We start from the raw sequence: 57671 nt of genomic DNA, 5'->3' as shown, positions 1-57671 counted from the left end.
CGTGCGCCTGACCGCCGAGACGCCGGGTTCGATCTCGTTCACCGCGTCGTTCGGCTCGCCCCAGAGCACGACGACGTCCAGCCCGGACGCCACCACGATCGCGCTGGACGGGATCTCCGGCACCCAGCGGGGAATCGCGGGCACCGTGCGGTTCCTGGCGCTGGCCAGGGCGGTGGCCGAGGGCGGCAGTGTCAGCAGCTCGGCGGGAACGCTGCGGGTGAGCGGCGCGAACGCCGTCACCGTGCTGATCTCCATCGGCAGCAGCTATGTCGACTTCCGCACGGTCAACGGCGACTACCAGGGCATCGCCCGCAGCCGCCTGAACGCCGCTCAGGGCTTCTCGTCCGACACGCTGCGGACCCGGCACGTCACCGACTACCAGGCGTTGTTCGGGCGCGTCACGATCGACCTGGGACGGACGGCGGCGGCCGACCAGCCGACCGACGTCCGGATCTCCCGGCACGCGAGCACCGCCGACCCCCAGTTCGCCGCGCTGCTCTTCCAGTACGGCCGCTACCTGCTCATCTCGTCATCCCGGCCGGGAACGCAACCGGCGAACCTGCAAGGCATCTGGAACGACCAGATGGCGCCGTCGTGGGACTCGAAGTACACGATCAACGCCAACCTGCCGATGAACTACTGGCCGGCCGACACCACCAACCTCGGCGAGTGCCTCCAGCCCGTGTTCCGCATGATCAGCGATCTGACCACGACGGGCGCCCGCACCGCTCAGGTGCAGTACGGGGCGCGGGGCTGGGTCACCCACCACAACACCGACGCCTGGCGCGGTTCCTCCGTCGTCGACTTCGCGGCGGCGGGCATGTGGCAGACCGGCGGGGCGTGGCTGTCGACCCTGATCTGGGAACACTACCGGTTCACCGGCGACGTGGAGTTCCTGCGCGCGTACTACCCGGCGCTCAAGGGGTGCGCGCAGTTCTTCCTCGACACGCTCGTCACCGAACCGAGCCTCGGCCACCTCGTCACGAACCCGTCCAACTCACCGGAGCTCAACCACCACGCCAATGCGTCGGTGTGCGCCGGGCCCACGATGGACATGCAGATCCTGCGCGACCTGTTCGACGGCTGCGCGAGCGCGTCCGAGGTGCTGGGCGTCGACACCGACTTCCGCGCGCAGGTCAGATCGGCGCGGCAGCGGCTGGCGCCGATGAAGGTCGGGTCGCGCGGCAACGTCATGGAGTGGCTGTACGACTGGGTGGAGACCGAACCCAACCACCGGCACGTCTCGCACCTGTACGGCCTGCACCCGAGCAACCAGATCACCAAGCGCGGCACGCCTCAGCTGCACGCCGCCGCCCGCCGCACCCTCGAACTGCGCGGGGACGCGGGCACCGGGTGGTCGCTCGCCTGGAAGATCAACTACTGGGCGCGGCTGGAGGAGGGCGCGCGGGCGCACGACCTGGTGCGGTCGCTCGTGACCACGGACCGGTTGGCGCCCAACATGTTCGACCTGCACCCGCCGTTCCAGATCGACGGCAACTTCGGCGCGACCTCCGGCATCGCGGAAATGCTGCTGCACAGCCACAACGGCGAGCTGCACGTGCTCCCCGCCCTGCCACCGGCCTGGCCGGCGGGCAGCGTCACGGGCCTGCGCGGCCGCGGTGGCTACACGGTCGGCGCGACGTGGACGGCCGACGGCGCGATCACGCTGTCCGTCACCGCGGACCGCAACGGCACGGTCCGCGTCCGCAACCGGATCTTCACCGGCACGTTCGAGCTGCGCGACACGACCACCGGTGCCGTGGTGCAGGCGACGAAACCCGAGGCCGACGTCGTGGAGCTCACCGTCCAGACCGGACACACCTACCGCGCGACCGGCCAGGGCACCGGATCAGGCGTGCAACCTGGCGTGTTCTACCGGCTCATCGCGCGGCACAGCGGGAAGTACGCCGACATCAGCGGCGCGTCCACGGCAGCTGGTGCGGTGTTGCAGCAGTGGTCCCCGACCGGCGGGCTGAACCAGCAGTTCGAGTTCGTCGACTCCGGCGGCGGCTACCACCGCGTCCGGGCCCGGCACAGCGGCCTGGTGCTCCAGGTCGCGAGCTCGGCCACGGGCGCCGTCGTCACCCAGCAGACCGACACCGGTGCGACGTCCCAGCAGTGGCGCGTGACCGACCACGGCGGCGGGGTGATCAGCCTGGTCAACCGGCAGAGCGGCCTCGCCCTCGACGTGTGGGAGGCCTCGGCCGCCGACGGTGCCCGGATCTCCCAGTGGAACCCCAGCGGGGCCGAGAACCAGCGGTTCCAGCTCCAACCAGCCTGACGAACCGGAGGAACGACGATGTTCCAGCAGGTCAAGTGGTTCCGGCGCAGGGTCGTGCTCGCGCTGGCCGCGGCGAGTGCCGTCGTGTTGCTGGGTGCGGCGGGCATCGCCGCCGGCGGCACGACATCGGACCAGGCCGGCGCGCTGGCCGGAACGGCCGGGTGCGGGAAGGCGCCGGCGCTCACGAGCGGCCAGCACACCATCAGCAGCGGCGGGCAGAACCGCACGTACATCCTCCGCGTGCCGTCCGGGTACGACGCCAACCGCCAGTACCGGTTGTTCGTCGGCCTGCACTGGCGCGGCGGCACCGCGAACGACGTCGACTCCGGCGGTACCGACGGCTACAACTGGTCCTACTACGGCCTGCGGCGGCTGTCCGACCAGGCGAACAACGGCACGATCTTCGTCGCGCCGCAGGGCAACGGCAACGGCTGGGCCAACCCCGGCGGGCAGGACCTGACGTTCATCGACGACCTGGTCCGGTTGCTGGACAACAGCCTGTGCGTCGACACGACCCAGCGCTACGCCGGTGGCTTCAGCTACGGCGGCGGCATGTCGTACGCCATCGCCTGCGCCCGCGCCAAGGTGTTCCGCGCGGTCGTCGTCTACTCGGGCGCCGAACTCAGCGGCTGCGGCGGTGGCAGCGATCCCATCGCCTACCTGGGCATCCACGGCGTCAGCGACAACGTCCTGGGCATCGGGCTGGGCCGAGGTCTGCGCGACCGGTTCGTGCGCAACAACGGCTGCACGGCGCAGAGCCCCCGTGAGCCGAGCGCCGGCAGCCGGACCCACATCGTGACCGCCTACAGCGGCTGCCGCGCCGGTTACCCGGTGGTGTGGGCGGCGTTCGACGGCGGCCACACGCCGGGCCCGATCGACTCCGGCGGTGACGGCTGGCGCACCTGGACCTCCGGTGAGGCGTGGAAGTTCATCACCCAGTTCGGCGGTGGTACCGGCCCGACGACGACCACCACGACGACCTCGAACCCGCCGGGTGGCGCGACGTGCCGCGTCGGCGACGTGATCAACGCCTGGAACAACGGCCTCACGTCGAACATCACCATCACGAACACCGGCTCCGCCCCGATCAGCGGCTGGTCGCTGGTCTTCACCCTGCCCGGCGGGCAGTCCATCACGTCCGGCTGGAGTGCCACCTACTCCCCCGCGTCGGGCCAGGTGACGGCCAGGAACGTCTCCTACAACGCCGACATCGCGCCGAACGCGTCCATCACGGTCGGCTTCCAGGCGAACCACACCGGTGACGCCTCCGCTCCCGCCTCGTTCGCCCTCAACGGCACCACGTGCGCAGCCTCCTGACCACGGAAGAGAAACCCATGCGACGCAACACCACCCAACGACGGGCGCGGTCGCTGATCGCGGCGGCCGCGCTGGTCCTCTCCGGCACCGGTGCCGCACAGGCCGACCCGGCCGTGCTCGCGGGCACCGCCGGCTGTGGCAAGGCCCCCACGCTGCGCAACGGCGACCAGACCATCCAGAGCGGCGGCAAGAACCGCTCGTTCATCCTGAGCATCCCGGACAACTACGACAACACGCGCCCGTACCGGCTGGTCTTCGGGTTCCACTGGCTGGGCGGCACGGCCGGCCAGGTGGCGGGCGGCGGCAGCGACGGCGACGTCTACGCCCACTACGGCCTGCGCCGGCTGGCGAACAACTCGACGATCTTCGTCGCGCCGCAGGGCCTGAACAACGGCTGGGGCAACTCCGGCGGCGAGGACGTCCGGTTCGTCGACGACATGCTCAGCCGCATCGAGAACGACCTCTGCGTCGACACCACCCAGCGCTTCTCGCTCGGCTTCAGCTACGGCGGCGCGATGAGCATCTCGCTCGCCTGCTCCCGGCCGACGGTGTTCCGCGCCATCGCCGCGATCGCCTCGCCGGGTGAGATCAGCGGGTGTGCCGGCGGCACCGCGCCCGTGGCGTTCATGGGCATCCACGGCATCAACGACAACATCGGGTCGGGCCGCGGTCAGCGCGACCGCTGGGTCCGCAACAACGGTTGCACCGCGCAGAACGCCCCGGAGCCCGCACGGGGCAGCAACACGCACATCACCACCACCTACTCGGGTTGCCGCAGCGGTTACCCAGTGGTGTGGGCACCGTTCGACGGCGGCCACCAGCAGGGACCGGTGGACGGGTGCGCGGGATGCGAGAGCGGTGCCCGCAGCTGGGTCAAGACCGAGGTGTGGAAGTTCTTCACCGGTGACACGACCCCGGGCCCCACGTCGTTCCGGTTGCGCGGCGAGTCCTCCGGCCGCTGCCTCGACGTGTCCGGGGCGGGCACGGCCAACGGCACCCAGCTGATCACCTGGGACTGCCACGCGAACGCCAACCAGCAGTTCACCCGGAACGGTCAGGCGCTCCAGGTCGTCGGCAAGTGCCTCGACGAGCCCACCGGCGCCGGTTCCGGCACCAGGGTGCAGATCTGGGACTGCCACGGCGGGGCCAACCAGAGCTGGACCGTCGGCGGCGGCACCGTCACCAGCGTCCAGACAGGACTGTGCCTCACCTCCGGCGGCACGGGCAACGGCGCGGCCGTCACCGTGACCACCTGCCGGGGCAGCTCCGACCAGCGCTGGGCCCAGGCCTGACGTCACCCGCTCCCCCGCTGACCGGCGCAGACCAGGAGACGACGTGTCCCGAGCAGCACAACACGCGACTTCGTGCCGCAACACCAACAGCTCGACGTCCCTGGCCGCCGAGGACCGGCCGAGTAGAACCAGCCGGCCACCCAGCAGGACGAAGACGAGATGCGGCAGTCGCAGTGCCACGCCCACGATCATGCGTGCAGGCCGACAGGACCCGATCACCGCAGCTCAGCGTGTGCCTGCGGATCTCTGGTACCCCACAGGATCCTGATCTGCACAGGCCCGATCCCTGCCGCCTGGGGTGAGGTCGAGTCACCAGGACGGTTCGTGATCAGCTCGCCGGGGTGAGTAGGTGCGGGGCTCGTGGCCGGGGAATCGTCGGCACGTTCTTGTCGTGCTCATCCTCGTGCAACGACGCGGACGCCACCCGCAAGGTCGAGACCAGCAGGACCGCGCCGAGCGCACATCCGGTGAGCACCACCGCGTCGTGCCCGAACCGCGCGGTGAAGCTCGCCGCCCATCGCCTCGGTGAAGCCCTTCGCCACGCTCAGGCCCAGGCCGACGCCGGGGGTGGCGTCGCGGTCGCCGAGCCGCTGGAACGGGGTGAAGACCCCGGCGAGGGCCTTCTTGTGCAGGCCGGGGCCGTGGTCGACGACCCTCAGTTCGACGAACGAGCCGTGAGTGCTCGCCCTGACGGCGATCTCCGGCTCGTCGTCGGCGACCCGCCCGTCGCCGTCGACGTCGACCTCACGGCGCGGTGACATCCGGCCGTGGCGCAGCGCGTTGTCGATCACGTTGGCCACCACCCGTTCCAGCAGGCCGATAGGAAGGTCCTCGTCGACGTCGACCGTGACCGCTCGGCGTTCGTCCACGGCCGACAGTGCCCTGGCGACGACCTCGTAGCAGCCGACCGGCCGCATGATCGGCGCGACCGATCCGGTGGCGAGGCGGGAGGAGTCGAGCAGGTTGTCCACTAGGCCGTTGAGGCGGTCGGCGGACTCCTCCACGGTCTCCATCAGCTCTGCCGTGTCCTCTTCGGACAGTCGCAGGTCGCGGTCGCGCAGGCTGCCGATCGCGGCCTTGATCGACGTGAGCGGAGTCCGCAGGTCGTGGCCGACGCCGGACAGCAACGCGGTGCGCAGCTCGGTCGTCTCCACCTTGCGCTGAGCGTCCCTCGTCTCCTCGGCCATGCGCTGTTGCCGCAGAGCCATCAACGCCTGCCCCGCGGCCGCCTCCAGCACTCGTTGGTCGCTCGCGGGCAACGTGCGGCCCTTGAGCGCGAGGTGGATGTCGCTGGTGACGGCGACGTCGGCATCGGCCTCGTCGGGGTCGTTGCACGGGCGCGCTCCCACGCAGACGACGCGTTCCCACTCGGTCGAGCGTTTCTCCAGCAGTGCCAGCGACTCCAGGCCGAAGTTCTCCCGGATCTCCTCCAGCAGCCGCGCGAGCGGGTACGGGCTCGTGAGCACGGTGCGCGAGTACGAGGCGAGCAGCGCGGCCTCGGTCCGGGCGCGGGCGCCCTGCTCCCCCAGCCGTGCCGCCCGGTCGACGACCAGCGCGACGATCGTCGCCACGATCACCATGGCCACCAGCGTGACCACGTTCTCCTGCGAACAAAGTGCGCTGGTCCGGTGGTGTCAGGTGGATCGGGCCGAGCTCCGGCTGGCCGGGGAACAGGATTTCGACGGCCTGGTGCGCTGCTCCGAGGACGAAGGGTGTGAGTGCCTGAAACCAGAGCCGGCCGCACAGTTCAGGTCAGGCGGACATTCCTGGTAACGCTTCGGGACATCCGCGAGGCGCGGGCCAAGCCCCGCCCTTGCCTGCCGACCTCGATGCGCCCACCTTCGTCCGTGATGCACATCGCGTGCACAGCCGGTCGTCCTCGGACCTCGACGAGGCCGAATGGCGTGTCATCTGTCACCAGCGATCGGTGCCGATGGCCGCCCGTCACCCGGCATCACACGCTTGGACGGGCGGCGTTCGCTCGAACTCGAGCCGATGTCTCCCGTCCAGCCTGGTCGTCGTGAGGTCGCGTCATCGCCCGGCAGAGCGAAAGATCACGCAGCCGGCTCAGGCGTGCACGCGGGCCCGCCCTTGCGCGTCATCCACCAAACGATCGCCGTGATGACGACGAGCACGGCACTGGGCGCGAGATTGTTCCAGGCACCGACCGCCGCGCCCCGGTTCGCCAACTCGGCACCGACGTCGACATGCAACGTCGTGGCCAGGACGAGGGCGGTGACGTTGTAGACGCTGTGCAGGACGACCGCTACCTCAAGACCACCGGTACGCCAGGTCACGATCGCCATGGACGAGAACAGCACGAGATAGGACGTGAAAAGGAACGGGTCTAGCGTTCCGTGGGCGAGCGAGAACAGCACGGTGGTCATGACGATGCCGAAGATCGCGCCGGACCGCGCCCCGCGGGTCCAGCCACCGAACACGCGGAACAGCAGTCCGCGGAATCCGTACTCCTCCCCCGCGGCGGCGAGGGGGTTCAGCAGCATCCCGATGACGAAGAAGGAGATCAGATCGACGGTCGTCCACGGGACGGACTTGACGCCGCTCAAGGCGACAACCGAGACCACCAGCAGCAGCGGTGGTCCGAACACCAGCAGTGCGCGACCGAGAACTCCGAACCGGAACCGGCCCGCCACGGAGTGCAACGACCCCGCCCGCACACCGTAGACGATGCGTTGCACCAGCATCGAGTACGGGATGAGCGCGGCCAGCCCCAGCGCGCCGGCCGCTTGGCGCAGTGGCGTCGACGGTCCCGAACGACCGAACAGGGCGAGATCGGCGACTTCCGAGAGCCGCTGGAACAGGACGGCGAAACCGACGAACCCCACTACCAGGAGCACGATCGCGAGGATTCCCCGGAGAACGCGTCGCCCCTCCCCCGCGTACGCGCGGTGGTACTCGCTGCCTGCCGGCACACCGCGCACAGGCACCGGTTGGTCACCTTGCAGAAGCCAAGATCGGCCATTACCGGACATTTCCACTCCTCGGGTCGCTGCGCGATCATCTTCTATCACGCCGTACTACTTTCTATCACACTGTACTAGAGCACATATCTAGTACGCCGTGATAAGAAGAAGCAAGACAATCGCACGAGGTGAACCAGCACATGACCCACAGCACACGAGACAAGATCCTGATCGCCGCGGCGACCATGCTCGGCGAGGATCCGACGGCCAGGCTGAGCGTGCGCGCCGTGGCCACACGAGCGGGCGTCAGCACCGGGTCGCTACGGCACTTCTTCCCCACTCAGCGGGCGTTGATCGACGAGGTGGTCGCGCGGCTACACGAGGTGGACCTCCCGGACGACCCGATGCAGGACCTCACACGGACGCCCTCAGAGCGCCTGGTGGCGTGCCTGCAACTGGTGTTGTCACAGGTGGGCACGGGAGAACAAGCCCGCAACCACTGGGGCTCGCTGTACAACGCCTACGTGGCGTCGCCTGCGTCCGAGGACGACAGCCACGTCTTCCTGGCTCTCGAACAGTTCGCCGTACACAGGGTCGTGCGATGGCTCGCCGCGCTGCACGACGAGGGGGCCCTCGCTCCCGGAGAACTCGAACACCACGCCCGGTTCCTCCTGACCGTCGTCAACGGCCTGCTGACCGAACGAGCCCTCCCTGGTGATCTGGCACGACTGGAGTTCGAAGAGCGCACTCTCACAACCGCCGCTTCAGCCATCCTGCGCCGACTGCCCTGACGCACGAGCCACCTGCCGGATCAGGACCAGATGCGATGTCGCACGAGCTCGAGGGGTGAGGGAAGCCCTTGAGGGTCCACGCCTGATCTACCGCTTCGACCGGCGCGGTCGTGATACAGACTCAGCGCCGAGTGCCGCACCCCATGCCGCAACCGAGACGTCGAACCGTCCCCTGACGCAGCTACCGACGATCGGCCGGTCCGGACTACCGCACAGCCGCGCAGCCGCGCAGCAGGCGATCAGTGGACTGCCCCGCGAACAACGGCACGCTCTCGGCGCTCGTGTTCCCATGAGGACCTGCGGTACAAGCACATCGCCACGACAACGAGATCGCCCCAGGTGCGGGGAGGAGCCGCCTGCAGCGCCGGGGTGTCCGAACTCAGGCAGCGGAGAGACGAACGCCCGCCCGATCCGTCCAAGCTGGTGACTCTGGAAGACCAGATGCTTCTCGTGTCCACTTCGGACACTTGCGACGCAGTGCGACTCGCGGCGCTTCGGCGTCACTCCGCCGGCGAGAGCACGAGGTCGACCCCGGAGTCGGCGCCGTCCCCGCCACGGGGTTCGGTCGACCTCGTCGGCGACTCAGGTGGAGTCCGGACAGCGGCCTCCCGGGCCCGCCGAGGCACCCCGCGCGCCAGCCCGTTCCCGCACGCCGGCGTCCCCAGCGATCACACTCCGCCGCCAGGCGCTCGCGCTGAGCGGGAGCAAGATCCACCCCAGCGGCACCCGCACGGGGCGGGCACCGCTTCGGGATCGGGTACGTCCGGTCAGCTCACGGGGCACAGCGAGACGGACTCCGGCGCGCCGCCGTCCTGTGCCGTGATCTTGAAGGCACAGAGGTCGTACCCGTTGCGCAGCAACGCGGTGGCCATACCCGCGACGTCCTTCCTGGACGGCGTGGCAGTGCGCGCCAGCACGAACCCGGAACGACGGTCCGGTGCGCCGACCACCGCCCAGCGGTAGTCGCGGTCCAGACCGATCACCCAGTAGGCGCCCGGCCGGTCGAAGTTCCACGTGTCGCCGATCTTGACGAACGACACCTGCAGCCTCGACGTCGAGTCCGGGCTCTCCTGCCGGGCCCTGCCCTCGAGCGACGTCGTCGTGCCGTCCGCGCGGGTGCAGGAGTTGACGACCTGGACCTGTCCGTCCGGCAGGAGGGTGTACCGCGCACCGTCGTTGCGGGCACACTGGGCTTGGAACGGCTGGGGGATCGCCGCCACCTGCACCCAGCGCCCCTGATACCGCTCGAGGTCGACCGAGCGCACCGGACGCACCTCTCCGCCGGTCGTCTCCGCCGAAGCCTGCGCGGGAACCAGGGAGAACCCGAGCACGACCGCTGCCGCCGCCGCGATGAACCTCATGAGAACACCTTTCGCCCTAAGCACTTGACCGACTTCAACGCTATGGGCGCGTCCGCCAACCCGCATGATGGGTGGAAGTTGGTCTCGCCGTCGTGCACGAGGTCGCGCACTGCGGTTCGCCCCCGCTCCCACCACGCTTGAGTCCACAATTGACAATTTCGGCACACTCGTGGGTGGTGCACGGTGCACCACAGCGCACCCGGGAGAGTGCACGGTCACCTCCCCACAGGCCGCGGTGACCCGATCCCGAAGATCGTCCGCAGAACAAGGGGCAGCCAGACGGCGTCTTCGTCCACCCGGCCGAGCGACATGAGGTACGTCGGGGTGCGCTGGAGCATGGTGACGAGCCCGGCGGGCTTCCCGGCTGACGACGACGCGCTCGACCGTCAACGTTCACCTCACGCCCGCTGTCCCATGAGGCCCGCACGACCCGGTACCGGAACCGGATGAGGCTCGCCGGAGCGTGCTCGGCGACGGTCTCGCGCAGGTAGTCGAGGACGAGCGGGCCATCGGCGATCGCGGTCTCGTACACGGTGGCGGTTCCAGCCAGGCTGGTCACGAGGGTGACGACGTCACGGCGGGTGTGAGCGGGCGGCAGCCCTCCCGCCTCGACACCAGTCGCGATCATCTCGTTCAGCAGGGCGAGGAGGTCGCCAGACCACTCGCGTCCGGCGAGCAGGCCGGCACGGCGGTGCGGCCCGACGCCGAGCAGGATCGAGTGCGCACAGGACCGGACGAGGTGGGCGACCGGGATCGGCCGTCCGGCGGGCGCCGTGGCGGCCCGCGCCGCCCTGGGTCCGGCGGGACCGCCACGCGGTGCGATCCCCGGCTCGCGCGGGCGCCGGTCAGCAGGGGTGCGCGGCCGTCTTCTTGCGCCAGGCGGTGTACGAGCTGACCGGTCCCCCGTGCGGGCGGAAGAGCCAGCGCCAGGGGTGCACGGTGCTCGGTCCGACGGCCGCGGCGCGGGATCGGAAACCCGGCACCGGCGCGAAGGTGACGGCCACGTCGCGTTCCCGCAGCTGCTGGACCACGTCGTCGCGGTGGATCGCCACCTCGCGACGGGTGGCGAGGTCGGCGAGGGTCTCGGTCAGGAACACCAGGCGCTTGCCCGACAGGCGGAGCCGGGCGAGCAGGGGCGCGTCGAACACGAACACGGCGGGCAGGTCCGGGTGCGCGGCCAGCGCCGGGTCGGCGTCGCCCAGCGACTCCGCAGTGAGCCACACGGCCTCCGGCCTACCGTGCCCGGCCGGGCTGCGGGGTCCACCGGTCGACTCGGGGTCGGGATCGTGGCGCAGCAGGGGTTCCGGCTCCGGCTGCTCGGTCGGAGGTGGCGACGCGGGCCAGTCCTCGATCGGGCAGTCGAAACTCAGGGGACATTCCCGGCACAGCTGAGGAGCCCGTTTGCGCACCTGCCAGCGCGAGAATCCGTAGGGCTTGCCGGTGCCCGCGCCGATAGTCCACTGCCAGCCCACCCGATTGGCCGCGCGGGACCCGTCGAGCAGGTGTGCGAAGAACCGGTTCTCGCCGACCGTCCAGTCCGCTCCCGCCCGCACGGTCCACTGCGACGCGAGCCACATCCTGGTCTGGTTGACCAGCCACCCGTCCGTCTCCAACTCCTCGACGCAGAAGGACACGCACCGCATCTGCTCGGGCCAGGGGTCGGTCCACCGCACCGTCGCGCGGGCCGGTGCGGCACGCAGGGCGGCGGCACTGCGAGTGCCGAGTCTGGCGTAGAGGTGGCGGCCGTACTCCTGCCAGGCGAGCTCGTCGCGGAACTTCGCGCGGTCACGTGGTGGTGCGGCCGCGGCGGCGGCCCACGCCTCCGGCAGGGCGATCAGGCCGTGCCGGATGTAGGGCGAGAGGCGACTGGCACCGCGTCTGCCGCGCGGGAGCACCTCGTTGCGCCGCGCCGCGTACCCGGCGAGGTCGAGGGTGACGAGCGCAGCGTCGGCGGCCTGCTGACCGCCCCGGAACGTCGGCGAGGCCTCCGGAGTGTCACCGCAGAGGTCGCCGAGGTGCGTGCGCACCCACAGCTCCGCGGCTTCGGGCCCAGGGGCGGGAGTGGGAAGCAGCACGTGATCAGTCTGCCGCCCGGCTCGTGCCCCCGCCCGATGACGCGGGACTCGATCACTGAGGTACTCCCCTCAGCCCGAGGATGACGAACCGTGGTTTGTCTGTCAGAGGGGAGGGTTTCAACCGGTGCGGCGGTGCTGCCGGGCCTGCTGCACCGTTACGTCACCTAACGGTGCAGCACACCCTCAGACCGGTGAACACGTTCGAATCGAGGTTGCCAGTCCAGAAAGCTCCACCGGTTCATCGCTTGTCCTCGGAGACCACACGAAGCCAGTAGTTGGCTTCGCCTCCATGCGCAAGAGCACCCACGGAACGGTCAAGCCACCCGCGCCGCGGCTCGCTGATGACGATCAGTCCGAAGTGGTCGGCCGCCCGACAGAGGTTCTCCAACATCCACTCGCGATATCGAGTGTCAGCGGCGACATCCCCGCTTCACCCAGGGGAAGAAGAACTTCTCAGCACATCCTGCAGGTCTCAACGCGTCGGTGAACAGTTGCGCGGAACGCTCCTGCGGTGCACTCGCCCGACCGCGTTCCCGCTCCTGCGACGCCAGTACCGCCTTCCCGACGGGTCGCGGTGGCCGGGTCGCCGACGAGCTCTTCACCACTACCGTTCCGCCAGGCGAAACGGGTCTCGCACTCGAGACCGTCCGGACTGCACAGTGTCGGAGCACTGCGGCGACACGATTTCCACACACTTTCGAGAGCGGTGGTCCACCGCTCGGCGCGGTCGAGGGCGCTGTCCACGTCCGCCGAATCCTGGGAACCGTCACCGCGGTCAGGTGCCGCCGCCCCCTGCCCAGCGGCATCCTCAACCGCCCCTTGGAGGTCAGCTGTGTTCGACGTTTACCGCAGCGCCTTCTCCACGAGGGGGGCCGCGTCCTTCTGCGCAGCAGGTGTGTTGTCACGCCTCTTCGTCGGGATCTACCCGCTCGCCCTGCTCCTGTTGCTGGCGTTGCCCACCGGCCAGTACGGGAAGGCCGCGTTGGTCAGCGGGTGCTGGACGATCGGCAACGCACTCGGCAGCCCCGTCGCCGGGATGGCCGCCGACCGTTTCGGGCAGTACAAGACCCTGCTCCTGTCCGTTGTCGCCCATTTCGTGCTCGCCGCGATGACGCTCGGGGCAGTCGCACTCGACTCGTCTCTTGCGACGACCCTCGTCCTGGCGCTTCTCCTCGGCGCCTCGGTGGTCAACACCGGCCCCATGACACGTGCGCGATGGGCTGCGATGTGGCCGGACGGCACTCCGGAGAGGTCTGCCGCTTACTCGGTCGAAACGGTTCTGGACGAGGTCGTCTTCGCGATCGGCCCTCTTCTGGCAGCGGCACTCGCGATCGAGGTTTCTCCTTACCTCGCCGTCGCTTCGGCGTTCCTGCTCACTGCCTGCGGTGGGACCTGGCTGCTGTTCCAGCGCCGCACCGAGCCGCCCCGGCGACCTCCCGCCGCCCGTGTGCACCGACGCCTCGCCGCGCGGTATCCGGGCATGCCGTTGCTGCTCGTGCTGCTGCTCGCGGTCGGAGCGACCTGTGGCTCCGCGGAAGTGCTGCTCGTGGCACGCACAGGCGAACTGGGCAATCCCGGTGGTGCCGGTCTCGTCCTGGCCTGCTTCGCGGTGGGCAGTGGCGTCTCGGCCGTCCTCTACGGCGCACGGACACGAACCAGGCCGGCGCCGCTTCGACTTGCCTTGAGCGCCTCGGCGTTCGGCCTGCTCCCCGTCCTCTACCTCACCGCGGACAGCTTCGTCGCCCTCATGGCCTGCTCCGCGGTCAACGGTCTCAGCATGGCACCGACCGTGATCAACGCCTTCCACCTGCTCGACGAGCTCGTTCCGGTGGCGATCCAGACCGAGGGGATGAACTGGGTGTGGTCGAGCCTCTCGCTCGGCTTCGGTTCGGGCACAGCCGCGGTCGGCAGGATCGCGGACGAGATGGGTTCCCGCGCGACCTTCCTCCTGCCCGTCCTGTGTGCGTTGTTCGCCGCCGCGACGGCCCACCTCCTGCGTTCCCGGATGAAGCCGAGAGTCGCGGCGGAAGAGCTCAAAACCTCGTGACGGACGAGAACACACTTCCCGATTCGGCGACCTCGACGCCGAATCGCCTGTAGCAGCAGGGAAAGGACTATCTGACATGGTGAACGACGTGCTCGAAAGGCTCGAGGGCTCACGCGTGCAGTTGGAAGCCCAAGCCGCCGAAGCGGAGGAGCTGGGGACGCTTCCCGGGCACACCGCGGACATCCTGAAGAAGACCGGCCTGGTGAGAATGCTGCAACCGGCGAGGCACGGCGGCCTCGAGGCCGATCCGCGCGACTTCTTCGACGCGGTGATCCTGACCGCCGAGTCCTGCGGCGCCGCGGGCTGGGTCGCAGGCGTCCTCGGGTCACACCCCTGGCAGATGGCCCTGATGCCGGAACCTGTTCAGAACGACGTGTGGGCGACCGATCCGGACACCTGGATCGCATCGCCGTTCTCGCCTTTCGGCAAGGCGCGCACGGTCGAGGGGGGCTACCTCCTGAGCGGCAGGTGGCAGTTCTCGTCCGGCACGGACCACTGCGAATGGGCCTGGCTGGGTGCGACCGTGGTTGACGCGGACGGCGATCGCGCCGGCTCCGAGGGCACTTTGCACATGCTGCTGCCACGCGGCGATTACACGATCGTCGACGGGTCGTGGAACGCGGTCGGATTGCGCGGCAGCGGCAGCAAGGACGTCACGGTCAGCAACGCGTTCATCCCCGCCGAGCGCGTGATAGCGGAGCAGAAGGTCGTGAGCGGCCTCGCGGCACGAGAAGCAGGCAGGAGCGAAACCCTCTTCCGCATGCCCTGGTCCGCCATCTTCCCCAATGCGATCACCGCGGCCGTCATCGGCATGTGCCGTGGGGCGCTCGCGGCGTCCTTCGACTACCAGCGCGATCGGGTCGACGAGACGGGCAGGCTGGTTCGTGAGGACAAGTTCCTCCTGGCGCAACTGAGCGAGTGCTACTCCGAGGTCGAGTCGGCACGGGCTCAGATGATGGCCAACCTGAGCCGGATGTGGGACATCGTCGACTCCGGGAGAGAGGTTCCGTTCGAGATCCGCGCGGCCGCGCGTTGCGACCAGGTCCGCGGCAGCCGGCGCGCTGTGGAGGCACTCGACCGCCTCTACAGCCACTCGGGCGGCAACGCCCTGCGATCGGATCGGCCGATGCAGCGTTTCTGGCGCGACGCGCACGCCGGGCTGAACCACGCCATCAACGTCTACTCCGGCCCGTACCAGGCTCATGCGCTGGCGCGGATGGGCGCCGCGGTTCCCGACGCCCTCCAACGTGACATCTGAGTCACGGCGGCCAGCGGCACCGACGACAGCGGAACCTCGCGCCACATCACCTGTCACCACATTCCGACCTGACTCGACTCAAAGGTGAGGCAGGAATTCTCATGACCGCGACCAGTGCGGTGAGCAAGCACGCGGCGGCCTCCACCGCCGGCGCCCGGCAAGGCGGATCGACACCGGGTCTGGCGAACTCGATCCGCTCGCAGATACTGCGACACGGCAAGGACCGGCTCGCGGAGCAGGTCCTGGACCAGGTCAGGGCGAGCCGCAGCGGCACCGCGATCGAGCCGACGACCGCGGCGTTCTACGACTGCGTCCTGGACAAGGCGGAGAACCGCTACTCCTACCGGAGCTACCTGGCACTCGACGTCCTCAGTCCTCTGCTCCCCCCGTCGGGAGACGTCCGGAGTGGATGGGAGCTGGTGTCACACCTCCTGCTCGACCTGGCCGAGTTCGAGCAGATGACGTTGGACGACCACGACAGCGAGTTCCTGCCGAACGGTCGGCCGGACCGCCACGTCGCACTCAGGCGAATTCGCAAGATAGATCTTCTGCGGGGAGGCGCCGGCTCAGCGGGCAGGAGTACCTCCCCTGCGGGAGAGCTGGTCGAGAAGATTCTGCGCTTCAGCGTTCTTCCCGTCTCGAGCCAGCACGACGAGTACCTCTTCATCCGAGTTCTGCAGTGCTACGAGACGGTCTTCACGACCATGGCGACGATGCTGGGGCAAGCACTCCTGGCCGCGGGATCGGACCGCGTCCGAGAAGTCGCCCGCCACGTCGACTCGGCCGCGACGACCCTGGACCAGGCGTCAGGGCTGTTCAGCCTGCTCGCCACCATGCCTCCTGCGCACTTCCGGTCCTTTCGCATGCAAACCGACGGGTCGAGCGCCATCCAGTCGGAGGCCTACAAGCTGGTGGAGATCTTCTGCGCCCTGCCGAAGAGAGCTCGGCTCGACTCCCCCGCCTTCCTCTCCGTTCCCGACGTGCGGCTGCACGCCCTGTCCGGGCACAAGACGTTGTCCTCCTGGCACGGCCGTCAGCAGGACAGGTGGAGCGTCGCCGAAGGCGAGATGGTGACGAACGCGGTGCAGCGCCTGGAACGAAGTCATCAGAAGTGGAAGCGCACTCACCACTCCATCGCGAAGTCCATGATCGGGACCAGCGGCGGGACCGGCGGGACCGAAGGCATCGAGTATCTGCGGCGATGCATGGAGAACCGCCTCTTCTGGCCGATCAGCGAACAGGCTTCTTCTCACCACAACTCATGAGCCGGACTGGCGACGGAGGTCGAAAACAGCCGTGGACCTGTTGAAGTGGATGATCCGAGCACACGAGGAGAACACGAAGTGGCAGAACTCGTTCTCCTCGTTCTCACCTCACCCGTCGATGGAGGTCGGGGACGAGGCGTTCGCGGCCGTCTTCCACGACTTCACGAAGAGGCTGGAGAAGAACTACCCCTTCTTCCACCCCTCGTACGCCGGGCACATGGTTCGTCCGCCGCACTTCGCCGCCACGATCGGCTACCTGGCGACCATGCTGGTCAACCCGAACAACCACGCGTTCGACGGCGGCCCGGCGACCGTCGAGATGGAGAGGGAGGTCGTCGCCCAGCTGTCCGCGATGTTCGGGTTCGACACCTCGCTCGGCCACTTGACGACGAGCGGCACGATCGCGAACCTCGAAGCTCTTTACGTGGCACGTGAACTCCGCCCCGGCCAAGGTGTCGCCTTCAGCGAGGAAGCCCATTTCACCCACAGCCGCATGTGTCGCGTGCTGGGCGTGGAAGGTCACGAGGTGCGGGCAGATCGACACGGCCGGATGGACGTCGAGGCCCTCGAGGAGCTGTTGCGGACACGACAGATCGGTACGGTCGTCCTGACAGCCGGCACGACGGGACTGGGTGCGGTCGATCCGATCCACGACGTCCTCGCGCTGAGGGAACGCTACGACATCCGCATACACGTCGACGCCGCCTACGGTGGTTTCTTCACCCTCCTGCAGGGATCGGGTACGGCAGAGGCGCTACCACCAGAACCGTGGCAGGCGATTTCCCGATGTGATTCCGTGGTGGTCGATCCCCACAAGCACGGGTTGCAGCCCTACGGGTGCGGCGCGGTGCTCTTCAACGACCCGGCCGTCGACCGGTTCTACGACCACGACTCCCCGTACACCTACTGCGCGCCCGCCGAGTTCAACCCCGGTGAGACGAGCCTGGAGTGCTCGCGGTCCGGCGCGGCCGCCGCAGCTCTTTGGCTCACCTTCCAGGTCCTGCCACCGACTCCCTCGGGGCTGGGCCAGGTGCTCGGCGCGGGCAGGCGAGCCGCCCTGGACTGGGCCACCAGGATTCGGTCCTCCGAAGCGCTCGAGCTGTACCAGGAGCCCGAGCTGGACATCGTCACCTACTTTCCGGCCGTCCGGCCCGCGAGCATGCGGCTCGTGGACGAGACTTCGGCCCGGATGCTGGAAAGCGGTGCGAGAGATGCGGATCCCGTGTTCCTGAGCACGTTGAAGGTGCGGTCCGACGCACTCGTCAGCCGGCATCCCGGTGTCACCGCCGACGCCCCCGAGGCGCGGATCATCCGGAGCGTGCTGATGAAGCCCGAGTTCGAAGACTTCGTGCCGCGACTTCACGACAGGCTGGAAGCGCTGGCCTTCTCCCAGACCACCTTCCGGTAGAACGAGTCCTACACGAGCCTGGCGCCGATGAGCACGGCGAAGACGGCGGGGCTCGGACACCGGCCGCTCGACACCGCGTCGGTCAGACGCAGGACGCAGAACGTGTCGGCGAACACGGCGGGCTTGTCGACGGACAGGGTGATGACGCAGTTGGAAACGACGACGTCGATGGTGTTGCCGGGCAACGGGATCGACTCGATGTTGCCCTCGAGGAACTCGACGTTGGTGGCGCCGGCCCTGGCTGCGTTGGAGATCGCCTGCGAGAGCATCTCGTCGGTCATGCCGAGGCCGTGAGCCTTGCCGGAGGGGCCGACGCGGCGGGCGGAGAGCAGGACGTCGATGCCACCGCCGGAGACGAGGTCGGCTCGGGGGCTGAGCGCCCCGAGGAGGTGGTCGGCCCCGCCCGCCGAGGCGGGGCGGGGCGATAGGTCGCCAGCGGGCGGGACGACCACCTCCGGAGCGGCCTCAGTTCAGGACGCGGTCGTGGAACTGCGGGAGCGGGTGCGGGACCTTGCCCTCGGGCACCGGCGGCCGGCCCGACTGGTCCGGCGGGAACGAGATGACCTCGACGAGGTAGCCGTCGGGGTCCGGGACCAGCGTGATGGTGATGCCGCCGACCTTCAGCGGCGGGTCGCACGCGAGGGCGTAGCCCGCGTCCGCGATCTCGGCGGCGGCTGCCGCGGCGTCGTCGACGGTGAGGACGAACGGCGTCCACGCGGGCGCGCCGGACTGGACCGGCATGCTGTCGCCGCACATCAGCACCACCCTGCCCTGACCGCTCGCGTCGGCGAGCACCACCTCGGTGATGTCCGGTGCGGTGAACTCGACCCGTTGCAGCACCGACAACCCGATCGCTTTCGTGTAGAAGGCGATGGACCGTTCCAGATCGCTGACCACGATCTTGGCGTAGCTCAGGCGGGCTTCCATGGCGTGCGCACCTCCGTGCGAAATTGATGGGCGGGTGTTCCTGGGATTGCTTCCGTAGTTGCGTGTCGAGGACGTTGTGGAGTGCGATGGTGGTGTCGGAGGCGGACAGCGCGGTGTCAAGCACGCGTTCGTCGCGCTGAATGCGCACGCTGTACCGACTTTCCAGTTCGGCACGTCCGAACACCCGCCGAACAGTCCGAAGTGGACTTCCGCTCGGGCTCACGGCACGGCCGGTGCGGCGGCAACTCCTCCTGGGCCCGGCTGGTCGCGTTCGACGACGATCGCGCAGGCGGTCAACCCCGCGCCCGTCCCGATCAGGAGCGCACAACGACCGGCTCCCAACATGTCACCCGCCACGATGTCGGCCAGGTTCGCCGGCAGGTCCCCTGCCCCGAGGTGCCCGGTCCGCGCCCCGAACGCGCGGTAGCGATCGCGCAGCGCCCGCGGCAGGGCACGCCGCACGACCTGGTCCGTCACCTGCGCACCCAGCCGGTTCGACGAGACGAGTGCGATGCGGTCGCGGGCCGTGTCCTCGTCCCCCAGACCGGCGTCGGCCAGTGCGACGTCGACGGCCTCCCGGATCACCTCGCGGGAGCCCTTCAGGTTCGACGCGAACCCGAGCGCGTCCGCCCCGGTGCCGGAGACCGGCTCGGGCAACGGGCGGAACGGGTGGAAGGCCGGGAAGGTCTCCTCGAGCAGCGGGCGACCCGCCGAGCCGATCGAACGGATGACCAGCGGGCCTTCGTCGCGTCCCAGGAGAACGGCGGTCGCGCCGTCCCCGAAGACGGTGGCGGGAGCCGTTCGCCACCGGTCGTACGGGAGCGCGCTGAAGTTGCCCGCGGTGGTGCACAACGCGTGCCGGACGTTCTCGTCCGCCTGCATCAAGGTGGCGGCCCAGCCGATCCCCGCGGCTCCGCCGTTCGACATCTGCGCCAGCCCGATCGCGACCGCCCGGGACGCGCCGAGCACCCTGGCGAGCCGGTGCGCGGGCGACCAGGGATCCTCTTCCACTCCCGGGGTCATGCCGGCGTAGGCGATGAAGTCGATCTCCGCGGGATCCGTTCCTCGTTCGCCGAGGCACTGCCGGGCTGCCTCGCACCCCATCCACCAGGCGGGCACCGCGGCGCCGACCGGCACCTCCGAGCAGGCGGCCCCGGCGGCCTGCTCCGCGGTCGTCGCCCCGGATGCGACGGCGTTCGCCGCCGGGTACCGCTCGTCGGGCAACCACGTCGTCGCGGCGGTGATCCGGACGGTGCGCTCGACCTTCATGCCGGCCGCTCATCGGGTCGAAGGCGGATCGGCACGGAGAACAGGCTGCGGTCCCCCAGGTTCGTCGTCCAGCGCAGCCTCTCGACCGGGACGGCGAGGGACAGCCGCGGAAACCGCGCGAACAACGCGGGGAGCGCCATGGTCGCCGTGGTCAGCGCCAACGGGGCACCCGCGCAGAAGTGCGGGCCGTGCCCGAAGGCGATGTGCGCGGGGCTGCCGGGGCGGGGCACGACGAGCCGGTCCGCGTCCTCGTAGGCCAGGGGATCACGGTTGGCGGCGGCGACGAGCACGAGAACGGTGGCGTCGCGCGGGATCGTGACCCCACCCACCTCCACGTCCTCCGCGGCGAACCGCCAGGTCGCGCACGGCGTCGGCGGGTACCGGCGCAGGACCTCCGAGAGCACCGCCGAGCACGACGCCGGACCGGCCATGATCGCGTCGAGCAGGTCTTCCCTGGTGGACGCGAGAGCGGCGGCGTGAGCCAGCAGTGTCGTCGAGGTCGTGGTTCCGGCGAACACGGTCAAGGCGACCATCGACATCACCTCGGCCAAGCTGAGCTTGCCGCGGGGGTGGTGATCGCGGAAAGCCAGCTTCAGCAACGTGTCGGTGCCGGGGAACCGGTCGTGGTCGTCGATCGCCTCCAGGATGAGCCGATGCTGCTCGTCCGCGGCTTCCCGAGCCTCCGCGCTCCGCGGATCCGGGCCCGCGACCACCACTCGGACGGCGGTGAGCAACCGGTCGAGCAGGGTCTGCTCGATTCCGATGACCTCGCTCATCACCGAGGTCAGCACCGGAGCGGCGAACTCGGTCACCAGGTCGGGCTCCGCCGAGGCGGCCAGGACGTCGAGTGAAGTCTCGACGATCTCGGCGATCCGCCCGCGGCGTCGATCGACGGCCTTCGGGGCCAGGCACTTCGTGAGCAGCTCCCGCAGACGGCGGTGGTCGGCTCCGTCGGTGTTCAGCACGTGCCGGCCCAGCACCGCGTAGCTGTCCTCGGGGTGCCGGCCCCCGTCGAACAGCAGCGCGGGATCGGACAGCGTCGCAGGATCCTTCTTCAGCCGGCTGTCCAACAGGACCGCTTTCGCCTCGGCGTAGCGGGCCACGACCCAGACTCGGAGCCCGGTCGACAGCACGACCTGCTGAACCGCGCCTCCTTCGGACAGCGCGGCCAGCATCGAGTCGTTGTCGGCCTGGTCCGGACTCAGCGCGAAGACGCGGGACACCGGTTCACACCTCGCTGTCGGCGAAGAGTCGCTCGCGCACCTCACCACGACGCCACTTCCCGCTGCTGGTCCGCGGCAGCCAGCCCCGCGCGACGAGCCGGACGTCGACGTCCGCCAGTCCGACCTCATCGGCGATCCGGGCGCGGATGCCGGCGACCAGGGCCGTGTGGTCGTCGGCCTGCGTCTCCGCCACGACGACCATGCGCTCACGGGCCACGTCGGCCACGACGACCACGTGACGCTGGTAGACACCGTCGACATCGCGGACCGCCATCTCCACGTCGTGGGCGTGGAAGTTCCGGCCGGCCACCACGATCATGTCGCTCAGCCGCCCGGAGACGTAGAGCTCGCCGCCGAGCACGAACCCGGTGTCCCGCGTGCGGAACCAGCCGTCCCGCAGCGCGGCGTCGGTGGCGGCGCGGTCGTCGAGGTAGCCGCGCAGCATGTTCGGCCCCCGTGCCTCGATCTCGCCGAAGTGCCCTTCGTCCAGCACCCGGCCCGCGACGTCGCTGATCCGGAACTCGACACCGGGGAAGGCGGGCCCCTGGGACACGACGGGCACCGTGCCGGCCTCCGCGCCGTCGCGCGTCACCACCCGCGCGCCGTCCCGCAGTGACGCCCGATCGACGTGGACCAGCTTCGCGACCCGGCCCGCGGGCTGCAGCGAGATCCCCACGCAGAACTCCGCCGCACCGTACCCCGGCGTCATCACCGTCGGCCGGGCGCCGAGCGGGCCGAGCAGCTCGTCGAACCGTCGCAGCGTCTCGGCGGCGACGGGTTCACCGGCGTTGATCGCGGCCTTCCAGCTCGAGAGGTCGACGCCGTCGAGCCGCCCGGCCGCGGCCGCGTCGAGGATGCGGTCGTAGGCGAAGTTCGGGCCGGTGAAGAACGCGATGCGCTGGTCGGCGAAGTACCGGATGGTCTCCGCGGTGCGCCGGACGAATGTCACGGGGCTGAACATGTGCAGGTCGCTGGCGGTCACCAGGTGGGTCAGCAGCGTGACGAGGCCGAAGTCGTGGAACAGCGGCACCCACACCATCGCGGCGTCGCCGTCCTCCACGCCGCCCCGCTCGGCCGTGCCCAGCACGCTGGCCACCAGCGCACCGTGCTCGATCATCGCCCCCTTCGGCGAGGAGGTGCTCCCGGAGCTGTACTGCACCACGGCCAGGTCTCGCGGACCCGGCAGCGCGGTCCGCGGAGCTTCGGGCAGCGGTGCGCAGTCGGCGATGCGGATGACCGCGACGTCCGGGTACCGCTCGCACATGGCGTCACCGAACTCGTCGAACGGCGGCCCCACCAGGACGCACCGCAGGCCCGCGCCGCGGACCAGCGCGTCCAGCCGCTCCAGAGCGGACTCCAGTCCCCCGGCGAACGACGGCACGGGAACCGGCACCGCCGCGCTGTTCGCGGCGAACACCCCGAACAGCGCCGAGACGAACTCCGGCGACGTCGTGGCGAGGATCCCCACCCGCTGGTCCGGGCGGTCGTCCAGACCCGCGCGACGCAGTTCCGCGGCGACCCCGTACGCCCGCGCCGGGATCTCCCGGTGGGCCAGCGAGGTGTTCAGCTCCGGAAAGACCACCTCCCCTGCCGTCCGCCGCGCGAGGACCGGCAGCAGGTCCGCCATGGTGCGCAGCTCCCGCGCTTCCGCGAGCCAGCGGAGTCCCGGCCCTCCGGCCCGTGCACCGGAACGGGTCGCCGCCTCGACTTCCAGCCGCATCGGCATTTCCTCCAGGTGGTCCTTATGTGCTGTCATGACGACGCGAACGCCTGTCGACCGTAAGCACGTGCGCACGACGCCTGCCACCCGCTCGTTCCACCGTCCGGAACGCTCACCGAGCCGGCTCGGGTCACCCGGCGATCGCGAACCCGGTCACAGCGCCCGGGAGGAGCGGACCCCGGCTTCGACCAGGTTCGCCAGGTCGGCCACCGTCCGCACCCGGACCAGGTAGTCGGGATCCAGCTCGAGGGACAGCTCGTCCTCGATGGCGCTGACCGCGGTGAGCAGCCGCAGCGAGCTGGCGTTCTCGAGGTGGGTGAGCTGTGCGTCGAGGGAGACGTCGGCGGCGGGCACACCGAGCGCGGCCGACAGGTGGCTGACGACCACCCGCACGAGGTCATCGGACGACGTCATCGGGAAATCCTTTCGGCTGCAACCTGGAAATGCGGCACCACCCGAACGACCCTGCCAGCCGGTGACAGCTGTGCGGATTCCGTTCTTCGCCCGCCGCGACCTCCTGGAGAATGACGGAAAAGTGATTGGACGCCAGTAAAGCCCACCCGATGGTTGTCGCCGCGCTCGGTGTTCCAGCCTCCGGAACAGGCCGTTGCCGACACATTTCATCTCCGACTATTCATAGCCGATGCCGGATGGGAGCCGCCGCTACACCATCGCGCAACTCCCCACCCCCGTCACGAGACTGTCGTCCGCGTCAACTCCTGAGCGTCGAATGCAGCGTGGACTTCGGAGAGGTTCCACGATGATGATCCATCCACCCGGGACAGACACCGTCCGGCCGTCGCGGACCCTCATCCGCCCCATCCCGTTCGAGTCCGTCGCCCCCGGACCCGTGCCGGGGTGGAGGAGGATCCGCGTGCTCGTCGACGGACGTGCCGAGGGCACCGTGCCGGGGTTCTCCCTGGCAGCCGGCGGACTGGAGCTCCCGGCGAACTTCCGCGGCGACCCGCAGCAGCACCCGGACAGCGACACCGTCCTGCTGTTCACCGCCGGAGGCCCGGTCCTCACCTACCACGGCGAAGACCTGCGCTTCTGGTCCGTCCAGTGGCCAGGCGACCTCCTGACGATCCCAAGGGGCACGCCCTACGTCGTCGACGTCCTGTCCGGGCACCTGGGCAGCACCGGGTACGTGGTGCGCTCCACCGGCAGCCTGCTCGACGACAACCTGGCCCGGCCGGACCTCGACGACCGGGCCGCGGCCATGGCCCGCACCGCCCGCGAGAACTGGGAGGAGTGGGCGCCCGCACCCGGCCGTTGCACCGTGGTGCCGTTCACGTCCGTCGCTCCCGTCGTCACCCCGCAAGGTCATCGCATCCGGCCACTCGTCGACGGAGAACCCGGCGGCACCACCCCCGGGATGCGTCTCTCCGTGGGCGGACTGGACGTGCCAGGCGCCTTCCTCGCCCATCCCCACCACCACCCGGGTACCGACGTCCTCGTGCTGCCCACCGAGTGCCCCGCAGAGGGCGCGCTCACCCTGCACGGGCAGCAGCTCGAACACGACGCCGTGCAGCACTCCGGCGACCTGCTCCCGATCCCGGCCGGGCGCGAGTTCGCGCACACCGTGCAGAACCTGAGCCTGACCGAGCCCATCGGCCGCGTCTACGAGTTCCGGTCAGGGCCCACGGTCCTCTGCGACAACCCCAGGCTCCCCGCGCTGCTCCCGATCGCCGAGCGGCGGGGGCGTGCGGCGCTCGAACGTCGTCACGGCGTGGACGCGGTCGCCGAGCACCTGCGCGCCGCGAACCCCCGTTCGCGCGACCCGTTCCCGAACCGGGGCGCGGTCCTGACCACCACACCGGACGCAGGACGGGAGAGCTGATGGAGAACACCCGCGACAGGAAGCGGAACACCGGGCACCACAAGCAGTTCATCGGCGGGACCTGGCGCACCGGCTCGACGGACGAGGTCCTCGTGGACCGCAACCCGTTCGACGGCTCGACCGTCGCGGAGTTCCGCTGCGCGAGCATCGCGGACGTCGACGAGGCGTACCGGTCCGCCCAGCGTGCCAGGTCCGAGTGGGACGCGGTGAGCCCCGACGACAAACGGGCGGTGTTCGAGCGGGCGGCCTCCTACGTCGAGGACCACACGCCGGAGATCGTCGACATCATCATCGACGAGCTCGGCGGCACGCGGCTCAAGGCGCAGTTCGAGATCGGTCTCGTGCTGGGCGTGCTCGCGGAGGCCGGCACCTTCCCGCTGCGCATGGACGTGCGGACCCCGCCCTCCTCCAGCCCCGACCGGGAGAACCGGGTCTACCGGGAGCCGGTCGGTGTCGTCGGGGTCATCAGCCCGTTCAACTTCCCGTTCTTCCTCGGCATGAAGTCCGTGGCACCCGCGCTCGCCGCGGGCAACGGTGTCGTGCTCAAGCCCCACGAGGACACCCCGATCGCGGGCGGCACGCTGGTCGCGGAGGTCTTCGAGGCCGCCGGCCTGCCCGCCGGGCTGCTCAACGTCGTGATCACGGAGATCCCGGTGATCGGTGACGCCTTCGTCGAGCACCCCGTGCCGCGTGCCATCTCGTTCACCGGCTCGTCCGAGGTGGGGCGGCACGTCGCCGAGGTGGCGGTCCGCAACCTCAAGAAGCCGGTCCTGGAACTGGGCGGCAACAGCGCGCTCATCGTCCTGGCGGACGCCGACCTCGACGTGGCGGTGAACGCGGCCGTGTTCAGCCGCTTCACCCACCAGGGCCAGGTGTGCATGTCGGCCAGCCGGGTCCTCGTGCACCGCGACGTGTTCGACGAGTTCGCCTCCCGGTACGTCGCGAAGGCCGCGTCGCTGCCGGTCGGCGACCCGCGCGACCCGGACACCGTGCTCGGCCCGCTGATCAACCAGCGGCAGGCCGACCGGCTGGCGGAGCAGGTCGGACGGGGCATCGCCGAAGGGGCCGAGGTGCTGCTGCGCGGAAAGGTGGACGGCACGCTCTTCCACCCGACCGTGCTGACCGGTGTCACGCCCGAGATGTCGGTGATGCGGGAGGAGCTGTTCGGCCCGGTCGCGTGCCTGGTGCCGTTCGACACCGAGGACGAGGCGGTGGCCATCGCCAACGACACCCCCTTCGGCCTGTCGGGTGCGGTCCACACCAGCGACCTCGACAAAGGTGTCGAGCTGGCCAGGCGGCTGCACACGGGCATGGTCCACGTCAACGACTCGACCATCGCCGACGAGCCGAACATCCCGTTCGGCGGCGAGAAGCAGTCCGGGTTCGGCCGCGTGAACGGTGACTGGAGCCTGGACGCGTTCACGACGGTCAGGTGGGTCTCGGTCAACCGGGGCCGCGCCCACTTCCCCTACTGATTCCTCGCAGCTCTCCGGCCGGCGGATGAAGGACATCGCGATTCACCGCGAATCCGGAGGCTGACTCGGATCGAGGTCATCCGAACACGTGTCAGATATTTCACAGACCTTCACGGCAACACATCCGGTCCTCCTCGGTTGCGGACGCCGTACAGGCTCCGCACCTCCGGGCAATGGCGGCCTTGCCGACATCAGATCCGGTTCACGTCCGCAGCCGATGCGGCCACCACAAGCGGTGATCCTCGTCAACAACCGGGATCTGACGCGGCAGCGGCCATCAGAATGGGAGCATGTCCTTGCGGATTCTCTTCACCGTCGCGAATTCACCGTCCCACATCCGGGCGCTGGTGCCGGTCGTCAGGGCCGCCGAGGCCGCGGGGCACACGGTGGGGATCGCGACCGGCGCGGGCTCCGCCGCGGACATCGCCGCCTACGGTGTCGACCACCTGCCGGCGGGTGTGGACATCCTGGACCTCGTGGCGCGGACGCTCGAGAAGACCGGGATGACGTTCGCCGACCTCACGGCGATGGAGAGGACGGTGGACTTCTTCATCGGCCCTCCGGCCGAGGCGATGGCCACGGACATCATAGCCTCGGGGTGGAACCCCGACGTCATCGTCCGCAGCACGCTCGAGTTCGGCGGCGTGCTCGCCGCGGAGGTGCTGGGCGTGCCGCACGCCTCCGTCGCGATCGGTGGCGCGGTCAACGTGGTCTCACCGCCTTCCACGCTCGCGCCGCTGATGGCCCCGCTCCGGGCGTCGTTCGGCCTGCCGCCCGATCCCAGCGGAGAAGCGAGCTTCCGCCACCTGCACGCCTGCCTGATGCCCAAGACCTACGACGCGGCTGAGGCGGCCGTTCCCCACTCCCGGTTCTACCGGCACGAGAACCCCGGCAGGAGGGGCGACGCCCTGCCGCCCGCTCTGGCGGAGCTGCCCACCGACAAGCCGTGGGTGTTCGCGAGCCTGGGCACGCTGTCCGCGTTCGCGTCAGACGGCCCCTCCCTGCTCAGATCCGTCGTCACGGCCCTGGCACGACTGGACTGCGTCGCGGTGGTCAGCACAGGACGCGACGTGGCGCACGAAGTGTTCGGGGCCCTGCCGCCCACCGTGGTCCTGGTGGAGACGGTTCCCCAGCCGCTCCTGCTGGAGTGCTGCGATCTCTTCATCACCCACGCCGGCCACAACAGCGTCCGCGAGGCCATGCGCTCCGGCGTTCCGCTCGTGTGCACCCCGCTGTTCTCGGAACAGCCGTACAACGCGCGCAGGTGCGTGGAAGCCGGCGTCGGCGAACAGCTCAACACCGGGACCATGACGACCGACGACGTTCTGGCCGTGTGCCGGAAAGTCCTGGAGGACCCGCGGTATCGGGGCAACGCCAGGCGAATCCGCCGCGACATGCTCGCACTGCCCCCACTCGAAGCCTTCGTCGACGACCTCCAGTCGTTGGTGGAGAGCGGGCTTCCGAACGGTCGCTAGTGGTGTGGTGCAGGAGGTTGCCGGGGGAATTCGCGGTCAGACGGGTGCATCGTGGTGCCGCCCCCACGTCCTCGTACTGGTTGTACGGGGACGTGGGGGCGGTGCCACGAGGCGCCCTGCTGAGTGTGGATCACCTCGCCGACCTTCTGGGACACACCACTGGCCGTGCTGCCGATGCGGTCGTCGGCAACCCCGGGTGCGGAGCTGCGGATCTCCGCAGTCACACCGGAACGCGGGCTTGCCAGACTCATCTCGAGAACCGGTCGAGCGGAACGGGACTGACGAGATGATCGAGGAGCCGGCCGGAAGGCGTCGTCACGACTCACCGCCACACCGGCCACTCCTCTGTCCACAGTGGACTACCTAGGTCGTCGTCGCGCACTTTCCGCCGACCTCCGACGGCCCGGACACGACGCACAGGTCCGAGGGCACTGCGGCCATCGCGGATTCGCCGCCGCTGCCACACCACCTCGAGTACCCGCCGTGCCGACAGCCGCGTTCCCGGCCTGCCGGCACGGCTGCCCACCACACCGCGACACCAAGGACAACGCATGGCGACCGACCTTTCCGGCACGCTCGTGGACGCGATCACCTGCGCGCCCGGCGACCGCGGCCGGATGATCTTCCCGGAGTCCACGACCGTCCTGACGCGTGCCGAGCTCGGTCCCCGCGCCAACGGCGTCGCCGCGGCACTCCTCGCCTCCGGCGCCGAACCCGGCGAGGTGGTCGGCGTGCTGCTGCCCGCCACGCCCTCCTTCCCGCCGGCCCTGCTGGGCGTGCTCACGATCGGCGCCGCCGTCAGCGTGCTCCCGCTGCCCGCCGTCGCCCACGACGTCGACAGCGTCGCCGACGACCTCGCCGCGTTCATCCGGACCGTCGGCATCCGGCACCTCGTGACCGGTGACCTGTTCGCCGCCGCGCTCGAACCGCTGCGGCGCCGTTGCCCCGGACTGCGCGTCGTCAACGCCGACCGGTGCCCTCCGGCCACGCGCGTCCCGACCACGCACACCCCCGGCCCGGATGATCGCGCCGTCGTGCAGTTCACCTCCGGCACCACCGCCCGGCCGCAGGGCGTGGTGCTGTCCCACCGCGCCGTCGTCAACGGCGTCCTCGCCCCGGTCGCGCGCTGCGAACTGACCCCCGCCGACGTCGGCTACCAGTGGCTGCCGCTGTTCCACGACTTCGGCATGATCGGACTGCTGATCTCGCTGTGCGCCGGGTTCGACACCCACCTCGTCTCGCCGTCGACGTTCATCCGGCGCCCGCTGGACGCGCTGCGCTACCTCGGTGAGCACGGCGTCACGATCTGCACGGGACCGAACTTCGCCTACGACCGGCTGGCCGAAGCCGCCCGCACCGCCGACCCGGACGGACTCGACCTCGGACGCTGGCGCCTGGCGCTCAACGGCGGCGAGCCGGTCTCCCCGGCCACGGTCCGCGCCGTCACCGAGGTCCTGGGCCGCCACGGACTGCCGGCCGGCGCGATGACGCCCGCTTACGGCATGGCCGAGTACTGCGCCGGCATCACCATCGACCTGCCGGATCTGGCGCCTCGCACCGTCGAGATCGACCGGACCGCGGCCGCTGACGGCCGGGTCGTCCCCGTCACCGGCGAATCCGGCTGGACGATCGTGTCGCAGGGTCCCCCGTTGCCCGGCACCGAGGTGAGGGTCGTCGACACCGCCGGCACCGTTCTGCCCGAGGCCGGCGTCGGCGAGCTCCAGGTGCGCGGTCCCAGCCTCATGGACGCCTACCTCGCCGAGGACTCCGCGACCGCCTCCGGCGTCCTGGACGACGGCTGGCTGCGCACCGGTGACCGGGGTTTCCTGCTGCGCGGTGAAGTGCACGTCGCGGGCAGGCACAAGAACATGATCATCGTGCGGGGCCGCAACGTCCACGCCGAGGAAGTCGAACACGTCGCCCGGCACGTGCCGGGCGTCTACCAGCGCCACTGCGTCGCGGTGGCCGATCAGGAGAGGGAGCGGGTGGTCGTGGTCGTGGAGACCGTCGAGACCGACCGGGCGGCGGTGGCCGAGGGCGTGCGGCGGGCCGTCGGCGAACGCCTCGGCATCACCGACGCCGACGTGCGCACCGTCGACCGGCGCTGGCTGCCCCGCACCACCAGCGGCAAGTGGAAGCGCGACGAGCTCCGCCGCCGGCTGTTCGGAGAGGAGAACGCGGCATGACCGAACCGGTGCACGACAACGAGGCCCCGGCTCTGACCGTGGTGGTCGAGCAGCTCGCCAGGGTGCTGGAGATCCCCGCAGACCAGTTGTCGCCGGACGACCGGCTCGCCTACCTGCCCAACGTCGACTCGCTGCGGCTGCTCGACGCGATCACCTCCGTGGAGAACACGAGCCGCGTCAAGCTCAGCGAGGACGACCTGGTGACCGCGCGGACGGTGGCGCAGCTCGCGGCACTGGTCGAGTCCGCCAGGACCGCGGTCGCGGACAGGGACCGGTCATGAGCCTGCCCACCCTCGTCTCGTTGCCTGACGACGACACCAACACCGCCTATTACGCGCGACTGCGCGAAGCCGCGTCCGTGCAGCAGGTGCAGCTGCCCGGCGGGTTCCCGATCTGGCTCGTGACCAGGTACGACGACGTGCGGACCTGCCTGCGCGACGAGCGGCTCGCCGTCGACCCCCGGCTGCTGAGCTCGCCCGAGCACAAGTTCGGCGGACGGCGCGTGCCCGAGGACACCCTCAGCTCCACGGGGCGGCACATGCTCAACACCGACGGGGCCGAGCACCGCAGGTTGCGGTCGTTGGTCAACGCCGAGCTCTCCAGCGGTGCCGTGGGTCGCTGGCGCCCGACCGTCGACCGCATCGTGCACGAGCAGCTCGACCACCTCGAGCGGCGGGGCGCCGAGGCGGGTGGCGGCCCGGTCGACCTCATGACCGCCTTCGCCAACCAGGTCCCCGTCTCGGTGATCAGCACCGTGCTCGGCCTGCGCCCCGCGGACACGCCGGTGGCCGCCGCGCTGCTGCGGGAGCTGCTGTCCAGCAAGCCCACCGACAGCCCCGAGATGATCGGCCACTACCACGAGCTCGTCGACCTCGTCCTCGCCACGATCGAACACCGCAGAAGCGACCCCGGCGACGACCTGATCTCCATGCTGCTCGCCCGGTCGGAGCCCGTCGGGGTCCGCGACCTGCTCAGCACGGTCATGGCGTTGTTCGTGGGAGGACCACCCACCACCGCGACCGCCATCGGCCACGGTGCCGCCACGCTCGGTGCCAGACCGGACCTGCGGGCGGAAGCCCTGGGCAGCGAGGCGTCCACCGCGCGGATCGTGGAGGAGCTGCTGCGCCACCACCCGCCGTTCCAGTTCGCCATCTGGCGGTTCGCCACCGCCGACGTCCACCTCGGCGACGTCGTCATCCCGAAGGACGCGACCGTGCTGCTGTCACTCGCCGCCGCCAACCGCGACCCCCGCGCGTACGACGATCCCGACGCGGTCCGTTCGCACCGCGAGGGCGAGCCCACCCATCTGTCGTTCGGCAGCGGCGTGCACCGCTGCATCGGCGCACCGCTGGCCCGCATGGAGATCGCCGTCGCGGTCCGCTCGCTGTTCCTCCGCTTCCCGCGGCTGCGGCTCGCCGTCGACCCGGGCGAGCTGTGCTGGAGCGACATGGTGTTCGACCGCAGGCTGGAGTCGATGCCCGTCGACCTCGGCGGTGCGGCCGCATGAGGGTTTCCGGACGGGTGTGCGTCTCCGCCGCCACGACCTGGCTGCCCGCAGGACGATCCCGTGCCGCCGACGCGGTCGCGGCGGGCACGCTCAGCGACATCGACGCCCGGTCGGCCGTCTGCCACGAGGTCGCGGTCGCCGACGGGCAGCAGGCGTGGCAACTCGGTCTGGAGGCCTGCCGGGAGGTGCTCTCCACCACCGGGACCACGCCGGAGGAAGTCGAGTTCCTCGCCTACGCGGGCATGTCCGCGACCGACGAGGACCCGGCGTCCCCGGCACACCGGCTCGCCGCCGCGCTGGAGACCACGCACGCCGTCGCCGTTGGCGTGAACCAGATGTCGAGCGGCGGTGACGCGGCACTGCACGCCGCCATCACCACCCTGCTCACCGAACCCGGCACCCGCCACGCTCTCGCGTGCACCGGCACCAACACCCGCGACCTGCCCTACGACCGCTGGCGCACCGCACCCGAGGTCGTTCTGGGCGACGGGGGCACCGCAGCGCTGCTGCACCGCGACCGGGGACCGCTGGCCGTTCTGGCCACCGGCCGGGCCGGCAACCCTCGGCTGGAAGGCGCCTTCCCGCGTTTCCACCCGTTCCGGCCGCTCCCACCCGCGCTCGACCACAGCGCCGCTCTGCTCGAGTTCCGCACGACCGCCGAGGAAATCCGCATCACCGTGGCCACCGCGGTGCGCCAGGCCCTGACCGACGCGGATCTGCAGCACGCCGATCGCGTCGAGGTCGTCTGCACCGCGCGGCTGCGCCCGCAGACGATCAGGTACACCGTGCTCCCCGCGCTCCCCGAAGCCGCGCGTGACCGCCTCGTGCTGCTCGGCGACACCACGGGTCACCTCGGTGCCGGCGACACGATCGCCAACCTCGCCGACCTCCTCCGCCTCGACAGCCTGACCACCGGCGGCCGCGCACTGCTCGTCGGCCTCGGCGCGGGGTTCACCGCGACGGCGCTCGTCGTCGAACGTCGCTGATCCGAGCCCGGCGGCGCGGGGCGTGGCGCGCCACCGGGCTCGTCCGCGATCAGTCCACCGAGGCGTACTGCCGTGCCGGTACGAGGAAGCGCGACACGCTGCGCAGCTTCTCCCGCGTCTCCTCCAGTTCCCGTTCGGGGGTGGACTGGGCGACGATCCCCGCGCCCGCCCGCAGCCAGGTGGAGCCGTCGCGGCGGAACACACTGCGCAGGACGAGGGCCGCGTCGATGGCGCCGTCGGGATCGACGGTCAGCACGGCGCCGCTGTAGAGGCCGCGTGGCTGCGTCTCGGCCCGCCGGATCAGCTCGCAAGCGGGTGCTTTCGGCACACCGGACGCCGTCACCGCCGGGAAGAGCGCGGCGAACGCGTCCCAGCCGGTGCGACCCGGCGCCAGCGAGCCCGTGAGCTGGGAGGCGAGGTGCTGCACGCTGCCGCGTTCCTTGACATTCATGAACTCCTCGACGCGGACGGTCGACGGCGTGCACACGGTGGACAGTTCGACCGCCGCCAAGCGCACCGAGATCGCGTGTTCGAAGACCTCCTTCGGGTCGCGGTAGAGCTCGTTGCGCCGGGCCTGGTCGGCGGCGTGGTCACCCAGGAAGGCGCGCGTGCCGGCCAGCGGCTGGGTGACCACCTCGCGTCCGGAGCTCACGCTGATCACGATCTCCGGGCTGAACCCCAGCGCCCGCCAGCCTCGCAGGCACAGCAGGAACGAGCGTGCCGGGCTGTTGGCGAGCCGGCCGGTGAGGTACGTCGCGGGCAGGTCGATGTCCTCGGGCACCGGCACCACGCGGGAGAGGATCACCTTGTCGAGCGCGCCGGAGCGGATCTCCGCGACGGCCGCCGCGACCGCCGCCCGGTAGTTCTCGGCGTCGTGGCCGTCCACGTCGACGTCGACGCGCGTGTCCACCGGCTCGATCCCGCCGGTCAGCACGGCGTCGGCGAGCCTCGACTCCAGCACGTCCAGGTCGGCCGCGGTGAGCGCGCGCAGCAGGACGGTGCCGTTGTCGACACGCACCTCGCGCCTCGGGATCATCAACGTGACCGCGCCGGTCTCCGGCACGTCGTCCAGCCCGTGCAACGCATAGGACAGTTCGAAGGTGGCCCAGCCGTAAGCGCGCCAGTCCTCGACGTCGACCTCCGCGAGCCGGGAGGCGATCGCCGACAGCGGTTCGCCCGCCCGCGTGGTCACGGTCGCGTGCGCGCCTTCGCCCCAGCAGACCGATCCCTGGTTCTCGTAGAGCACGTTGTCCTCGGTCGACGTGGCCGCGAGCGCGGTGACCACGCGCAGAGGATCGGCCGGCGACACGACCTGACGTTCGCAGTACTTCACCTTGATTCTCCTGGGTTTGATCGGTTTTGCCGGCGGATCGCGGGCCCGGTCGCGAACGGGCCGCGTTCCTGGAGGAAGTCACCTGAACCGGGGATCGCGCGCCCCGCACGGGCGCGGCGGTCGGGACGGCGTCCGGCGGCAGGCCGGCGCGGCGAAGTGACCGGGGAACGCGGAGAGGACGACGACTCGATGATCCGGATCATGCCTGCCGAGGACCAGCAAGTACGTGTGACGTGGGCGTTGCCCCGGTACGGGCCGCCGGGCCGCGTCAGCGTGGTCGACGACTTCAACGACTGGACGCCGGGCACGACCGAGCTCCGCGCGCGCTCCAACGGCAAGCGCACCGCGGCGGTCGTGGTGCCTCGCGGCACCACGCTGCGGTTTCGCCGGCTCGCTTCGAACGGCCACCGGTTCGAGGACGCGGACGCCTCCGCGCGCGACGACCAGGGCTGCCTGATCAGCGTGTGACGAGGTGACCGGTCGGCCGTGGTGCCCTGGGCCGGCCCTCAGACCGGGGCCGGGTTGTCGACCCACAGCCGCACGGGGCCGCGGAAGCACGCGTTCTCGTGGTACCGCACGACTTCGTCGGCCGCGAGCCGGAGGTGGGGCAGGCGGGCCGTCAGCTCCTCCAGCACGACCCGCATCTCCAGCCTCGCCAGCGGGGCGCCGAAGCAGGCGTGGATCCCCCTGCCGAACGTGAGGTGCTGCTGGGAGTTGGGGCGGTGGACGTCGAACCGGTCCGGGTCGGGGAACCGCGCCGGGTCGTGGTTCGCGGAGCCGAGGAGCAGCAGGAGCTTGGCGCCCGCCGGGACCGTGACACCGCCGATGTCGACCTGCCTGGTGGTGATCTTGCGCCAGGTGTGCAGACTCGGGTCGAAGCGCAGGCCCTCCTCGACCGCGTTCGCGATCAGCGACGGGTCGGCGCAGATCTCCTCCCACTGCTCCCGGTGCGTGAGCAGCCGCTGCAGCGTGCTCGACGACGCGTTGGTCGTGGTCTCGTGGCCCGCGAAGCTCACCGCGTGGATGACGTTGACGATCTCCTCGACCGACAGCGCGGCGGGATCCGCGAGGTGGGAGCGGAGCAGTTCGCTGGTGAAGTCGTCCCGCAGGTCCTCCTTGCGCGCGGCGACGAAGTCGGTGCAGTACCGCCAGTACTCGACCATCCTCCCCGCGATTCTGACCTGTTCGTCCTCTGTGGACCGTCCCCAGGTGAAGGCCATGCGGTTGAGCGCGAGCGCCTTGAGCCCATCCCAGTCCGACTCGGGGAAGCCGATCAGGCTGAAGACGATCGTGGCGGGCAACGGCGCCGTCAGCTCCTGCACCAGGTCGAACCGCGACCGGCCGGCGACACCGTCGAGCAGTTCGGTGGTGCGGGCGCGGATGACCGGTTCGAGCCCCGCGACCCTGCGGGCGGAGAACGCCTTGACGTTGAACGCGCGGACCCTGGTGTGCTTGGGCGGGTCGCAGTTCGAGACCGTCGGGGTGGCGTGGAACCCGGCGTCGAGGATCTCCTTCGCCTGCGGCGCGAGCGGGTAGAAGGGCGTCTGGGTGATCGCGCCGGAGAAGCTCTCGTGATCGGTGAGGATCCGCTTGACGTCCTCGTGCCTGGTCACCGGCCACATGTCGAGCCGCGGCTCGTAGAAGACCGGGCCCTCCTCGCGCAGGGCGGCGAGCGCCGGGTACGGGTCCGCGAGGTAGTCGGGGGCCAGCGGGTCGAATCGGCCCTGCACCGGGCACCGGCCCGTGCTGCTGTTCGGCATCTCATCTCCACGAAGGTGACCGGGTGGAACGGGATCTCGGAACAACGACCGCGGAGGTGCCCTCACAGCCGCCTGCCGAGCATCTCGGCCTCCCGGATGGACGTGAGCATCGTTCCCGGCGCGTACGCGTCCCCGATGACGTGCACGGACATCCCGCGCGCCGACAGCGGCTGCGACAGCTCGTCGACCGGCCGGCGGGGGGTCGACCAGGTGAACAGGGCCACGTCCTCGATCTCGGTGAGCTGTCCGGTGAAGACGTTGGCGCAGCGCAGCACGTGGTCCTCGTACAGCACCGGTTCGGTCGACAGCTCGATGCGCACGCCCGCCTCGTGCAGTCGCCGGTGGACGCCCAGGCGGCTCACGTACGGCACGCCGTCGCCCAGGGACGTCCTGGCCGTCACGACCACCACGTCGCGGTAGCGCCGCGCCAGGAGGTCGGCCACCGCGTAGGTCCCGGCCGAGTGGTCGAAGTCGAACAGCACCGCGGTGCCGTCACCGGTTCCGGCGTCGTCCTGGGCCAGGTAGTCCCGCACGCTGACACCGTCCTCGCTGTCGGCGCCGAGGGTGGGCGGTCGCATCATGTGCGCCCCGGTGGCGAGGACGACGACGTCGGGACCGGTCGCGAGGACCGCCTCCTCCGTGACGTGCCCGCTCTGCTCGACGCGCACCCCGGTGTGCTCCACCAGCCACCGCTGCCGCTCCAGGACGGCGGCGAGATCGCCTCGTCCCGGCAGCAGCGACTCCACCCTCGCCTTGCCTCCCAGGCGCGGTCCGGCCAGCAGGGTCACCCGGTGGCCGTGTTCGGCGGCCGCCGCGGCGGCCTGAAGACCAGCCACACCGCCACCGACGACGGTGACCTCGCGCCGCCTCGGCGACCGGCGGACCGGGCGAGCCGCTTCGCCGCCGGTGCCGAGGTCGGGGTTGACGACACAGGCGATCGTGCGACCGCTGGTGACCTCGCCCCAGCAGACGTTGCAGTAGACGCACGGCCGCACCTCCCGCTCGCGGCCCGCCCGCACCTTGACCGGGAACCCGGGGTCGGCCACCAGGAGGCGTCCCAGACCGACCAGGTCACCGGTCCCGTCGCGGATCACGGCCTCGGCCTGGGCGGCGGAGGTGATCCGGCCGAACGCCAGGACCGGGGGGCTCACCGCTGTCCGGAGATCCCGCTGGATCCCGAGGTACGGGCCGGGCGGGTAGTGCATGTCGGGCACGTGGTCGCCGAAGCTGAGCGAGGAGTTGCCCTGCCCGAACGCGAGGTAGTCCGGAGGTGTCTCCCGGCTCACCCGGTTCGCGATGCGGGCCGACTCCCGCGCGGTGATGCCTCCCTCCACCAGCTCGTCGCCCGGCATCTTCAAGCCCAGCACGAAGTCCGTCCCGCACACCGACCTGATCCCGGCCAGGACCTCGCGCAGGAACCTGGTCCGGCCGTCCAGGTCGCCGCCGTACTCGTCCTGCCTGGTGTTCGACCACGGCGACAGGAACTGCGTGATCAGGTGACCGTGCGCCGCGTGCACCTCGACCCCGGAGAACCCCGCGCGCTGCAGGACGGCGGCGGAGGTCACGAACGCCTCGACCACCATCCGGACCTCCGCCGTGGACATCACGTGCGGAACCGTCCAGCTGTAGGGGTCCGGCAGGGACGACACTCCGATCGAACTGTCCGACACGGGACCTCGCACCTGCTGCCTGCCCGAGTGCATGAGCTGACCGATCATCCGGCAGTCGTGCTCCTCGACCGCGGCCGCGATGCGCTCGAACCCCGCGATGTTGGCGGGTTCGTACGCCGCCAACGTGGTCTGCGCGGGTACCGGGCTCGGGTGGACGAACAACCCCTCGGAGACCACCATCGCCGCACCACCGGCCGCGCGTTCGGCGTAGAAGGCGACCGTGCGGTCGGTCACCAGTCCCTCACGCGCGTAGTTGTTCATGATGGCCGGGAACACGATGCGGTTCTTCAACCGCGCGCGGCCCACCTGCAGCGGGGAGAACAGGTGCGGATAGCGGTCCTGTTGCGCGGAGATCACGCGCGGGCGCCTTCGCCCGCGGCGGCGATGATCTCGCGCAGCTCGCGGCCGATCCTGCCGATGTCCGGCTCCGCCCCGTCGAACAGCGCGCCGCCGTCGGCGTCGACGAAGATGGTGTTGATCTGGTCGCGGTGGATCGACCGCAGTGGTGCGGCGTAGGGCGACAGGGCGTGGATCGCGGTCTCCTGCCGGCTGGCCTCGCCGACGGCGAGGATCGTGATGCTGCCGTCGAAACCGCTCGGGGGGTCGTAGGTGAGCATCGCCGAGAGGTTCGCCTTGTAGATGGCCATCCGGTTGCGGAACACGTCGAGGTCCATTCCGGACAGCAGGTCGTGCTCGTCGACGTAGCGGACGACGTACTCGACCTGCGCCTCCTCGTCGAGCTCGTTCAGCTCGTCCCACGGGAGGTCGATCCGCACGTCCAGCAGGCGTTCGATGATGTAGACGTAGTCCATGATCGCCCGCTGCTGCAACGAGCCGCCGTCGACCGGCAGCTCCTTCCAGGGGCGGTTGAAGTTCGGCATCAGGTGCAGGACGAGGCCGGTTCGTTCGCCTTGCTCGTGGAGCTGGCGGGCGGTCTCGTAGGCCGGCAGCCCGCCCATGCAGTTCCCGGCGACGTAGTAGGGGCCCTCCGGCTGGACGCGACGCATCTGGCGGATGCCGTGCGCGGCCAGCTCCGCGACGGTCCGGTACGGCGGCTGCTCCCCTTCCATGCCGGGGGTCTGCAACGCGTACACGCCCCAGGACTCGGGGATGTGCGGCAGGTAGTTGTTCATGTAGCTCACGCTGCCGTCCGTGGCGGGGTAGAGGAACAGGATCGGGCTGCCCTCCCGCAGCACCTTGACGTTCGACCCCTCCAGGGTGAGCAGCCGGTCGTTGCCGATGTTCCTGTTCTCCAGCAGCCGCAACAACGCCAGCCGCTTGGTGTCGGACAGCCGCTGGAGCCGGTCGGTCGTGTTCATCGCGCTCTCTCTCCTGGTTCGCTGGTTCTTCAGTGGAGGCCGTCGAGCAGGCGCGCGGCTTCCTCGTCCGACATCGACTCGAGCCGGTCGAGGGCCGCGCTGATGGCGAGGTCGTCCTGGGCGCCCCGGGTCAGGCCGTCGTCGATCCGCGCGGCGAGTGCGGCCACCGTCGGGTTCGCGAAGAGGTCCTGCAGCTCGACCCGCGCGCCGAAGCGCTCCCCGACCTGGAACAGCGCCCTGGTGGCCAGCAGGGAGTGCCCGCCCAGGTCGAAGAAGCCGTCGTGCCTGCCGACGCCGGTCCGGCCGAGGAGGTCGCCGTAGATCCGCGCGACGACCTCCTCGGTCTCGCCGACCGGCGGTGCGCTCGAGGTGTCGGCCGGAGCCGGCTCGGGGACGATCGACGAGAGCGCCTTGCGGTCGACCTTGCCGTTGGGTGTCATCGGGAATGCCGTGTGCACGACGAAGCGCTGCGGCACCATGTAGGCGGGGAGCACGGGACCGAGCAGGTCGCGGAGTTCTTCCGCGGGCGTGGTGCCGCCCTCGTGCGTGGCCACGTGGGCGACGAGCACACCGTCCGCCGTGAGGGTGACCACGGCGTCGGCGACCGAGGGATGCCGGCGCAGCACGTGTTCGACCTCGGCGGCCTCGACGCGGTGACCACGCACCTTGAGCTGCTGGTCCGTCCTGCCCAGAAAGGTCAGGGTGCCGTCCGCCAGCTCGCGGACCAGATCGCCGGTGCGGTAGACGCGCTCGGGCACCTCCGCCAGTTCGGCGAACCGCCGCCCGGTCTCCTCCGGCCGGTTCAGGTAACCGTTCGCGACGCCCTCACCCGCGATGCACAGCTCGCCGGGCACTCCTGGCGGTACGAGCAGGCCGCGTCCGTTGACGACGTGGAACCGGGTGTTCTCGATCGGTTCCCCGATGCGGACCGGATCGGTCGCGTCGACCTTCCAGCGGGCGGACCAGATCGTCGTCTCGGTCGGACCGTAGAGGTTCCAGACCTCCTCGCACCCGTCCAGGAGCTGGTCGGCCAGGTCACGGCTCAGCGCCTCCCCGCCGCACAGCGCCGTGAGCCGGGAAAGCCCTTTCCAGCCGGAGTCGAACAGCATCCGCCACGTCGAGGGCGTCGCCTGCATGACGGTGGCGCCACTGGAGTCCAGCAGGCCGGCCAGGCGAGCCGGATCCGTCGCCTCCTCCAGCGTGGCGACGACGACCGTCGCACCGGTGACCAGCGGGAGCAGGAGCTCCAGCAGCGAGATGTCGAACGACAGGCTGGTCACGGCGAGGAACACGTCGTCCTGCCGGATTCCCGGTTTCACCGCCATCGCGTGCAGCAGGTTCAGCAGGTTGTCGTGCCTCACCTCGACGCCCTTGGGCCGGCCCGTCGACCCGGACGTGTGCAGCACGTAGGCGGGGCTGTCGGAGGCGGGTGGTTCCAGGGGCCCGCCGGGCGTCGTGCCCGGTGGCTCGTCGACCGGCAGCGGCACCACCTGATCCGGCAGGCGGATGGCGACATCAGACGACGTGATCGCCAGGGACATGCCGGTGTCCTCGACGATCCAGGCCATCCGCTCCTCGGGCAGATCGGTGGCCAGCGGTACGAAGACCGCGCCCGCGCGGAGCGCCGCCAGCACCGCCACCACCATCTCGGAACCGCGGTCCAGGAAGATCCCGACGCGTCGCCCGCGGCCTCCCGCCGCATCGATCCGGCGGGCCAACGCGGACACGGCGCGGTCGAGCTCCGCGTAGCTCAGCTCACGGCCGTCGCAGCGGACGGCGACGCGTTCGGGGGCGGCCTCGGCCCGTTGCGCCACGAGCCGGTCGACCGTCGTGTCCCGTACGTGGTCCGACGTGGTGTTGTTGCGACGGAGGAGGTTTCGGCGCTCCAGCTCCGTCATCAGGGAGACGTCGCCGATCGGGAGATCTGGTGAGCCGAGCAGTGACATGGCGAGGTGCTGCCAGCGGCGAGCCATGGCCTCGACCGTCGACCGCTCGAACAGGGCGGTGTCGTAGTAGAAGCTGCCCAGCAGTCCCCGTGCGTCGACGCCGGGGTGGAAGTGCAGTTCGAGGTCGAACTGGACGCTGCCGGTGTCGAACGGGCGCAGCTCGGCCGCGGCACCGGGCAGCCTCAGCGGGTGGAACGCGTCCTGGAACGCGAAGAACGCCTGGAACAGCGGACTGCGGCTGAGGTCCCGGCTCCCCGCCACCTCGCCCACGAGCTTCTCGTACGAGTAGTTCTGGTGGTCCCAGGCGTCCGCGCACACCGCGGCGGTCCTGCGCACCAACTCGCGGAAACTCAGCTCGGGCGACAGTCCGACGCGCAGCACCAGGGTGCTCACGAAGCATCCGGCGGTGCGCTCGAACGCGGGGTCCAGCCTGTTGGCGAACGGCGTGCCGATCGAGATGTCGTCGCGCTCGGTGTAGTGCCACAGCAGCACCAGGTGGACGGCGAGCAGCGTGGCGAACCGCGTCGCCGACTCCTCCTGGCCGAACTCCGTCAGCCCGGCCGTCAGCCCCGGCCGCAGGACGAAGTCGACCCGCGCGCCGGCGTGACCGCGCTGGGCGGGGCGCGGGTGGTCCAGCGGCAGTTCCAGCGGAGTGCTGCCCGACAACGCACCCACCCAGTGGTCCAGGTTCGCGGCGGCGGCAGGGCTGTCGGCGTGCGTGCGCTCCCACTCGGCGTAGTCGGTGTAGTCCAGGCCCACGACCGCGGCCGGAGCGTCCTCACCGCAGAGGATCTCGGCGACCTCCCGCACGACGAGCCCGGTCGTCCACCCGTCGGCGACGAGGTGGTGCAGGGTCAGCCCCCACACGTGCTCCCGCTCCCCGGTCCGCACGAGCATCGAACGCGCCAACGGGCCGCGAGACAGGTCGAAAGGCGCGATCAGGGCGTCCCGCAGTGCCCGGTCGACCTCCTCGCGGGTGGCACCGGGGAGGTCGGCGGTCCTGAGCACCGGCGCCGACCCCGGCTCGATGAACTGGACCGGCACTCCCCCGATCTCCTCGAAGGTCGCCCGCAGACCGGGGTGGCGGCGCCAGACGGTCTCCAGTGCCGAGGCGAGCGCCGCCGCGTCGACCGGTCCCTCGATCCGGTAGGTGACGGTGAACGTGTACGCCACTCCCGTCGGGTCGAGCTTGGTGAGGAACCAGATGCGGTCCTGCACACCGGTCAGCCGGCACGCGGAGCGCCCGCCGAGCGCGTCCAGGAGCTCGGACTTGTGCTCCTTCACCGCGTCCTGCCCGGCGGGGTCGAGGACGCCCGGCGCCGCCCGCAGCCGCAGCCGGTCGCCCGCCGGCGTCAGCTGCACGCCCCTGCCGACGAGTTCCACCAACGAGGTCATCGTGTTCACAGCTCCATCCGGTCCATCGATCCCACGACCGCCGCGGCGCCGGGCGCCGTCCGGCCGGTGCCCGTCAGCGCCTGCGCCTCGGCCGCGAGTGCGGAGATCCCGTCCGCCTGCAGCACCCGCGAGACCGGGAGGGACACGGCCAGGTCCCGCAGCACCAGGTTGCGCAGTTCCATCGCCATCAGGGAGGTCATGCCCAGCTTGCTCAGCTGGACGTCCCGCTGGACGTCGTCCTGCCGCTGGCGCAGCACCCAGGCCACCCGGTTCGCGAGCCGTTCCTCGAAGTCGGCGCCGTCGTCGGCGCCCGCGGCCTCGTGCCCCGCGACTTCTCCCTGATCGGCGGATGAGCCGTCGTCGACCGCGGTCGTCCGCCGGGCGCCGGGGACGCGGTCGTGCCAGTGCCGTTCACGCTGCCAGGGGTAGGTCGGCAGCGGGACCGTGCGGCCGGCCGGCTGCACCCGGTCCCAGTCGATCTCGTGCCCCGCCGTGTACAGCGCCGCCACGGCCTCCAGCAGGCCCGTCCGCTCGCCGCGCTTGCGGTGCGCCCTGGCGATCGTGGTGGCCGTCGCGCCGACGGAGTGCAGGGTCGAGTCGATCGCCGGGCCGAGGACGGAGTGCGGGCCGATCTCCAGGAACACCTGGTGTCCCTGCTCGGCGAGCAGGGCGACGGCCGGCCCGAGCATCACCGGTTCGCGCAGGTTCCGCAGCCAGTAGGACGTGCCCAGCTCCTCGCCCGCGCGCACCGCGCCGGTGACGCTGGAGCAGAACGGCACCGCGGTCGGGGCCGGCCAGACTCCGCGCAGCCCAGCACGGAGCTCGCCGAGCAGCGGCTCCACCTGCCTGCTGTGCCCGGCCACGTCGACGACCATGCGCCGCCCGAACACGTTCGCGCGCTCCAGCTCGCCCAGCACCTCTTCGACCGCCTCGGGACTTCCGGCCAGCAGCGTCGAGGACGGACCGTTGCTCGCCGCGATCTCGATCCGGCCGTCCCACCGGCCGACGAGCTCCAGCGCGTCCTGGAGACCGAGCTCGACCACCGCCATCGCTCCCTGCCCGCGGATCGACGCCAGGAGTTCGCTGCGGCGGCACATCACCAGTGCGGCGTCGTCGAGGGACAGCGCGCCGGCGACGTGTGCAGCGGCGATCTCTCCCATGCTCTGCCCCACGACCGCGTCCGGTTCGACTCCCCACGACCTCCACAGGGCTGCCAGCGCGACCTCCATCGCGAACAGGGCGGGCTGCACCTCCTCGATCAGCGGGACGTCGGTCTCGCGGTCCTCCCGCCGCAGGAACTCGAGGACGGAGAACCCGCTGATCCGCCGGATGGCCGCAGCGCAGTCTTCGAGCGCGTCCCGGAACACCGGCTCGGTCGCGGCGAGCTCCTGGCCCATTCCCCGCCACGCCGCACCGTGTCCGGGGAAGACGAACACGACGGACGGCTTCTTCCAGGTCGGTGCCGGCGGCCGTTCCGCGGCTGCTTCGAGGGCGTCGGCCAGTTCGGCGCGCGAAGCACCGACAACAGCCAGTCGATGCGCGTGTGAAGAGCGACGGGCGGCCGTGTGGCCGATGTCCCCGAGGTTCGTGGCGGTCCGCACGACCGCGGCGAGCTCGGTGGCGGCCTGGGCGAGCGCGGCAGGGGTGTGGGCGGACAGGGGTACGACCACCGGCTCCTGCTCCTGCTCGTCCGGTGCCTGCGGGAGCACGCCCGGCTGTCGGCCGATCCGCGCGTGCACTCGCGACCAGTTCACGTCCTGCCCCTGGCAGTAGAGCCGGCCGAGGGAGTCGAGCAGGACCGGGCGGCTCGGCTCGGCGCGTCGGGCGGACGGCAGCACGTGCCCCTCACACCCGGCCTCCTCCAGGCACTGGGCCACGTTGTGCACGAGGAGCGGATGCGGGTTCACGTCGATGAACTCGCGGTGCCCCTCCGCCACGAGCAGCCGCACGACCTCCGCGAAGAGGACCGGCTCGCGCAGGTTGTCGCACCAGTACTCGGCGTCCAGCTCGTCGCCGGTCAGCGCTTCGCCGACGACCGTCGAGTAGAAGGGGATCGCACCGAGGTGGGGGCGCACGCCGCTCAGCGCCGAGCGCAGCTCGGGCAGCAGCGGGTCCATCCGGGGCGAGTGCGACGCGTAGTCCACCTGGATCGGCCGCAGGGTGATCCCCGACCGCGCGAGTTCGGCCGACAGGTCCCGCACGGCGTCCGCCGCTCCGGAGATCACCGTCGAGGCGGGACCGCTGCTGACGGCGACGGAGATCTCGTCCGCGCGGCTCGCGATCAAACCGCGAACCCGCTCGGCGGGCAGCTCGACCACGGCCATCGCGCCCGAGCCGGAGGCGGCTCCGTGCACGATCTCGCTGCGGACGCAGACGATCCGGACCGCGTCGTCCAGGCTCAGGCAGCCCGCGACGTGGGCCGCCGCGATCTCGCCCATGCTCTGCCCCGCGACGGCGGCGGGGTGCACTCCCCAGGAGCGCCACAGGTCGGCGAGGGCGACCTGCACGGCGAAGATCGCCGGTTGCACCAGCCGCAGGTCTTCCAGCCAGGCCGGGTCGTCGGCGAGCAGGACGTCCACGACGGACACGTCGAGGTAGGAGCGCATCGCGCGGTCGCAGCGCCGCACCGAGGCCAGGAAGGCGGGCTCGGGGAGCAGGTCCCTGCCCATGCCGAGCCACTGCGATCCCTGACCGGCGAACAGGAACACCGGGTTCCCGCGTTCTGCTTCCGCGGCACCGGACACCGTGCCGGGCAGCGGATGGCCGTCGAGGTGCGCGGTGAGCCGCCTCGCCAGGTCGGCGTGGTCCTGCGCGGTGATCGCCAGCCTCCGCCTCTGGCCGGCTCCCCCGGCCACGACGGCGGACACCAGCTCCGGCATCGTCGTGCCGGGGCGTCCGCACGCCTCGCGCAGCTCCGCCGCCGCGGTGCGGAGGCCGTCCTCGTCACGGGCCGACACCGGCACCAGGTACGCCCCGGACGTGTCCGTCTCCTGCAGGACCACGTGGCAGTTGGTTCCGCCGAAACCGAAGGCGCTCACCCCGGCGAGCCCGGGACGGTCACGCCGCGGCCACCGCGTGCGCTGTGCGGCGACCCGCAACCGCAGGCCGTCGAAGTCGATGTGCGGGTTCGGGGTCTCGAAGTGCAGGCTCGCCGGGATCGAGCGGTTGCCCAGCGCCAGGACGGTCTTGATGAAGCCCGCCATCCCCGCGGCCGCTTCGAGGTGTCCGATGTTGGTCTTCGCCGAGCCGAGCACCAGCGGACGGTCGGCAGGGCGCCCCGCTCCGAGCACCGCGCCCAGCGCTCCCGCCTCGATCGGGTCGCCGAGCATCGTCCCGGTGCCGTGCGCCTCGACGTAGTCGACCTCCGCGGGGTCGATCCCGGCGTTGGCGTACGCGGCGCGCAGGACCTCCACCTGCGCGGCCGGGCTGGGAGCGGTCATGCCGTTGCTGAAGCCGTCGTTGTTGATCGCGCTGCCCCGGATGACGCAGTGGACGGGATTGCCGTCGGCCAGCGCGCGGGACAGCGGTTTGAGCACCACCACACCGCCGCCCTCGCCCCGCACGTACCCGTTGGCCCTGCTGTCGAACGCCTTGCACCGCCCGTCCGGGGCCATCGCACCGAACCGGTCCATCGCCACCATGCTGTCGAGTGCGAGGATGAGGTTGACCCCTCCGGCCAGTGCGAGGGACGACTCGCCGAGCAGGAGGCTCTGCCGCGCCTGGTGGATGGCGACCAGCGCGGACGAACACGCGGTGTTCAGCGTGATGGCCGGCCCGCGCAGCCCGAGGAAGTAGGAGACCCTGGCGGGGATGATGCTGAGGTCCTGACCCGTCGCGGTGTGCTGCGTGACCCCGTCGACGTCCCCCGCGGCCAACTGGGCGTAGTCGTGCCACATGGCACCGAAGAAGACGCCGGTCCGGGTGTCGCGGAGGCTGTGCGGCGCTATGCCCGCGTCGTCGAGCGCCTCCCACGACAGCTCCATGGCCAGCCGCTGCTGCGGGTCCATCTCGGCCGCCTCGCGTGGCGAGATGCCGAAGAACCGCGGATCGAATCCGTCGACCTGGTCGAGGAAACCACCGCGCCAGCCGCCGGTCTCGACCTGAGCCGGCTCGGCGTCCCAGCGCCGCGACGGCACGCCGGCGACGGCGTCCACGCCGTTCGACAGCAACGACCAGTACGCGTCCGGATCGACGGCTCCCGGGAAGCGGCAGGACATGCCGACCACGGCGATGGGGTCGTCCGGGAGGGCACCGCGCGTGACCGGCGCCGTGGCCGGGTGCGGCTCCTCGGGTCGCGCGGAGGCGCACACCGCCCTGGCCAGTGACCTGGTGGTCGGGTTCTCCCACATCATCGTGGGCGGCAGCGGCCTGCCCAGCTCGGCGCCGAGGTCGGCCAGCAGGCGGACCATGCGCACCGATTCGAGGAGGTACCTGTTCACCCGCTCGTCCACGTCGACGAAATGAGCAGGAGTGCCGGTGATTTCCGAAATGCGCTTCACGAGCCACTTTTCCACGGCAGCGGCAGAGAACTCCAAGTCGGACGACATCACTTGCTTCCTCGGCTCTCGATTGGTCGCAGGCGCCTTTCCCAGGTGATCCACTTTGGAAGTGGATCATGATCTGGTCAAGACGCCGTCCCGATCACCGGAACGCGGACGGTTCGACGGAAATGACGTCACCGACAGCCCTGACAAGCGTCGACGGAAATCAAGAATGCTTTCGCGGGAGAGGTCGTCCACCACCTGCCGCATCACGTCGCGATGGACCGGAGTTGCGAGTCCCGCACGCCCAGTGCGGCGTGGTGCGCGACCCGCTTCAGCGCAGGGGCCACCGCTCGCACATCCACCCTGGCGGAAGGACCGACCACCGTGATCACGACCGGCGGCGCGGTCGCGGAGTCCCGCAGAGCGACCGCCAAGCTCGTCACGCCGAACCGCCACTCGTTGACGTCCACGGCGACACCACCGGCCGGCACCGGTTGCCGTTGGAGCCTGCCCCCGTCCACGTGCGCCAGGAGCAACTTGCCCGCAGCCGTGCAGTGCAGGGGCAGCGTGTCGCCGAGGTGGGTCGCGAACCCCGCGGTGCGGCTGCCGCACACCCGCTTGACGACACGGGCGACGGACCCGTCGCGCACGACCAGCAGAACCGGGTGCTTGACCGTTTCGTGGAGGTCGGTCAGATGCGGGAGGACCCGGTCGTAGAGCCCGGGTTCGACGTCGGTGTCGGAATGCGCCAACGTCGCGACCTTGACCGTCAGTTCGTAACGCCCGGCAGCCGTCCTGACGAAGCCCTCGTCGCACAGGACGCCCAGCATCCGGTGCGTCGTCGACTTCGGCAGCCCCGCCTTCCTCGCCAGCTCGGCGACGCCGACCTCACCTCGGCAGAGGCTGAAGGCCTCCAGGACGGCGAGCACCTTCGCCGCGGAGGTCCGGCCCGTCGCGATGTTCCCATCCGGTCGCGGGGCATCGCCCCCGGTCGGTGCACCTGTGCGAGACGTGCTGATCGACAACACCGCCACCACTCCTCACGACCTCCTCGACGCACCCTGCGGAGGAGAGATGCCCGACGCTATGGAATACCGGTCACGGTGAACCTGCGGAACTCCGCAATCACCACAGGAGGCTCCGCAGCCATCTCCACGACGGCCATCACGACGTTCCACGTAGCGGAATAGCGTCTTGTTCCTCAGCGGCGCCACGACGATATTTCGAACACAGCACACCGACGAGGGAGTTCTGTGAACCAGCGATGCACCGACCCGGTTTTCCTGTTCGCCGGCCACGGCGGTTTTCTTCCGGGTGGCCTGCACGAGTTCGCGGACGACTTCGCGGGACTCCCCGCCGTACTGGAGCGGATCAACGCGGCGTCCACGGCCGCAGGCGGACCCGAGGTGGCCGAGTTGCTCACCGACCGCACGGCTCCGACGCTCCGGAGTCTGGTCGAAGACGACCCCTGCAGCCTTCACCTGGCGATCTTCGCGACCGAGATCTGCCTGTACGACTTCTACACCCGTTGCTGCGGCCTGTCGCCCGCCGTACTGGTCGGTCACAGCCTCGGCGAGTTCGCCGCTCTCGTGGCCTCCGGATGTCTCGCACTCGAGGACGCGGTCCGGCTGATCATCGCGCGGGACGAGGCACTGCGCGGCGCAGGTCTGCCGACGGGCGGCATGCTCGCCCTGCGCACCGGCAGGCACCGCGCCGACGAGTTGCTCGCCGGGCTCGCCGACGGACGAGCCGCGCTCGCCGTCGTCAACAGCCCCGAGCAGGTCGTCGTCTCCGGACCGGCGGAGTCACTGCGGCGCTTGACGCGCCTCGCCGCCGCGGCGGGCGTCGAGACGACGCACCTGCACGTGTCCTATCCGTTCCACAACGCGCTCCTCGACGAGGCGGCGGCCCGGTTCTCCTCCGCGGTGGACGCGGTCACCTGTGCGGCACCGGGCATCCCGGTCCACTCCCCCGTGCTGGGTCGGCGGATCGTGCGCCCGGAGGACGTGCGCGAAGTGCTGACGAGCCACCTCGTGCGTCCGGTCGGCTTCCTGGAGAGCCTGCTGGCGCTCGGCGCGGAGGGGCACCACACCTACCTCGAGTGCAGCGCCAGATCGGTGCTGATGAAACTCGTGCGAGCTGCCGGCGAGGATGCGCCCGTGAGCGTCTCGGCCTGAGCGGTCTCCTCAGCCGGCCACCCGTGTGTCGTCGGACCGCCGCTCCTGCCCGGCGCCGGAGCCGAAGGCCTTCAGCACGTTGGCCATCAACGGCGAACGCTGCGACTCGTGCCAGGCGAGGGCGATACTCACGGTCAACGCGTCGTCAAGGGATCGGATCGCGACGCCCGGCAACGGGATCGAACGGGCCGACTCCGGCACGACACCGATCCCGAGGCCGGCCGCGACCAGAGCGAGGAGCGTCGGCATGTTCGACACCACGTGCTTGCGCTTCGGGCTGAAGCCGGCGTTCAGGCACATCTGCAGCACTGCCTTGGCGATGCCCGCCTCCGGCTTCACCTCGGTGATGAAAGCCTCGTCGCGGAGCTCCCCGAAGCTCAGCGAACTCCGCTCCGCGAGCGGGTGGCCGGCAGGGAGGACGACGACCAGGCGCTCGTCGAAGACCGGCAGCAACTCCACGTCCTCGCAGTGCACCGGCGGGTGCACGACCCCGAGGTCGAGCGTCTCCTCCCGGAGCATGACGCACTGCTCCTCGGTGGAGATGTCCGAGTGCACCTCGAACTCGAGAGCGGGCAGCCTCTTGCGGATCGTCTGGACGAAGAACGGCATGTGCGCCAAGGAGGACGATCCCGTGAGCGCGATCCGGAGGAGCCCCGACTGGCCTTCTCCGAGCAGCCGGGCACCGTCGATCCCGGCGTCGATCCGGTTCAACGTGTTCAAGGCCTCGTCGAGGAAGAACTTCCCTGCTTCGGTGAGCTCCACGCTTCGCGTCGACCGCGCCAGAAGGCACACGCCGAGCTCGTCCTCCAGCTGCCGAATCGCGTGCGACAGGGCCGGCTGGGCCATGTTCAGCATTTCGGCGGCCTGGCCGAAATGGCGTGTTTCGGCAACCGCGACGAAGTACCTGAGATGCCTGAGTTCGACCCTGTTGCCCATGAAGAACCTCAATCATCCGGCCACAAGACCGGTTCGTTGATCCCGGCCCTCACGACCGCAACAACAGAGCGCCTCCGCAGTGGCTGATCATTGCCACCACGGTGGTGCGCACCGCTGCACGCCATCACGTTCGGTTGTCGACTGACAACAGTATGTCCACTCCGACCCGCCGCTGCAACCGCACCAAATGTTAGCGTTCTCATTTACTTGCCGATTTGCGGAGTTCGCAGTTCTGAGTTCTGAACAGGACCACCGCACCCCGGTGGACTCAACCGCCGCGCTGTCCCGGAACGCCGCGATGCGGGTCGTGAAAGAAGTTCTCGCATCCAAACAAACAGGACGCAACGAATTGAGACCGCGCTCGCGTCATGGGCGTGCTGTCGAGCACCGCGCCCGGAGCTACGCCTTCGGCAGGAGGTCCTCGAACGCCTCCACGACCCCGGCCATCACCGGCGACCGCTTCGACCTGAGCCACGCCAGGGCCACCGGCACCACCGGCGACCCGTCGAGCGGACGGAAGACGACGCCGGGGACGGGAACCGACCGGGCGGCGGCCGGCACCACGCCGATGCCGAGCCCGGAGGCGACCAACGCGAGGAGGCTCGGCATGTTCGACACCGCGTGCTTCTTCGTCAGGCTGAAACCGGCGTCCAGGCACATCTTCATCACCGCGTTGGCGATGCCCGACTCCGGCTTCACCCCGGTGATGAAGGACTCGTCCTGCAGGTCGGCCATGTCCAGCGACTCCTTCTCCGCGAGGGAGTGGCCGACGGGGAGGACGACGATGAGGGGCTCCTCGCAGATCGGGATCAACTCCACGTCCTCGTCCCCGTCGTGCACCGGCGGGTGCACGACCCCGAGGTCGAGCGTCTCCTCCCGGAGCTTGACCCACTGCTCCTCGGTCGAGAGGTCCGAGTGGACCTCGAACTCGAGACCGGGCAGCTTCTTCCGGATCGACTGGATCAGGAACGGCATGTGCGCGAAGGTCGCCGTGCAGGTGAGCCCGATGCGCACGAGGCCGGACTGCCCCTCGCCGAGCAGTCTGGCACCGTTGATGCCGGCGTCGACGCGGTTCAACGTGTACAGCGCCTCGTCGAGGAAGAACCGGCCCGCGTCGGTGAGCACCACCCGCCGTGTGGTGCGGGTCAGCAAGCTGACGCCGAGCTCTTCCTCCAACTGCCTGATGGCGTGCGACAACGCGGGCTGGGCGATGTTGAGACGTTTCGCGGCCTGACCGAAGTGGCACGTTTCAGCCACCGCGGCGAAATAACGCAGGTGCCGGAGTTCCACCTTGTTGCTCACGGAAACCACCATTCACCTCGCGGCGCCAGGCCAGCCCGAGCGGAAACCTTCACCGCCGTCACACTCGGCTGCCCGCCCGCGACCCTATGTCAACGGACAAGGAGATCGCAACCGGCTGGAACGTGAACGTTCTCGATCTACCGGTGCCATGTCGGGATCAGCTCGGTTCGCCCGAGAATTCACTCGAACGGGGGATCAAGGAGGAGAACGTGAGGAACGCGCGGGCGTGCCTGGAACACCGGCTCAAGAACGGGTGACGACGACCACTCCTGCATTCTCGCGCAGGTGCGCTGCGCTATTTCCACGAGCACTCACCGATCGGTCGGTCGCCAGGGGATGACGGACCCCATCGCTCCCGTCCGGCCTCAGCTCGCCAGACCGGCGCACAACGGCTCGTACAAGCGTCCCACGTGCGCCAGCGCGGTCTGGACCTCCGGCCGCGCGACGAAAGCCTGCGGCCCGCTCACCGACACCGCGGCGAACAACGGACCGTCCGCGACGACCGGCACGGCACAGGTGCGCAGCCCTCGGTGGGTGACTCCGTCGTCGTGGGCGACCCGGGAGGCGGCTCGGCCGGGCGAGGTCCGGTGCGCTTTCAGCGTCAGCACCGCCTTTCCGGCGGCGGTCTCCAGCGCGGACCAGGACCGGTCGAAGTCGATCGGGCGGGACAGCAGGCCGGCACCGGGTGGCTCGAACTGCTCCACGCAGCGGACCTCGTTGTCCTCCACGACCATCAGCTGGACGAGCAGGTGCGTCAGCTCGTACAGGCGCAGCATGCCCTTCAGCGCGTGCCGCCGCAGCAGGTCGTGGTCGTGGCTCGTCAGCCCCGCCGTGAGTCTCAGGTCGCCCAGCTCGTACCCGATGGGCGTCCGCCGGACGGCCTGCTCGGCCTCGAGGGTGCGCAGCAGCCGGTGCGTGGTCGTCTTGGCGAGCTGCAGGTCCCGTGCGATGTCGGCCAGGGCGCAGACCCCGCCCCTCTCCCCGAGGTAACGGATGATCAGCACCGCCTTCTCGACGGCACCCTGGGTCTTCTCCGCGGAACACGTCCCGTCCACCATCGCCGTGCTCACCGAGGAAACGCGCGCAGACGTCATCTCCACCTCCGATGACCGGGATTCTGAAAAGAATCTTTGAACGCGGCGGAGCGTAACCAGGCGATTCCGCTCCGATCAACACGTGATCGTCATTTATCGATGAGCCGAATCGACTGATAAGCCGGCCGGCGGGACCTCACGGCCGGCGCGCAGCCGGACCTCCTCAGACCCGCCCGCGCCGCCCCCGCTCCACCGGGACGCCCGTACGTCTGTCGCATGTGGACCCCTGGCGGCCGGATCGCGCGGAAGGCGGAAACCCGGGACACCACAAGCGTTCCAGCCACCGGAACGGGTGTCCGAGGGGACCGTTCCGGTGAGCGGAATGGTGTGGGAAGACATCCCCTCGCTTCCTAAGGTCCTGGTGCACAAGGCGACGCGTGCCGATCCACAACCACCCAACAAGGCGGAGGGTTTCATGACTCAGGCGGCGGAGAAGACGACTCTGGACACCGGCGCGGTGCTCACCACGGACATGCTCGAAGCGTCGGCACGTCCCGTCGCCATCACACGGGACGACGACTTCGACCGGCGCGTGCGCCGGGGGTTCCAGTTCGTGCGGGACACGTTGTCGGGGAACAAGCAGGTTTACGGGGCGACGACCGGGTTCGGCCCGCTGGTCACCTACGACGGGAGCGAGGACCAGGCCGCGCAGAGCGACAACGCCCTGCAGCACCTCACCGCCGGGCAGGGGCGCGAGCTGCCGCCCGAGGTCGTGCGCGCGACGATGCTCGTGCGCACCTGGTCGCTGGCGCGCGGCGTCTCCGGCATCTCGCCGACGGCGCTCGACGCGCTCTGCGCCGCCCTCGAGACCGACTTCACCCCCGTCGTCCCCGGCCTGGGCTCGGTGGGGGCGAGCGGCGACCTCATCCCTCTCGCCCACATCGCACAGGCCTTGCGCGGCAACGGCCACGCGCTGGCGGGTGGCACGAGGATGAGCGCCGCCGACGCGCTGGCCGCGGCGGGCCTGCGCCCCCTGACCCTCACCGGCAGGGACGGCCTGTCCATGGTCAACGGCACCTCGGTCACCAGCGCCGCGGCCGGGCTCGCCGTGGCGTCGCTGCGGCGGTCCCACCGGATCGGTGTGCTGCTCACCGCGGCGCTGGCCGACCTGCTGGGCGCGGAACCCGCCTTCCTGGTGCCCCAGCTGCTCGACGCGTACGGCCACCCCGAGGCCGCGACCGTCGGTGACGCGCTGCGAGCGCACCTGGAGGGCACGAGGCCCACCGGCGACCGGCCCCTCCAGGAGCCCTACAGCATCCGGTGCGTGCCACACCTCATGGGCGCGGCGCTGTCGGCCCTCACCTGGGCGGCGGACGTGGTGGACCGCGATCTCAACGGCGTCAGCGACAACCCCCTGTTCTTCCCGGACGACGACTTGGTGGCCCACGGCGGCAACTTCTTCGGCCAGCCCGTCGCGTTCGCGGGAGACCTGCTCTCGATGACCGCCACCCAGATGGGCAACCTCGCCGAACGCCAGCTCGACCTGCTGGTCGACCCCGTGCGCAGCAGCGGACTTCCTCCGATGCTCACGACCCGGCCGGGCCGGCAGCACGGCGTCCAGGGCGTGCAGCTCGCCACCACGGCGATCGTCGCGGCCATGCGCCGGGCGTGCGTGCCTGCAAGCATCCAGAGCCTTCCGACGAACCTGCACAACCAGGACGTCGTGCCCTTCGGCACCCAGGCGGCCCTCACCGCGCTGGAGCAGGCGCAGAACCTGAGGATCCTGCACGGCAGCCTGGCGGTCGGTCTCCGCCAGGCCGCGCACCTGCGTCCCCACGGTGCACGTGCGCACAAGTGCGCGGAACTCGTGGACGCGCTGGCGGCGGAGATCCCGCCGATCGACGAGGACCGCGGGCTGGACGTGGACGTCCGCACCGCCGCGGACGTGCTCGACCGGTTCGTCACCGAGCGGGTCACCGCCTGAGACGCAACCGGAGTCCGAAATGGACGAGTACGCGGCACCCGAGAGCGCACGACCCGAACGGAGTGGACGATGAACACCACCGCGGTGGCACGGACACCGACGTTGTCCGCCGGCGAGAAGCAGGGACTCACCTTCCCCGCGCTGTTCGCCGCTGCGGTCTCCGCGAGCCGTTCTTCGGTCGCCGTGACCGATGGTGATCGCTCGTGGACCTGGGCGCGGTGGCAGTCCGACGCGGCTGCCGTCGCGAAAGGACTCCAGGACCGCGGCGTGAAGCCCGGCGACCTCGTCGCGGCACGACTGCCCAACGGCTGGGAGTTCCTCACCCTGCACGTGGCCCTCGCCCAGCTGGGTGCCGTCCTGATGCCCCTGCATTTGGCCTTGGGCCAGGCAGAGGTGGACGCGTTGCTCGGTCTCGCCCGGCCCGTGGCGGTCGTCGACCGGGAGGAGTGGGCACGGATCCGCGCCGAGGGCGAGGGCGGTGCACCGCGTCCCGTCGCGGTCACGCCGTCCATGCCGTTCGTGGCCCTGCCGTCGTCGGGCACCACCTCGACCCGGCCGAAGATCTGCCTGCACAGCCACGACGGTCTGCTCTCCAACGCCTCCGCGCTGGCCTCGACCAGTCCCCTGCACGGCAGCGACGTCGTGGTCAGCGCCAGCCCGTTCTCCCACCTGTTCGGCCTGCACTCGGTCCACCTCAGCCTGCTGGGCCGTGCGGTGGTCGCCCTGCTGCCCAGCTGGGACGCCGACGACTTCCTGGCGCTGGCGGAGAAGGCCTCGGTCACCGCCCTCTGCGCCGTGCCGGCACAACTGCACGACGTCCTCTCCCGGCTCGGCGGGCGGTCGCTGCCCGCGCTGCGCACCGTCCGGACCTCCGGCGCACCCGTGCCGGCTCGTCTGGTCGAGGACCTCCGTGCGGCGGTGAACGCCTCCGTGCTGGTGACCTGGGGCATGTCGGAGATCGGCGCCGGCACCTCCACGCGGCCGGACGACCCCGACGAGGCCGCCTCGTCCACCGTGGGCCACCCCCTTCCCGGCGCCGAGGTCCGCGTGCGGAACGGCGAGCTGCAGTTCCGCAGCGCGACGACGTTCCTCGGCTACCTGGCCGACCCGGACCTGACCAGGGCGTGCTTCACCGACGACGGCTGGCTGCGCACCGGCGACCTCGCCAGGATCGACGACGACGGACGGGTCGAGCACCGGGGCAGGACGGGCGACCTGATCAACGTCGGCGGCCGCAAGGTCGTCGCCCGCGAGATCGAGGACCTCCTGGCGCACGTCGGACACGTCGCGGTCGTGGGCATGCCCGACGACCGGCTCGGCGAGTACCCGTGCCTCGTCACCGACGAGCCGCGCCTCACGCTCGACGACGCCGTGACGACCCTGCGGGAGGCCGGTGTGGCGGACTACAAGCTTCCGCTGGAACTGGTCACCGTCGACGCGATGCCGTTGACGCCGTCGGGCAAGATCCGCCGTGGCAAGCTCGTGGAGCTGGCCACCTCGCGCACCGGTACCCGCGGACAGCGCGCGGCCACCGCGGATCTGCTCCGCGTCGTGCGCGAGTGCGCGTCACGCCTCCTCGGCAGCACCGCGCTCATCGACCCGGACAGGACGTTCCGCGACTACGGCTTCGACTCGGCGTCGTCCGTGCGGTTCCGCAACGAACTCGCTGCCGCGACCGGCCTGTCCCTGTCCAGCGGTGCCGTGTTCGACCACCCGACTCCTGCCGCGTTGGCACGGCACCTCACCGCGGCCGCGGCGCACACCCCGCCCGCGGGGTTCGAACAGCTCTACCGCCTGCTCTGCAAGAAGGACCCGCGTGCGGCCGCCGACCTGATCCGCGCCGCGTCCGTGTCGCGGCCGGTGTTCACGGCGGGCGATCCGGTCGCGGGTCAGGTAATTCCGCTCGCGAGCGGGTCCGGTCCCGTGGTGGTCGTCTGCTTCTCGTCGATGCTCCCCATGACCACACCGACGAAGTTCACCGAGTTCGCCAGGGCCTTCGACGGCGTCGCGGACGTGCACGGTGTCGCCCACCCCGGTTTCGCGGAGGGGCAGCCGGTACCCGCCGACGCGGACGCGCTGATCGCCGCGCACGTCGCGGCGCTCACCCCCGTCGTGGGGAACAGGCCCGCCGTGCTGTGCGGCTACTCGTCCGGCGGCTGGATCGCACACCTGGTCGCGGAACGGCTCACGAGCGATCCGCCGGTCGATCTGCGCGGTGTGGTTCTCCTGGACGCCTCGTGGCCGTCACCGGACTTCATCCGCGACAAGGCCTCCGCCGCTCTCGCCGGCTCGGTGGAACGCGAGGAGGCGCTCGGCATCGACGAGGTCGGCCTGACCAGGCTCACGGCCACCGGCGCGTACCTGCGCCTGCTCGACGGCTGGACGCCCTGCCCGCTCGAGGTGCCGGTGCTGCACGTCGGAGCCGAGACCGCCGGCGCGACCTGGGAGCTGCCCCACGAGGCGGCCACGGCGTCCGGCGACCACCTGACCATGCTGCCCGCGGCCGGCCACGTCGTGGCGACGTGGCTGCGCCGGCTTGCGGGAGGTGACGCGCCGTGCAGTCGGTGAGGATGGGCAAGAGCGGCCTGACCGTGTCGAGGATCGTGCTGGGCTGCATGGGTTTCGGTGATCCCGGCGGCGGCACCCACCGGTGGGCGGTGGGGATCGATGACGCGCGTCCGTTGTTCCGGCACGCGGTCGAGTCGGGCATCACCACGTTCGACACGGCGAACGTGTACTCGCACGGCGCCAGCGAGGAGATCGTCGGGAAGCTGGTGCGCGAGTTCGTCCGGCGCGACGACGTGGTCATCGCGACCAAGGTGTTCGGCAACATGACCCAGGGCCCCAAGGGCGGTGGCCTGTCCCGCACCGCGATCCTGACCCAGGTCGACGAGAGCCTGCGCCGCCTCGGCACCGACTACATCGACCTCTACCAGGTGCACCGGTTCGACCCGGACGTCACGGTCGAGGAGACGATGTCCGCGCTCCACGACGTGGTGCGCGCCGGCAAGGTCCGCTACCTCGGCGCCTGCTCGATGTCCGCGTGGCAGTTCGCCGAGCTGCAGCACGCGGCGGACCTGCACGGCTGGACGAGGTTCGTGTCGATGCAGAACCAGTACAACCTCCTGCAGCGCGAGGAGGAGCGGGAGGTGCTGCCCTTCTGCCGCTACCAGGGGGTCGGCGTCATCCCGTGGAGTCCGCTGGCCCGAGGACGGCTCACGCGGGCCTCGGACGCCGAGACCACGCGCAGCCGCGTCGACGAGTCCGCCCGCCGCCTCTACGACGCGACGGCGACGGCCGACAAGGCGATCATCGACGCCGTCGCCGCGGTCGCGGAGTCCCGCGGGGTCACCCGCGCGCAGGTGGCCCTCGCCTGGGTGGCGCAGCAGCCGGGCATCACCGCGCCCATCCTGGGAGCGACGAGGCCGCACCACCTCACCGACGCCGTCGCCGCCCTCGACCTCGAGCTGAGCTCCGCGGAACAGCACCAGCTCGTCGAGCACTACACACCCCGCCTCGCCACGGGCATCAGCCGGTCGCGCACGGGAGCGGCACCGGCGACGCCGGCCTGAATCCGGCGGTGCGGCGGATCGACGAAAGTTGCAGGAATCCGCGAGTCCGCGAGTCCGCGAGTCCGCGAGTCCGCGAGTCCGCGAGTCCGCGAGTCCGCGAGTCCGCGAGTCCGCGAGTCCGCGAGTCCGCGA

General features: G+C 70.5%; 39 protein-coding genes and 1 pseudogene (1 of these 40 running past the window's edge). 20 read left to right on the top strand and 20 right to left on the bottom strand.

The genetic code is table 11. The features are described from left to right. The 3 genes in view from BMY74_RS39220 to BMY74_RS39210 are tightly spaced (at most 18 nt apart) and all read left to right on the top strand, a layout consistent with a single transcriptional unit that may run on beyond the window. Nucleotides 1-2281: the 3' portion of a glycosyl hydrolase family 95 catalytic domain-containing protein gene (locus BMY74_RS39220; protein ID WP_089925860.1), read on the top strand. Its footprint begins 566 nt before the window's first position; 2281 of the gene's 2847 nt are visible here — the last part of the coding sequence; its start codon lies beyond the left edge, outside the window; the stop codon is at nucleotides 2279-2281. 18 nt (nucleotides 2282-2299) lie between these two features. Then, nucleotides 2300-3598 (top strand): CE1 family esterase, encoded by a 1299-nt coding sequence (locus BMY74_RS39215; protein ID WP_089925857.1) that lies wholly within the window; start codon nucleotides 2300-2302, stop codon nucleotides 3596-3598. 17 nt (nucleotides 3599-3615) lie between these two features. Next, complete coding sequence (locus tag BMY74_RS39210; RefSeq protein ID WP_089926089.1) at nucleotides 3616-4890, top strand: ricin-type beta-trefoil lectin domain protein; 1275 nt, start codon at nucleotides 3616-3618, stop codon at nucleotides 4888-4890. 395 nt (nucleotides 4891-5285) lie between these two features. Here BMY74_RS39210 and BMY74_RS39200 read toward each other — a convergent pair. After that, nucleotides 5286-6494 (bottom strand): annotated as a pseudogene (locus tag BMY74_RS39200) (sensor histidine kinase); the annotation flags it as partial. A gap of 450 nt (nucleotides 6495-6944) precedes the next feature. Further along, nucleotides 6945-7922 (bottom strand): CPBP family intramembrane glutamic endopeptidase, encoded by a 978-nt coding sequence (locus BMY74_RS39195; RefSeq protein WP_245786632.1) that lies wholly within the window; start codon nucleotides 7920-7922, stop codon nucleotides 6945-6947. A gap of 92 nt (nucleotides 7923-8014) precedes the next feature. On the opposite strand from BMY74_RS39195, the gene BMY74_RS39190 reads away from it, so the two are divergent. Continuing rightward, nucleotides 8015-8605 carry a TetR/AcrR family transcriptional regulator gene (locus tag BMY74_RS39190; RefSeq protein ID WP_089925851.1) on the top strand — a complete coding sequence of 197 codons (591 nt, stop codon included), beginning with the start codon at nucleotides 8015-8017 and terminating at the stop codon, nucleotides 8603-8605. A 767-nt stretch (nucleotides 8606-9372) separates the two neighbouring features. On the opposite strand, the gene BMY74_RS39185 is transcribed toward BMY74_RS39190, so the two are convergent. Both BMY74_RS39185 and BMY74_RS39180 read right to left on the bottom strand, forming a co-directional pair. Next, complete coding sequence (locus tag BMY74_RS39185) at nucleotides 9373-9966, bottom strand: lipocalin family protein (protein ID WP_177230148.1); 594 nt, start codon at nucleotides 9964-9966, stop codon at nucleotides 9373-9375. Nucleotides 9967-10811: 845 nt separating this feature from the next. Beyond that, on the bottom strand, nucleotides 10812-12041 hold the full coding sequence (locus BMY74_RS39180; protein ID WP_089925845.1) for an FAD-binding domain-containing protein: 1230 nt from the start codon (nucleotides 12039-12041) through the stop codon (nucleotides 10812-10814). A gap of 898 nt (nucleotides 12042-12939) precedes the next feature. Between BMY74_RS39180 and BMY74_RS39175 the strand changes: the two genes are divergently transcribed. The 4 genes from BMY74_RS39175 (at nucleotide 12940) to BMY74_RS39160 (ending at nucleotide 18019) form a co-directional block, all read left to right on the top strand. Continuing rightward, entirely contained in the window at nucleotides 12940-14088 is a 1149-nt protein-coding gene (locus BMY74_RS39175) for an MFS transporter (protein ID WP_177230147.1), read from the top strand. A gap of 76 nt (nucleotides 14089-14164) precedes the next feature. Next, nucleotides 14165-15346 (top strand): acyl-CoA dehydrogenase family protein, encoded by a 1182-nt coding sequence (locus BMY74_RS39170; RefSeq protein WP_089925839.1) that lies wholly within the window; start codon nucleotides 14165-14167, stop codon nucleotides 15344-15346. Between the two features lie 101 nt (nucleotides 15347-15447). Next, nucleotides 15448-16611, top strand: coding sequence for a tryptophan 2,3-dioxygenase (locus BMY74_RS39165; RefSeq protein ID WP_089925836.1), 1164 nt, complete (start codon nucleotides 15448-15450; stop codon nucleotides 16609-16611). A 31-nt stretch (nucleotides 16612-16642) separates the two neighbouring features. After that, the gene (locus BMY74_RS39160; RefSeq protein ID WP_245786631.1) at nucleotides 16643-18019 is read left to right on the top strand and encodes a pyridoxal phosphate-dependent decarboxylase family protein; all 1377 of its coding nucleotides are present in this window, start codon (nucleotides 16643-16645) and stop codon (nucleotides 18017-18019) included. Nucleotides 18020-18027: 8 nt separating this feature from the next. Here BMY74_RS39160 and BMY74_RS46870 read toward each other — a convergent pair whose 3' ends face one another. The 6 genes from BMY74_RS46870 to BMY74_RS45480 all read right to left on the bottom strand — a co-directional run bounded on the left by BMY74_RS46870 (nucleotide 18028) and on the right by BMY74_RS45480 (nucleotide 23572). Continuing rightward, a complete protein-coding gene (locus tag BMY74_RS46870; protein ID WP_089925834.1) occupies nucleotides 18028-18471 on the bottom strand; it encodes a methyltransferase domain-containing protein in 444 nt (147 codons plus the stop codon). Nucleotides 18472-18484: 13 nt separating this feature from the next. Then, entirely contained in the window at nucleotides 18485-18946 is a 462-nt protein-coding gene (locus BMY74_RS39150) for a VOC family protein (RefSeq protein ID WP_089925831.1), read from the bottom strand. A 219-nt stretch (nucleotides 18947-19165) separates the two neighbouring features. After that, complete coding sequence (locus BMY74_RS39145; protein WP_089925828.1) at nucleotides 19166-20215, bottom strand: beta-ketoacyl-[acyl-carrier-protein] synthase family protein; 1050 nt, start codon at nucleotides 20213-20215, stop codon at nucleotides 19166-19168. Next, a complete protein-coding gene (locus BMY74_RS39140; protein WP_177230146.1) occupies nucleotides 20212-21438 on the bottom strand; it encodes a cytochrome P450 in 1227 nt (408 codons plus the stop codon). The genes BMY74_RS39145 and BMY74_RS39140 overlap by 4 nt, the downstream gene beginning before the upstream one ends. Nucleotides 21439-21442: 4 nt before the next feature. Next, nucleotides 21443-23194, bottom strand: a complete 1752-nt coding sequence (locus BMY74_RS39135; protein WP_089925823.1) for an AMP-binding protein — start codon at nucleotides 23192-23194, stop codon at nucleotides 21443-21445. 117 nt (nucleotides 23195-23311) lie between these two features. Further along, a complete protein-coding gene (locus BMY74_RS45480; protein ID WP_177230145.1) occupies nucleotides 23312-23572 on the bottom strand; it encodes an acyl carrier protein in 261 nt (86 codons plus the stop codon). 460 nt (nucleotides 23573-24032) lie between these two features. On the opposite strand from BMY74_RS45480, the gene BMY74_RS39125 reads away from it, so the two are divergent. The 7 genes from BMY74_RS39125 to BMY74_RS39095 all read left to right on the top strand — a co-directional run bounded on the left by BMY74_RS39125 (nucleotide 24033) and on the right by BMY74_RS39095 (nucleotide 32627). Further along, nucleotides 24033-24998, top strand: coding sequence for a cupin domain-containing protein (locus tag BMY74_RS39125; protein WP_089925817.1), 966 nt, complete (start codon nucleotides 24033-24035; stop codon nucleotides 24996-24998). Then, nucleotides 24998-26473, top strand: a complete 1476-nt coding sequence (locus BMY74_RS39120; protein WP_089925814.1) for an aldehyde dehydrogenase family protein — start codon at nucleotides 24998-25000, stop codon at nucleotides 26471-26473. The genes BMY74_RS39125 and BMY74_RS39120 overlap by 1 nt, the downstream gene beginning before the upstream one ends. Nucleotides 26474-26763: 290 nt before the next feature. After that, complete coding sequence (locus BMY74_RS39115; RefSeq protein WP_089925811.1) at nucleotides 26764-27948, top strand: glycosyltransferase; 1185 nt, start codon at nucleotides 26764-26766, stop codon at nucleotides 27946-27948. A 551-nt stretch (nucleotides 27949-28499) separates the two neighbouring features. Then, nucleotides 28500-30134 (top strand): AMP-binding protein, encoded by a 1635-nt coding sequence (locus BMY74_RS39110; protein WP_089925808.1) that lies wholly within the window; start codon nucleotides 28500-28502, stop codon nucleotides 30132-30134. Then, nucleotides 30131-30415, top strand: coding sequence for an acyl carrier protein (locus BMY74_RS39105; RefSeq protein ID WP_089925804.1), 285 nt, complete (start codon nucleotides 30131-30133; stop codon nucleotides 30413-30415). The genes BMY74_RS39110 and BMY74_RS39105 overlap by 4 nt, the downstream gene beginning before the upstream one ends. Next, nucleotides 30412-31641, top strand: coding sequence for a cytochrome P450 (locus BMY74_RS39100; RefSeq protein ID WP_089925801.1), 1230 nt, complete (start codon nucleotides 30412-30414; stop codon nucleotides 31639-31641). The genes BMY74_RS39105 and BMY74_RS39100 overlap by 4 nt, the downstream gene beginning before the upstream one ends. Then, a complete protein-coding gene (locus BMY74_RS39095) occupies nucleotides 31638-32627 on the top strand; it encodes a 3-oxoacyl-[acyl-carrier-protein] synthase III C-terminal domain-containing protein (protein ID WP_143091885.1) in 990 nt (329 codons plus the stop codon). Before BMY74_RS39100 ends, BMY74_RS39095 begins: the two co-directional genes overlap by 4 nt. Nucleotides 32628-32676: 49 nt before the next feature. Here the strand turns inward: BMY74_RS39095 and BMY74_RS39090 are convergent, their stop codons facing one another. Continuing rightward, complete coding sequence (locus BMY74_RS39090; protein ID WP_218159900.1) at nucleotides 32677-33960, bottom strand: salicylate synthase; 1284 nt, start codon at nucleotides 33958-33960, stop codon at nucleotides 32677-32679. A 201-nt stretch (nucleotides 33961-34161) separates the two neighbouring features. Between BMY74_RS39090 and BMY74_RS39085 the strand changes: the two genes are divergently transcribed. After that, complete coding sequence (locus BMY74_RS39085; RefSeq protein ID WP_245786630.1) at nucleotides 34162-34428, top strand: early set domain-containing protein; 267 nt, start codon at nucleotides 34162-34164, stop codon at nucleotides 34426-34428. A 38-nt stretch (nucleotides 34429-34466) separates the two neighbouring features. On the opposite strand, the gene BMY74_RS39080 is transcribed toward BMY74_RS39085, so the two are convergent. From BMY74_RS39080 to BMY74_RS39055, 6 genes are all read right to left on the bottom strand, one after another. Beyond that, the gene (locus BMY74_RS39080; protein ID WP_245786629.1) at nucleotides 34467-35720 is read right to left on the bottom strand and encodes a cytochrome P450; all 1254 of its coding nucleotides are present in this window, start codon (nucleotides 35718-35720) and stop codon (nucleotides 34467-34469) included. Nucleotides 35721-35782: 62 nt separating this feature from the next. Next, nucleotides 35783-37747, bottom strand: coding sequence for an oxidoreductase (locus tag BMY74_RS39075; RefSeq protein WP_245786628.1), 1965 nt, complete (start codon nucleotides 37745-37747; stop codon nucleotides 35783-35785). Continuing rightward, nucleotides 37744-38709 carry a thioesterase domain-containing protein gene (locus BMY74_RS39070; protein ID WP_089925793.1) on the bottom strand — a complete coding sequence of 322 codons (966 nt, stop codon included), beginning with the start codon at nucleotides 38707-38709 and terminating at the stop codon, nucleotides 37744-37746. Before BMY74_RS39070 ends, BMY74_RS39075 begins: the two co-directional genes overlap by 4 nt. 29 nt (nucleotides 38710-38738) lie before the next feature. Further along, nucleotides 38739-42050 (bottom strand): non-ribosomal peptide synthetase, encoded by a 3312-nt coding sequence (locus BMY74_RS39065; RefSeq protein ID WP_177230144.1) that lies wholly within the window; start codon nucleotides 42048-42050, stop codon nucleotides 38739-38741. A 5-nt stretch (nucleotides 42051-42055) separates the two neighbouring features. Next, the gene (locus BMY74_RS39060; protein ID WP_245786627.1) at nucleotides 42056-46549 is read right to left on the bottom strand and encodes a type I polyketide synthase; all 4494 of its coding nucleotides are present in this window, start codon (nucleotides 46547-46549) and stop codon (nucleotides 42056-42058) included. 251 nt (nucleotides 46550-46800) lie between these two features. After that, on the bottom strand, nucleotides 46801-47463 hold the full coding sequence (locus BMY74_RS39055; RefSeq protein WP_177230143.1) for an IclR family transcriptional regulator: 663 nt from the start codon (nucleotides 47461-47463) through the stop codon (nucleotides 46801-46803). Between the two features lie 324 nt (nucleotides 47464-47787). Between BMY74_RS39055 and BMY74_RS39050 the strand changes: the two genes are divergently transcribed. Continuing rightward, nucleotides 47788-48711: an ACP S-malonyltransferase gene (locus tag BMY74_RS39050; RefSeq protein WP_177230142.1), complete on the top strand. Its 924-nt coding sequence runs from the start codon at nucleotides 47788-47790 to the stop codon at nucleotides 48709-48711. Between the two features lie 9 nt (nucleotides 48712-48720). On the opposite strand, the gene BMY74_RS39045 is transcribed toward BMY74_RS39050, so the two are convergent. The 3 genes from BMY74_RS39045 to BMY74_RS39035 form a co-directional block, all read right to left on the bottom strand. After that, nucleotides 48721-49647: a LysR family transcriptional regulator gene (locus tag BMY74_RS39045; protein WP_089925781.1), complete on the bottom strand. Its 927-nt coding sequence runs from the start codon at nucleotides 49645-49647 to the stop codon at nucleotides 48721-48723. A 399-nt stretch (nucleotides 49648-50046) separates the two neighbouring features. Next, nucleotides 50047-50949 carry a LysR family transcriptional regulator gene (locus tag BMY74_RS39040; protein ID WP_245786626.1) on the bottom strand — a complete coding sequence of 301 codons (903 nt, stop codon included), beginning with the start codon at nucleotides 50947-50949 and terminating at the stop codon, nucleotides 50047-50049. 365 nt (nucleotides 50950-51314) lie between these two features. Beyond that, complete coding sequence (locus tag BMY74_RS39035) at nucleotides 51315-52043, bottom strand: helix-turn-helix domain-containing protein (RefSeq protein WP_089925778.1); 729 nt, start codon at nucleotides 52041-52043, stop codon at nucleotides 51315-51317. 415 nt (nucleotides 52044-52458) lie between these two features. Here BMY74_RS39035 and BMY74_RS39030 point away from each other — a divergent pair, with 415 nt between their 5' ends. The 3 genes from BMY74_RS39030 (at nucleotide 52459) to BMY74_RS39020 (ending at nucleotide 57539) form a co-directional block, all read left to right on the top strand. Further along, nucleotides 52459-53967 (top strand): HAL/PAL/TAL family ammonia-lyase, encoded by a 1509-nt coding sequence (locus BMY74_RS39030; protein WP_177230141.1) that lies wholly within the window; start codon nucleotides 52459-52461, stop codon nucleotides 53965-53967. A gap of 69 nt (nucleotides 53968-54036) precedes the next feature. Continuing rightward, nucleotides 54037-56535 (top strand): AMP-binding protein, encoded by a 2499-nt coding sequence (locus tag BMY74_RS39025; RefSeq protein WP_089925775.1) that lies wholly within the window; start codon nucleotides 54037-54039, stop codon nucleotides 56533-56535. Then, nucleotides 56523-57539, top strand: a complete 1017-nt coding sequence (locus BMY74_RS39020) for an aldo/keto reductase (RefSeq protein ID WP_089925773.1) — start codon at nucleotides 56523-56525, stop codon at nucleotides 57537-57539. The genes BMY74_RS39025 and BMY74_RS39020 overlap by 13 nt, the downstream gene beginning before the upstream one ends. The last annotated feature ends 132 nt before the right edge of the window (nucleotides 57540-57671 follow it).

Origin of the sequence: Lentzea albida, from assembly GCF_900111005.1 — a bacterium.
Lineage (GTDB): Bacteria > Actinomycetota > Actinomycetes > Mycobacteriales > Pseudonocardiaceae > Lentzea > Lentzea albida.
The sequence above is the reverse complement of the archived record's forward strand: the minus strand, read 5'-3'. Positions and strand labels throughout refer to the sequence as shown.

What these genes read in the sequence shown, in the direction of transcription:
- BMY74_RS39215 (WP_089925857.1), top strand. Translation starts at nt 2,300, where the DNA reads ATGTTCCAGCAGGTCAAGTGGTTCCGGCGCAGGGTCGTGCTCGCGCTG.
- BMY74_RS39210 (WP_089926089.1), top strand. Translation starts at nt 3,616, where the DNA reads ATGCGACGCAACACCACCCAACGACGGGCGCGGTCGCTGATCGCGGCG.
- BMY74_RS39190 (WP_089925851.1), top strand. Translation starts at nt 8,015, where the DNA reads ATGACCCACAGCACACGAGACAAGATCCTGATCGCCGCGGCGACCATG.
- BMY74_RS39185 (WP_177230148.1), bottom strand. Translation starts at nt 9,966, where the DNA reads ATGAGGTTCATCGCGGCGGCGGCAGCGGTCGTGCTCGGGTTCTCCCTG.
- BMY74_RS39170 (WP_089925839.1), top strand. Translation starts at nt 14,165, where the DNA reads ATGGTGAACGACGTGCTCGAAAGGCTCGAGGGCTCACGCGTGCAGTTG.
- BMY74_RS39165 (WP_089925836.1), top strand. Translation starts at nt 15,448, where the DNA reads ATGACCGCGACCAGTGCGGTGAGCAAGCACGCGGCGGCCTCCACCGCC.
- BMY74_RS39150 (WP_089925831.1), bottom strand. Translation starts at nt 18,946, where the DNA reads ATGGAAGCCCGCCTGAGCTACGCCAAGATCGTGGTCAGCGATCTGGAA.
- BMY74_RS39145 (WP_089925828.1), bottom strand. Translation starts at nt 20,215, where the DNA reads ATGAAGGTCGAGCGCACCGTCCGGATCACCGCCGCGACGACGTGGTTG.
- BMY74_RS39135 (WP_089925823.1), bottom strand. Translation starts at nt 23,194, where the DNA reads ATGACAGCACATAAGGACCACCTGGAGGAAATGCCGATGCGGCTGGAA.
- BMY74_RS45480 (WP_177230145.1), bottom strand. Translation starts at nt 23,572, where the DNA reads ATGACGTCGTCCGATGACCTCGTGCGGGTGGTCGTCAGCCACCTGTCG.
- BMY74_RS39120 (WP_089925814.1), top strand. Translation starts at nt 24,998, where the DNA reads ATGGAGAACACCCGCGACAGGAAGCGGAACACCGGGCACCACAAGCAG.
- BMY74_RS39115 (WP_089925811.1), top strand. Translation starts at nt 26,764, where the DNA reads ATGTCCTTGCGGATTCTCTTCACCGTCGCGAATTCACCGTCCCACATC.
- BMY74_RS39110 (WP_089925808.1), top strand. Translation starts at nt 28,500, where the DNA reads ATGGCGACCGACCTTTCCGGCACGCTCGTGGACGCGATCACCTGCGCG.
- BMY74_RS39105 (WP_089925804.1), top strand. Translation starts at nt 30,131, where the DNA reads ATGACCGAACCGGTGCACGACAACGAGGCCCCGGCTCTGACCGTGGTG.
- BMY74_RS39100 (WP_089925801.1), top strand. Translation starts at nt 30,412, where the DNA reads ATGAGCCTGCCCACCCTCGTCTCGTTGCCTGACGACGACACCAACACC.
- BMY74_RS39095 (WP_143091885.1), top strand. Translation starts at nt 31,638, where the DNA reads ATGAGGGTTTCCGGACGGGTGTGCGTCTCCGCCGCCACGACCTGGCTG.
- BMY74_RS39085 (WP_245786630.1), top strand. Translation starts at nt 34,162, where the DNA reads ATGCCTGCCGAGGACCAGCAAGTACGTGTGACGTGGGCGTTGCCCCGG.
- BMY74_RS39080 (WP_245786629.1), bottom strand. Translation starts at nt 35,720, where the DNA reads ATGCCGAACAGCAGCACGGGCCGGTGCCCGGTGCAGGGCCGATTCGAC.
- BMY74_RS39070 (WP_089925793.1), bottom strand. Translation starts at nt 38,709, where the DNA reads ATGAACACGACCGACCGGCTCCAGCGGCTGTCCGACACCAAGCGGCTG.
- BMY74_RS39065 (WP_177230144.1), bottom strand. Translation starts at nt 42,050, where the DNA reads ATGACCTCGTTGGTGGAACTCGTCGGCAGGGGCGTGCAGCTGACGCCG.
- BMY74_RS39045 (WP_089925781.1), bottom strand. Translation starts at nt 49,647, where the DNA reads ATGGGCAACAGGGTCGAACTCAGGCATCTCAGGTACTTCGTCGCGGTT.
- BMY74_RS39035 (WP_089925778.1), bottom strand. Translation starts at nt 52,043, where the DNA reads ATGACGTCTGCGCGCGTTTCCTCGGTGAGCACGGCGATGGTGGACGGG.
- BMY74_RS39030 (WP_177230141.1), top strand. Translation starts at nt 52,459, where the DNA reads ATGACTCAGGCGGCGGAGAAGACGACTCTGGACACCGGCGCGGTGCTC.
- BMY74_RS39025 (WP_089925775.1), top strand. Translation starts at nt 54,037, where the DNA reads ATGAACACCACCGCGGTGGCACGGACACCGACGTTGTCCGCCGGCGAG.